This window comes from Flavobacterium sp. B114r (genome assembly GCF_056824125.1).
Map to the genome: position 1 here is coordinate 576,714 of NZ_CP124858.1, position 57,671 is coordinate 634,384.

50 protein-coding genes (2 of these 50 cut by a window edge) are annotated in these 57,671 nt (G+C 33.7%); 17 read left to right on the forward strand and 33 right to left on the reverse strand.

The features are described from left to right. Window positions 1-1,480: the 3' portion of a hypothetical protein gene (locus tag QLQ94_RS02710; protein WP_427402626.1), read on the forward strand. The gene continues 332 nt to the left of window position 1, outside the view; only the last 1,480 of its 1,812 coding nucleotides appear in the window; the start codon falls outside the window, past its left edge; its stop codon occupies window positions 1,478-1,480. 56 nt (window positions 1,481-1,536) lie between these two features. Here QLQ94_RS02710 and QLQ94_RS02715 read toward each other — a convergent pair whose 3' ends face one another. From QLQ94_RS02715 to queA, 3 genes are all read right to left on the reverse strand, one after another. Next, the gene (locus QLQ94_RS02715; RefSeq protein WP_271338267.1) at window positions 1,537-1,968 is read right to left on the reverse strand and encodes a YMGG-like glycine zipper-containing protein; all 432 of its coding nucleotides are present in this window, start codon (window positions 1,966-1,968) and stop codon (window positions 1,537-1,539) included. Between the two features lie 438 nt (window positions 1,969-2,406). Further along, window positions 2,407-3,684, reverse strand: a complete 1,278-nt coding sequence (gene kynU / locus QLQ94_RS02720) for a kynureninase (RefSeq protein ID WP_271338268.1) — start codon at window positions 3,682-3,684, stop codon at window positions 2,407-2,409. A gap of 164 nt (window positions 3,685-3,848) precedes the next feature. Then, window positions 3,849-4,898, reverse strand: a complete 1,050-nt coding sequence (gene queA / locus QLQ94_RS02725) for a tRNA preQ1(34) S-adenosylmethionine ribosyltransferase-isomerase QueA (protein WP_213300092.1) — start codon at window positions 4,896-4,898, stop codon at window positions 3,849-3,851. Window positions 4,899-5,253: 355 nt separating this feature from the next. On the opposite strand from queA, the gene QLQ94_RS02730 reads away from it, so the two are divergent. Next, complete coding sequence (locus QLQ94_RS02730; protein WP_482499141.1) at window positions 5,254-6,792, forward strand: IS1182 family transposase; 1,539 nt, start codon at window positions 5,254-5,256, stop codon at window positions 6,790-6,792. Window positions 6,793-6,959: 167 nt separating this feature from the next. Here the strand turns inward: QLQ94_RS02730 and QLQ94_RS02735 are convergent, their stop codons facing one another. From QLQ94_RS02735 to QLQ94_RS02815, 17 genes are all read right to left on the reverse strand, one after another. Further along, window positions 6,960-8,183, reverse strand: a complete 1,224-nt coding sequence (locus tag QLQ94_RS02735; protein ID WP_271337291.1) for a 3-phosphoshikimate 1-carboxyvinyltransferase — start codon at window positions 8,181-8,183, stop codon at window positions 6,960-6,962. A 133-nt stretch (window positions 8,184-8,316) separates the two neighbouring features. Next, the gene (locus QLQ94_RS02740) at window positions 8,317-8,643 is read right to left on the reverse strand and encodes a nucleotide pyrophosphohydrolase (protein WP_041518431.1); all 327 of its coding nucleotides are present in this window, start codon (window positions 8,641-8,643) and stop codon (window positions 8,317-8,319) included. A gap of 43 nt (window positions 8,644-8,686) precedes the next feature. Continuing rightward, entirely contained in the window at window positions 8,687-10,699 is a 2,013-nt protein-coding gene (locus QLQ94_RS02745) for a DUF3857 domain-containing protein (RefSeq protein ID WP_482499143.1), read from the reverse strand. 5 nt (window positions 10,700-10,704) lie between these two features. After that, complete coding sequence (locus QLQ94_RS02750) at window positions 10,705-12,612, reverse strand: DUF3857 domain-containing protein (RefSeq protein WP_482499144.1); 1,908 nt, start codon at window positions 12,610-12,612, stop codon at window positions 10,705-10,707. Window positions 12,613-12,676: 64 nt separating this feature from the next. Next, complete coding sequence (gene dtd / locus QLQ94_RS02755) at window positions 12,677-13,129, reverse strand: D-aminoacyl-tRNA deacylase (protein ID WP_271337288.1); 453 nt, start codon at window positions 13,127-13,129, stop codon at window positions 12,677-12,679. Window positions 13,130-13,289: 160 nt separating this feature from the next. Beyond that, entirely contained in the window at window positions 13,290-14,267 is a 978-nt protein-coding gene (gene rsgA, locus QLQ94_RS02760) for a ribosome small subunit-dependent GTPase A (RefSeq protein ID WP_482499146.1), read from the reverse strand. Window positions 14,268-14,407: 140 nt separating this feature from the next. After that, a complete protein-coding gene (locus tag QLQ94_RS02765; protein ID WP_482499148.1) occupies window positions 14,408-17,728 on the reverse strand; it encodes a VIT domain-containing protein in 3,321 nt (1,106 codons plus the stop codon). 427 nt (window positions 17,729-18,155) lie between these two features. After that, window positions 18,156-19,238 (reverse strand): bifunctional 3-deoxy-7-phosphoheptulonate synthase/chorismate mutase type II, encoded by a 1,083-nt coding sequence (locus tag QLQ94_RS02770; protein ID WP_271337285.1) that lies wholly within the window; start codon window positions 19,236-19,238, stop codon window positions 18,156-18,158. A 13-nt stretch (window positions 19,239-19,251) separates the two neighbouring features. Continuing rightward, on the reverse strand, window positions 19,252-20,109 hold the full coding sequence (locus tag QLQ94_RS02775; protein ID WP_482499150.1) for a prephenate dehydrogenase: 858 nt from the start codon (window positions 20,107-20,109) through the stop codon (window positions 19,252-19,254). Between the two features lie 243 nt (window positions 20,110-20,352). Further along, complete coding sequence (locus tag QLQ94_RS02780; protein ID WP_271337283.1) at window positions 20,353-21,498, reverse strand: pyridoxal phosphate-dependent aminotransferase; 1,146 nt, start codon at window positions 21,496-21,498, stop codon at window positions 20,353-20,355. A gap of 84 nt (window positions 21,499-21,582) precedes the next feature. Continuing rightward, the gene (locus QLQ94_RS02785) at window positions 21,583-22,422 is read right to left on the reverse strand and encodes a prephenate dehydratase (RefSeq protein ID WP_271337282.1); all 840 of its coding nucleotides are present in this window, start codon (window positions 22,420-22,422) and stop codon (window positions 21,583-21,585) included. A gap of 437 nt (window positions 22,423-22,859) precedes the next feature. Beyond that, window positions 22,860-23,045, reverse strand: coding sequence for an addiction module protein (locus QLQ94_RS02790; RefSeq protein WP_427402632.1), 186 nt, complete (start codon window positions 23,043-23,045; stop codon window positions 22,860-22,862). A gap of 151 nt (window positions 23,046-23,196) precedes the next feature. Further along, a complete protein-coding gene (locus QLQ94_RS02795; protein WP_271337280.1) occupies window positions 23,197-24,363 on the reverse strand; it encodes a DUF1501 domain-containing protein in 1,167 nt (388 codons plus the stop codon). A 12-nt stretch (window positions 24,364-24,375) separates the two neighbouring features. Then, a complete protein-coding gene (locus tag QLQ94_RS02800; RefSeq protein ID WP_482499152.1) occupies window positions 24,376-25,773 on the reverse strand; it encodes a DUF1800 domain-containing protein in 1,398 nt (465 codons plus the stop codon). Between the two features lie 633 nt (window positions 25,774-26,406). Then, entirely contained in the window at window positions 26,407-28,806 is a 2,400-nt protein-coding gene (locus QLQ94_RS02805; RefSeq protein ID WP_271337278.1) for a ribonucleoside-diphosphate reductase subunit alpha, read from the reverse strand. A gap of 264 nt (window positions 28,807-29,070) precedes the next feature. Next, window positions 29,071-30,048: a ribonucleotide-diphosphate reductase subunit beta gene (locus QLQ94_RS02810; protein ID WP_271337277.1), complete on the reverse strand. Its 978-nt coding sequence runs from the start codon at window positions 30,046-30,048 to the stop codon at window positions 29,071-29,073. A gap of 337 nt (window positions 30,049-30,385) precedes the next feature. Further along, window positions 30,386-30,955, reverse strand: a complete 570-nt coding sequence (locus QLQ94_RS02815) for a DUF3109 family protein (RefSeq protein WP_072964361.1) — start codon at window positions 30,953-30,955, stop codon at window positions 30,386-30,388. Window positions 30,956-31,272: 317 nt separating this feature from the next. Here QLQ94_RS02815 and QLQ94_RS02820 point away from each other — a divergent pair, with 317 nt between their 5' ends. The 3 genes from QLQ94_RS02820 (at window position 31,273) to QLQ94_RS02830 (ending at window position 32,767) form a co-directional block, all read left to right on the forward strand. Further along, entirely contained in the window at window positions 31,273-31,851 is a 579-nt protein-coding gene (locus QLQ94_RS02820) for a MarC family protein (protein WP_072964360.1), read from the forward strand. 108 nt (window positions 31,852-31,959) lie between these two features. Continuing rightward, complete coding sequence (locus QLQ94_RS02825) at window positions 31,960-32,160, forward strand: hypothetical protein (protein WP_017496183.1); 201 nt, start codon at window positions 31,960-31,962, stop codon at window positions 32,158-32,160. Between the two features lies 1 nt (window position 32,161). Next, a complete protein-coding gene (locus QLQ94_RS02830; RefSeq protein ID WP_271337276.1) occupies window positions 32,162-32,767 on the forward strand; it encodes an FAD-dependent oxidoreductase in 606 nt (201 codons plus the stop codon). 205 nt (window positions 32,768-32,972) lie between these two features. Here the strand turns inward: QLQ94_RS02830 and QLQ94_RS02835 are convergent, their stop codons facing one another. From QLQ94_RS02835 to QLQ94_RS02855, 5 genes are all read right to left on the reverse strand, one after another. Next, on the reverse strand, window positions 32,973-33,284 hold the full coding sequence (locus QLQ94_RS02835) for a hypothetical protein (RefSeq protein WP_271337275.1): 312 nt from the start codon (window positions 33,282-33,284) through the stop codon (window positions 32,973-32,975). A 70-nt stretch (window positions 33,285-33,354) separates the two neighbouring features. After that, window positions 33,355-33,720: a nuclear transport factor 2 family protein gene (locus QLQ94_RS02840; protein ID WP_271337274.1), complete on the reverse strand. Its 366-nt coding sequence runs from the start codon at window positions 33,718-33,720 to the stop codon at window positions 33,355-33,357. An 18-nt stretch (window positions 33,721-33,738) separates the two neighbouring features. Next, window positions 33,739-35,316 (reverse strand): S41 family peptidase, encoded by a 1,578-nt coding sequence (locus QLQ94_RS02845; protein WP_271337273.1) that lies wholly within the window; start codon window positions 35,314-35,316, stop codon window positions 33,739-33,741. Next, on the reverse strand, window positions 35,316-35,747 hold the full coding sequence (locus tag QLQ94_RS02850) for a deoxycytidylate deaminase (RefSeq protein ID WP_271337272.1): 432 nt from the start codon (window positions 35,745-35,747) through the stop codon (window positions 35,316-35,318). Before QLQ94_RS02850 ends, QLQ94_RS02845 begins: the two co-directional genes overlap by 1 nt. Before the next feature lie 5 nt (window positions 35,748-35,752). After that, the gene (locus tag QLQ94_RS02855) at window positions 35,753-36,346 is read right to left on the reverse strand and encodes a HupE/UreJ family protein (protein ID WP_271337271.1); all 594 of its coding nucleotides are present in this window, start codon (window positions 36,344-36,346) and stop codon (window positions 35,753-35,755) included. Window positions 36,347-36,514: 168 nt separating this feature from the next. Between QLQ94_RS02855 and QLQ94_RS02860 the strand changes: the two genes are divergently transcribed. Then, window positions 36,515-36,946: a tellurite resistance TerB family protein gene (locus tag QLQ94_RS02860; protein ID WP_072964353.1), complete on the forward strand. Its 432-nt coding sequence runs from the start codon at window positions 36,515-36,517 to the stop codon at window positions 36,944-36,946. A 188-nt stretch (window positions 36,947-37,134) separates the two neighbouring features. Here the strand turns inward: QLQ94_RS02860 and fbp are convergent, their stop codons facing one another. Then, window positions 37,135-38,139, reverse strand: a complete 1,005-nt coding sequence (gene fbp, locus QLQ94_RS02865; RefSeq protein ID WP_271337270.1) for a class 1 fructose-bisphosphatase — start codon at window positions 38,137-38,139, stop codon at window positions 37,135-37,137. 263 nt (window positions 38,140-38,402) lie between these two features. Here fbp and QLQ94_RS02870 point away from each other — a divergent pair, with 263 nt between their 5' ends. The 3 genes from QLQ94_RS02870 to QLQ94_RS02880 all read left to right on the forward strand — a co-directional run bounded on the left by QLQ94_RS02870 (window position 38,403) and on the right by QLQ94_RS02880 (window position 40,804). Continuing rightward, window positions 38,403-38,876, forward strand: a complete 474-nt coding sequence (locus QLQ94_RS02870) for a GNAT family N-acetyltransferase (protein WP_271337269.1) — start codon at window positions 38,403-38,405, stop codon at window positions 38,874-38,876. A gap of 243 nt (window positions 38,877-39,119) precedes the next feature. Continuing rightward, entirely contained in the window at window positions 39,120-40,379 is a 1,260-nt protein-coding gene (locus QLQ94_RS02875) for an aspartate kinase (RefSeq protein WP_271337268.1), read from the forward strand. A gap of 188 nt (window positions 40,380-40,567) precedes the next feature. Beyond that, window positions 40,568-40,804, forward strand: coding sequence for a hypothetical protein (locus QLQ94_RS02880; RefSeq protein WP_271337267.1), 237 nt, complete (start codon window positions 40,568-40,570; stop codon window positions 40,802-40,804). 190 nt (window positions 40,805-40,994) lie between these two features. On the opposite strand, the gene QLQ94_RS02885 is transcribed toward QLQ94_RS02880, so the two are convergent. The 4 genes from QLQ94_RS02885 to QLQ94_RS02900 form a co-directional block, all read right to left on the reverse strand. Continuing rightward, window positions 40,995-41,312 (reverse strand): helix-turn-helix domain-containing protein, encoded by a 318-nt coding sequence (locus tag QLQ94_RS02885; protein ID WP_271337294.1) that lies wholly within the window; start codon window positions 41,310-41,312, stop codon window positions 40,995-40,997. A gap of 608 nt (window positions 41,313-41,920) precedes the next feature. Further along, entirely contained in the window at window positions 41,921-44,098 is a 2,178-nt protein-coding gene (locus QLQ94_RS02890) for a TonB-dependent receptor domain-containing protein (protein WP_482499158.1), read from the reverse strand. Window positions 44,099-44,210: 112 nt separating this feature from the next. Continuing rightward, window positions 44,211-45,272 (reverse strand): helix-turn-helix domain-containing protein, encoded by a 1,062-nt coding sequence (locus tag QLQ94_RS02895; RefSeq protein ID WP_271337265.1) that lies wholly within the window; start codon window positions 45,270-45,272, stop codon window positions 44,211-44,213. 38 nt (window positions 45,273-45,310) lie between these two features. Beyond that, window positions 45,311-45,652: a helix-turn-helix domain-containing protein gene (locus QLQ94_RS02900; RefSeq protein WP_271337264.1), complete on the reverse strand. Its 342-nt coding sequence runs from the start codon at window positions 45,650-45,652 to the stop codon at window positions 45,311-45,313. A gap of 179 nt (window positions 45,653-45,831) precedes the next feature. On the opposite strand from QLQ94_RS02900, the gene QLQ94_RS02905 reads away from it, so the two are divergent. The 4 genes from QLQ94_RS02905 to QLQ94_RS02920 all read left to right on the forward strand — a co-directional run bounded on the left by QLQ94_RS02905 (window position 45,832) and on the right by QLQ94_RS02920 (window position 48,461). Next, the gene (locus tag QLQ94_RS02905) at window positions 45,832-46,059 is read left to right on the forward strand and encodes a DUF5808 domain-containing protein (protein WP_271337263.1); all 228 of its coding nucleotides are present in this window, start codon (window positions 45,832-45,834) and stop codon (window positions 46,057-46,059) included. Between the two features lie 49 nt (window positions 46,060-46,108). Next, the gene (locus QLQ94_RS02910) at window positions 46,109-46,279 is read left to right on the forward strand and encodes a hypothetical protein (protein ID WP_271337262.1); all 171 of its coding nucleotides are present in this window, start codon (window positions 46,109-46,111) and stop codon (window positions 46,277-46,279) included. 316 nt (window positions 46,280-46,595) lie between these two features. Next, the gene (locus tag QLQ94_RS02915) at window positions 46,596-47,153 is read left to right on the forward strand and encodes a hypothetical protein (protein ID WP_271337261.1); all 558 of its coding nucleotides are present in this window, start codon (window positions 46,596-46,598) and stop codon (window positions 47,151-47,153) included. A gap of 237 nt (window positions 47,154-47,390) precedes the next feature. Next, complete coding sequence (locus QLQ94_RS02920) at window positions 47,391-48,461, forward strand: glycosyltransferase (protein ID WP_271337260.1); 1,071 nt, start codon at window positions 47,391-47,393, stop codon at window positions 48,459-48,461. Between the two features lie 2 nt (window positions 48,462-48,463). Here QLQ94_RS02920 and QLQ94_RS02925 read toward each other — a convergent pair whose 3' ends face one another. The 3 genes from QLQ94_RS02925 to QLQ94_RS02935 form a co-directional block, all read right to left on the reverse strand. Then, window positions 48,464-49,759 carry a porin gene (locus QLQ94_RS02925; protein ID WP_271337259.1) on the reverse strand — a complete coding sequence of 432 codons (1,296 nt, stop codon included), beginning with the start codon at window positions 49,757-49,759 and terminating at the stop codon, window positions 48,464-48,466. A 169-nt stretch (window positions 49,760-49,928) separates the two neighbouring features. Further along, complete coding sequence (locus QLQ94_RS02930; protein WP_271337258.1) at window positions 49,929-51,008, reverse strand: sensor histidine kinase; 1,080 nt, start codon at window positions 51,006-51,008, stop codon at window positions 49,929-49,931. Between the two features lie 248 nt (window positions 51,009-51,256). Further along, window positions 51,257-51,940, reverse strand: a complete 684-nt coding sequence (locus tag QLQ94_RS02935; protein ID WP_213299981.1) for a response regulator transcription factor — start codon at window positions 51,938-51,940, stop codon at window positions 51,257-51,259. 233 nt (window positions 51,941-52,173) lie between these two features. On the opposite strand from QLQ94_RS02935, the gene QLQ94_RS02940 reads away from it, so the two are divergent. From QLQ94_RS02940 to QLQ94_RS02955, 4 genes are all read left to right on the forward strand, one after another. Then, window positions 52,174-54,924: a TonB-dependent receptor gene (locus QLQ94_RS02940; RefSeq protein ID WP_271337257.1), complete on the forward strand. Its 2,751-nt coding sequence runs from the start codon at window positions 52,174-52,176 to the stop codon at window positions 54,922-54,924. A 136-nt stretch (window positions 54,925-55,060) separates the two neighbouring features. After that, a complete protein-coding gene (locus QLQ94_RS02945; RefSeq protein WP_271337256.1) occupies window positions 55,061-56,254 on the forward strand; it encodes a hypothetical protein in 1,194 nt (397 codons plus the stop codon). Between the two features lie 109 nt (window positions 56,255-56,363). Further along, window positions 56,364-56,702: a T9SS type A sorting domain-containing protein gene (locus tag QLQ94_RS02950; protein WP_271337255.1), complete on the forward strand. Its 339-nt coding sequence runs from the start codon at window positions 56,364-56,366 to the stop codon at window positions 56,700-56,702. A 137-nt stretch (window positions 56,703-56,839) separates the two neighbouring features. After that, a protein-coding gene (locus QLQ94_RS02955) for a LuxE/PaaK family acyltransferase (protein ID WP_427402640.1) crosses the window boundary here: on the forward strand, window positions 56,840-57,671 show its 5' portion. 149 nt of this gene lie beyond the right edge of the window; only the first 832 of its 981 coding nucleotides appear in the window; its start codon is at window positions 56,840-56,842; its stop codon lies beyond the right edge, outside the window.

The window sequence follows — 57,671 nt, forward strand, 5'->3', positions numbered from 1 at the left end:
TACTTCGGATATTAAAAAAGGATTTCAGAGTTTATTAGACGATGGAATTTCTTTTAAAGAAAACATTCAAAATTACATCGAATCACATCTTTCTCCTGGTTTAATTGATGTAAATATCATGACAAAACTGGACAAAGACAATTTCGAAAAAAACGAACAACTACCAATTGAATTCAATGATGCTCATGCTGCCTTAAGAGGTTTTGCAAATAGTAATCTTGAATCATCTGTTGTACTTTCTGCAGGAATGAATCCAAGATTATTCAGTTATTTCGAGAATTTTTCAGATTTTTTTCCAAATCTAAACAATGAGCTTAAAAAGAAAATTATTCTAAAAGTTAGTGACTTTAGATCAGCCATGATTCAGGGAAATTTTTTAGCTAAAAAAGGATTATGGGTTTCTGAATATCGTATTGAATCGGGATTAAATTGCGGCGGACACGCTTTTGCTACGGATGGTCTTTTACTAGGTCCTATATTAGAAGAATTTAAACAAAAAAAGGATCAGCTTATTCAATCTGCACATGAGCTGATGACAAAAGTATTACAGCAAAAACAAATCTACGCACCAGAAAATCCTTTACCTCTCAAAATTACAGTTCAGGGCGGCGTAGGAACTGCTGAAGAACATGAATTTTTATTAGATGAGTACAAAGTCGATTCTGTAGGTTGGGGATCTCCATTTTTATTGGTTCCGGAAGCAACTTCTGTAGATAAAGCCACCCGTGAATTATTAATGGATGCCAAAGAAGAAGATTTGTATTTAAGTCATATTTCGCCATTAGGAGTTCCGTTTAATACTTTGAGAGGAACTACAAATGAAATTTTACGACAAAAAAGGATAGATCAAAATAAGGCAGGAAGTTCTTGCCCAAAGAAATTTTTAGCTCTTAGTAAGGAATACGATCCACACGGAATTTGTACTGCTTCGAAAAAATTTCAGGATCATAAACTCGAAGAATTAGAAAATATAAAGGAAACAATGTCGTCTAAGGCTTTCGAAAAAGCAAAATTCTCTATTACCGAGAAATCTTGTTTATGTGTTGGTCTTGCCAATGCATCATATTTAGAGAATGATATTAAAATAAAAGGTCAGGCACAAGGCGTAATAATCTGTCCTGGGCCAAATATGGCTTATTTTGACCAAGAAGTTTCGTTGTCTGATATGGTTAGTCATATTTACGGAAACAAGTCCGTAATAAGAACTAATGACAGACCTAATTTATTTGTAAAAGAATTAAAGATGTATGTCGATTATTTCAGGAATGAAATCGAAAATATTTCAGGAGAAATCACTAATTCTCAGCTTAAAAAATGGAATACTTTTAAAGCCAATATTCTTGAAGGAATTGAATATTATCAAAACTTATTATCTCCCGCTTTATATTTTAAAAATGATTTAAATAAGATTAAAAACGATTTTGATTTTTATAGATTGGAATTATCGAAAATTAAAATTCCAACTCTTGAATTAGCTTAAAACACAAAACCCCGATTTAAATTAAATCGGGGTTTTTATTTATATAAGAAATTGATCTATTCTTTTTTCTTTTTGCCATCAATAACAGCACCCGTTCCAGTTCCTAAAGCAGCACCTGCCAAACCACCAATAATAGCTCCTTCCCCTTTTTTCTTACTTACAATTGCTCCGGTTGCAGCACCAACTCCAGCACCAATTACGGCACCTTTAGCAGTAGCACTCCATCCTTTCTTTTTAGTAGTGGTTGTAGTTGTAGTTCCTGTCGCGGCTGCTTGTTGATGTACAACAACAACTTTTTGAGACTCAACCCTTTTTTCTTCCTGAATCTTAGCCATTTCTGTCTTCATTGAATCAATAACTTTTTGTCTATTAATTTCAACTTTCATCGAATCAATGCTAGCTTGTTTTGCTTTATTAATATCCTCTTTTCCTTGATTTTGACAAGAAATGACAGATAAAGCAACTAATAAAATACATAAGCTTTTCATGATTGTAGTTTTAAAAATTTATACTCTACAAATTAAAGAAGATATATATTGATGGCGTTACATGATTTAGACTAATGGTTACAGAATTTGAAGATTCTTTCTAAAATTAGACGCGGATGAAACGGATTGCTAAAGCAAGATGCGGATTGAGAACGGATTTCTTTAATTGCTGAGTAATTTTTTCACGTAGATTTTACAGATTTAAGCAGATAATTTTTAAGGCTGTTATCTAAAAAATGATTCGCAAAAATGCATTTTTTCTCTCATTTTGTGTCATTTCGAACAAAAGGAGAAATCACACTCGCTGATCGACAAAGATTGACGATTCTAGATACGGAGTTTCGTGTGTGATTTCTCGTTCCTCGAAATGACAAACAGAACGTACTGTCTTTAATTAGAAACCTGGCTACTTCCCATCTTTGCGAGATTAATTAAATCTTACTTTCCTAAAATTCCTTTTTTCAGGATTTGCCCAAAGTCGTACATATCTTCATAAGAACAATATAACGGAACTGGTGCCAGACGAATAACATTGGGTTCACGCCAATCTGTGATTACTCCGTTTTTCATTAAATAATCAAATAAACTTCTGCCTTCTCCGTGTAAAAAAACAGATAATTGCGAAGCTCGTTCAGAAGGATTTGACGGTGTGATGATTTCGAAATTTCCTTTTACTTCTTTATCAATTTCATGTAAAATGAATTCAAGATAAGATGTAATGTGATCTCTTTTTTTGATTAAAGTATCCATTCCAACCTCAGCAAACATTTCTACAGATGCCAGATAAGGCGCTAAAGAAAGCACCGGCAAATTACTAATCTGCCAGCCATCAGCTCCATGAACCGGATCAAAATTTGGTTCCATCTTAAAACGGCGTTCTTTATTATGTCCCCACCAACCTGCAAATCTTGGTAGATCAGGATTATTGTGATGTTTTTCGTGTACGAAACAACCGGAAGCATTCCCTGGCCCTGAATTCATGTATTTATAACTGCACCAGGCAGCGAAATCTACATTCCAGTTATGAAGCTCCAATTTGATGTTTCCGGCGGCGTGTGCCAAATCCCATCCTACTTTTGCTCCGGCTTTTTGTCCGGCTTCTGTAATGGTTTTAATATCGAAAACTTGTCCGGTATAATAATTAACTCCGCCAATCAATACTAAAGCCAGTTCATCGCCAACTTCTTCAATTTTTGCCAGAACATCTTCCAGACGAATATTGTGTTCGCCTTCACGACGTTTAATTTCTACAATTGCATCTTCTGTTTTGTATCCATGAAAATGTACCTGACTCTGAAACATATATTGATCTGAAGGAAATGCTTTTTCCTCGCAAATAATTTTATAACGTTTGCCTTTTGGCTGATAAAAAGAAACCATCAATAAATGAAGATTCACGGTCAAAGTATTCATAACCGTAACTTCTGATGGTAAAGCGCCCACAATTTTACTTAAAGGTTCTGCAAATCTTTCCTGATAGTCCCACCAGGGTTTTTGAGCATAAAAATGTCCTTCAACAGCAAGATCTGCCCAATCGTTCATAACCTCATCAATATAAGCTTTGGTACGTTTGGGCTGTAATCCTAAAGAGTTTCCTGTAAAATAAATTACGCGTTTGTCATTTACTTTAGGAAATATAAATTGATCCTGATACTGATTTAATGTGTCTTGCGAATCAAGCTCTCGTGCGAATTCGCGTGTATTTTGAAAAGTCATTTTTTTTGTTTTGAATCGTAAAAATAGGAAATGTTTCTTTTGTTTCAAGTTTCAGGTTTCAAGTTTAACGTTCAAGATAACTTGAAACCTGAAACCTGAAACATTTTAAAAACAAAAAACCTGTCATCACTGACAGGTTTTCTTATTTTATTTCGCTTAACGAATTAGATGATTAACATCGCATCTCCGTAAGAATAGAATTTATATTCTTCTTTGATTGCTTCTTCGTATGCTCTTTTCATTAAATCATGTCCACAGAATGCAGAAATCATCATTAATAATGTTGATTTTGGTGTGTGGAAATTTGTAATCATACAGTTTGCAATACTAAAATCGTGAGGAGGGAAAATAAATTTATTTGTCCATCCTTCAAAAGGATTTAAAGTATTTTGAGATGAAACTGAACTTTCAATAGCACGCATCGAAGTTGTTCCAACAGCACAGATACGTTTTTTAGCAATTTTAGCTGCATTTACAATATCACAAGCTTCTTGTTTGATGATCAATTCTTCAGAATCCATTTTGTGTTTAGACAAATCTTCAACCTCAACCGGGTTAAAAGTTCCTAAACCAACGTGAAGTGTTACTTCAGCAAAATTGATTCCTTTGATTTCTAATTTTTTCAAAAGGTGTTTTGAGAAGTGTAAACCTGCAGTTGGTGCAGCTACAGCTCCTTCTTCTTTTGCATAAATAGTTTGGTATCTTTCAGCATCTTCAGCCGTTACTTCTCTACTGATGTATTTAGGAATTGGAGTTTCTCCAAGTTCTGTTAATTTGTTTCTGAATTCTTCGTAAGAACCATCATATAAAAAACGTAATGTTCTACCACGAGAAGTCGTGTTGTCGATTACCTCAGCAACTAATGAATCGTCATCACCAAAATAAAGTTTATTTCCGATACGGATTTTACGAGCCGGATCAACTAAAACGTCCCAAAGACGTTGCTCTGAATTTAATTCTCTTAATAAGAAAACTTCAATTCTTGCTCCTGTTTTTTCTTTGTTTCCGTACAAACGTGCAGGGAAAACTTTTGTATTGTTAAGAATCAAAACATCTCCGTCATCAAAATAGTTGATAACATCTTTGAACATTTTGTGCTCTATAGTTTGTTTTTGACGATCGATTACCATTAAACGAGATTCGTCTCTGTTTTCTGCTGGGAATTCCGCTAAAAGTTCTTTCGGTAAATTAAATTGAAAATGTGATAATTTCATTTGAGAAAGTTATGAGTTATAGATTTAGATCAGGATTATTTGGATACCTGATTTTTAATCGTCTGCAAATATACGACTGTGAGATAGGCGTTGTCAAGTGTTTTGATGTTTATTTTCAAAAGTCGTTGATTTAGTGGCGTTTCGACAACATAAAAAAATGGTTTTTCACCATATAAGTGATATAAGTTCATTTAATTTGGATTCTGCCAAAAATTGTAAGTGTTTTTATTTGGCTAAAGCCGAAAATCAAAACGTAAAAAGTAGCTGTCTCAAAACTGAGTCAGCTACTTTTTTTTAGTTTGTATTTTCATTAACAATTTTGTAAATTTAATCAGTGTTAAGTAACTGATTATATATGAGATTCAAACATTATAACCAACAACAAACGGTACTTTTGCCTTATTCGTTTGATGATTTAATTCCACAGAAACATCCGGTTCGAGTAGTTGATCAGATTGTCGAGTCAATAAATATCCAGCCTCTTTTACAAGCCTACAGTAAAGAGGGCAATCCTGGTTATCATCCAAAGATGTTACTCAAAGTGATGTTGTATGCTTATATGACTAATATTTACTCTTCGCGAAAGATAGAACTTGCACTTCGCGAGAATATTAATTTTATGTGGCTTACTTCTATGACTATTGTTGATCACAATACAATTAATAGATTTAGAAGTGACAAACTCAAAGAGAGTTTTAAAGAAATCTTCAAGCAGGTAGTTTTAATGCTTGCATCAGAAGGGCTGGTAAACCTAAAACAAATTTATACAGATGGCACAAAAATAGAAGCTCAGGCTGGTAGGTACACTTTTGTGTGGGGCAACAGCATTAAAACCAACAAAGCTAAAATGCTGACTCAGTTGGAAGAATTATGGAAATATGCCCAAAGCATCAATAATGAAGAGGATCCAAACCCGGAACCAACAGAATTCAAAGAAATCAGTAAAGAGATAATTCAGAAAACTGTAGCTAAAATAGATGCAAAACTCTCCGGTAATGAAAAGGCAAGTTCTAAAGCAAAAGCAAAATTACGCTATATAAAAAATAATTTTACTGCTAATCTTGAAAAGTATGAAAAGCAAGAAGCTATTCTAGGGGAAAGAAACAGTTACAGCAAAACCGACACCCAGGCTACTTTTATGCGCATGAAAGAAGATCATATGCTAAACGGGCAGCTCAAGCCAGCTTATAATACCCAGATATCTACACAAAATCAGATCATCGTTCATTATACCATCCACCAAAATCCGACCGATACCAAAACCCTCAAACCTCATTTAGAAAATTTGGAACAAACCTTCGGCAAGAAAATATTTAAAAAGATAAAAGAGATAACTACTGACGCAGGTTATGGAAGTGAAGAAAACTATGATTATCTGGAGCAAAAGAAGCTCAAAGCTTTTGTGAAATATAATACTTTTGAAAAAGAACAAGATCAAAACTACCAAAAGAAACACAAGGCTTTTAGCAAAGAAAATCTCCATTACAACGAGCAAGAAGATTATTATGTATGCCCAATGGGACAAAAAATGCATAAAACACATCAAAACCAGAAAACAACAGCTGCAGGATACACCCAAACCTTATCTCATTATCAGGCCAAAAACTGTGAAGGCTGTTCACTTCGAGGTCAATGTTTTAAAGCTCAGGGAAACAGAAGTATAGAGCGAAACCATAACCTTGAAAGGCATAAACAAAGGACAAGGGAATTACTGCTAAGTGAAATAGGAATACAAAGAAGAAAGCAACGCTCTGCCGATGTAGAGCCTGTGTTTGCCCAACTCAAGCATAATAACGGATTTAGACGATTTTCTTTAAAAGGAATTCAAAAAGTTGAATTAGAGTTCGGATTAATGGCTTTAGGTCACAACTTAAGGAAGAAAATTGCAGCATAAGGGCAATTTTTGCCTCCACTCAAAATTAACCCAATAAAAATCAAAACATCATCAAATAAAAAACCGTCTCAAATTATATGTTTTGAGACGGCTTCTATGTATTTTTCCGCCAAGAATTCACGAATTAATTAAAAAATAATTCGTGAATTCTTGGCGATTATTTTTATTTACAATTGTGAAATTTGAAAATCTAAAGCTTTCAGATCATTCCAGAAATCGGGATATGATTTTGAAACTACTTCAGCATTTTCGATAATGATTGGCACTTTTAATGCTAAAGGTGCAAATGCCATTGCCATACGGTGATCGTTGTAAGTTGCAATTTTTACATTATGATTGATATTGTCGGAAGCTGTCAAAGTCAAACTATCATTTGTAACCGAGATATTAGCTCCAAGTTTAGTTAATTCAATTCTAAGCGCTTCAAGTCTGTCAGTTTCTTTAATTTTCAACGTATGAAGACCTGTTAAGTGACAACCAATTCCTAAACCTAAACAAGTTACTACAATTGTTTGTGCAATGTCCGGCGTATTATTTAGTTCAAAATTTATTGGTTCAAATTTAAAATTCTCTTGTTTTACCAACGTCATTTTATTATCCTGAAAAGTAGTCTGAACTCCTAATTTTTCATAAAGCGATACCAATTCTGAATCTCCTTGTAAACTATTTTCTTTGTAACTGCTCAATGTTATTGAAGCTGTATCGGCCAAAGCTACCAAACTAAAAAAGTATGATGCTGAACTCCAGTCAGATTCTACTACCATTTCTTTTGATACCACTTCAGCTTTTGGATATACTTTGATTACATTTCCATCAAAACTAGTCTGAATATCTAAATCTTTTAGCAAGGCCAATGTCATTTTGATATACGGAATCGAAGTAATTTCTCCTTCTAAAGTAAGCTCTAAACCATTTTCTAATTTTGAAGCTACAAGTAAAAGTGCCGAAATATACTGGCTGCTTACATTTGCTGCCAAAGTAACTTTTGAAGACGTTACTTTTTTTCCTTTAATTCTGATTGGCGGATAACCTTCTTCTTTTTCATAAGAGATTTCAACTCCCAATTGTCCCAAAGCTTCCACTAAAATTTTAATCGGACGTTCCTGCATTCTGCTTGAACCTGTCATAACTACTTCACGACCTTCATTTACAGCAAAATAAGCAGTTAAAAAACGCATTGCTGTTCCTGCATGATGAATATCGACAATTTCGTCATTACCAATCAGGGCTTTTTGCATTACTTCGCTGTCATCAGAGTTTGAAGTATTAGAAAGTGTAATATTTGGAAACAATGCTTTTAGCAACAATAAACGATTCGTTTCGCTTTTTGATCCTGTTACTGCAATCTGGCCTTGTAAATTATGTTGAGTTGTTTGAAGTAGTAAATTCATTTTTTAAATTATAAATTGTAAATTATGAATTATGAATGATTAGAAACGTAATTCGCCACGCAATTTACCACTCCCCACTCATAATTCAAAATTCAAAACTCATAATTCAAAACTTATGAGTGATATTTCACAATTATTTTAATTTATCGTTGTTTTTATGACGGTCCTTATCTCTAATTGATTTCAAATCCATTTTTTTATCAAAGGCGGCTTGTAAATCAATTCCGGTTTGGTTGGCAAGACATAAAACTACAAAAACTACATCAGCCAGTTCCTCGCCTAAATCTTTGTTCTTATCACTTTCTTTTTCTGACTGTTCGCCATATCTGCGAGCAATAATTCTGGCAACCTCACCTACTTCTTCTGTAAGTTGTGCCATATTAGTAAGCTCATTAAAATAGCGAACCCCGTGTTCTTTTATCCAGGTATCTACATCAAGTTGTGCATTTTTCAAGTCCATAGTTATATTTTTTTTACAAAATTAGCCCTAATCTTTAATACTGCTATATTCTTTTTAAAACAATTTTTTCAGTTTCTTTTGCAATCATTCCTTTATAATACTCTTTAAGCATTTCGTATTGTTCTGTAGATACAATAGCTTCATTAATTTGATGTTGGATATTAATCTGCAACATGTTTTCGGTTGCGGCAATAATAAACTTAAAACTTCCTAAATTATCCTCCATATTAATAATTGATGGAGCAGGCAATACCTCAGCAGTAAAACCCTCAGGAATTTGAAGTGTTATACTATATTTATCCATAAAAGGAAATCCAAAATCAACTGGATATTCTCTGACATCCTGCTTGAAAGGATTTTGTTCATTTGTAAAAAATAACATAGGACTTACATATATTTTCCCTCCTATTACTTCGCATAAATTATTTCCGGTAAATGAATATGTTTCCATAGTAGGCAACAATAATTCTTTTTCGTTTGTTCTTGAATATTCGCTTATTTCGATTTTGTTATTTCTATTCTCCAGCTTTTCTAAATATTCTTCTTCTTTAAGCCCATTAATATTCTCTCTTGTAATCATGGCATTATAATCTGTACATTGCCTTCTGGTTTTTCCTGTCACCTTACCTTCTGCATCAATACTATAACTCATGAAAACAATATCATTTGAAGTTTTTTGAGGCATCAAATCTACTTCTTCAGAACTTCCGTCTTTTCTAATCAATCGACCAGACCAATTTAAAGTTCTCAAAGGCAAAACATTTGGAGTCGAAAATTTATCAGATGCATCTAACAAAATCTTACCATTTGGAGTTTCAACTGCAGCAATAACATAATTAAAAGCAGTTCTATTTGGAAAAATTGAAATTCCGTTGGAACGGGTACTTACCAAAACCGGATTTGCAGTTAAACCTGCATAACGCAGCATAGCAGTTAACATCAAATTGATATCCGCAATATTTCCTGTCTTCTCTTTGTATGCTTTTTTAACACCATTATCACAGTTGTATCCAAAATAATCATTCCACTTTACATTCGTTTTTACATGATCCAGTACGACCAGTATTTTTTCATCAATTGTATTTTTTCCTTCTAATTTCTTTCTTAAATCCTCTTCAAAATATCCGGACTTGTTCAATTCAGGACCAAAATCCTGGTATTCGTAAATTGTTTTCACAACTGCATTCCAATCAACCGAATACATTTTCATCTCTGCCTGCGGGAATTTCGTCATCGACAATTCATGTTGAATACTTGAAGAATAATTATCAATATTATTAACATAGGCTTCGTCTTTCATTGCCGGAAAATCTACAGCTACATACGTTGTCTGTGTTTCGGTATAATTTAATTTATCCGAAGTAAATGATGTTAGGGGATTATTTATCCCACCTCGTTCTTTACTTGTAAAAACTATTGTTCTGGTATTTTTTACCCTGGTGATCTTAGGGAAAACATATCCTTTCTGCCTCGCATTAAATACATAATATTCCGGTATATAAGTCACAAACTCTGAGTAATTTACCGGAATACTGGTCTGAAAACCCCACTCTTTTATTACTCGGGCACTTGGACTTCTTATTATATAACTAAATTCAATAACAGAGCCTTCTTTGACATTAGGCATTGTGATCTTTTTTTGCCCTCTGAACTTATCGACTGCCTCATCAAAAACTCCATCGCTTTTTAACTTTATCTTCTCAATCTTACCATCTACTAAATTATAAGTAACCGCATCACTAAAAGCTACTTTTTCTTTAAAATCAGACTCATTATGATACCAAACACTTTGGTTCGCCCATTTATAACCTTCTTTTTTATAGATCTTAATCCTTGTCTCTACTTCTGTAACACTTACAAAGCCAGAATTCACATCAAATTCTATTCTGGTTTTTCCTTTTTTATACAAAATGGCGGCAGCTGCCGATGAATCTTTAGGATGCTTTTTCTGCTCTAATTCAGCAATTGAGACTTTTCCCAGTTTAAATTCCTGTCCTATTACTTTTGGAGTAAATAGTAACACAATTAACAGACTAAAAAATTTAATAATTTTCATTTTGGTTAGTTCTTGGTTAGTATAATTTTGGCGTTATCGTTTTTTGATACTTGCTCCATAAAAAGACGATATTCATCAAATTCTTTATTTGAATAATTGCCTTTATTTATAAATATAGAGCGTTTATAAGTCAGTTTATTATTTTCTTTTTTGATTATTTCAGTTTTGTATTCACCAAATTTTCCTTTCAATTCGAAGTTTGAAGGAAGAAATTCGATTGCAAAACTTGTTGGTAAATTAATCTCGATTTCATCTGTATCTAAATAGCCACGTTGGATCTGGAATGGATTTTTTCTATTTCTAATTCTTTTAACATTCCCCGAACTTTGATTAAAAGCATCAACAGTAAAAATTATTTTATTTCCTGTGAGTTTTCCATAATCAATAGCGCTTATTTGTACATCTTCAGTAAATTGAATATTTTCTTTGTTATTGGTAAAAGTAATTTTACCGAGTTTCAAATTATTGATATTATTCCAGTACTCTTTATAATGCGATTCTTTTTCTGTTGGCTGTAATTTCTGCACACGCTCTCTTGTACCATACTGAGAACCTTCAGACATAATATTTACCTGACCAGAAAAATGTCCTTTATCATCTATTATATAACTTCCTTTACTTGATTGCGAATTTTCTAATGGATTATAGATTTTTGTTCTTATAATTTCTCCTCCATCAGGCTTAATAACAATAACTTTTCTGTTATCCGTGAAGTTTGCCTGATATCCAAAAGGATCATCCTGGCTTGTACATTCTAAAAAAACATATTTATCTTTATCCGGCACACATAAGATAGCGTGATTTCCTTGTATGGAAAAGAAATCCTCATCGATATCCATCAAATTCGAATCACCGTATAATTCAGTATAATAAGACGGAACTCCTACTGCATCTAATAATGCTCTTGTATAATTAGACAATGCTTTGCAATCGCCATAACCTAATCTGTCTACATCGCTTGCCAACATTGGTTTCCAACCACCAATTCCTACCTGAATGCTTACATATCTGGATTTTTCCTGTACAAATTGATAAACAATTTTTGCTTTTTTCACAGGATCTGTTTCGTTGCCTACCAAAGCTTTTATCTTTGTTTTTGTTTCTTCTGGTAAATTTGTGGTACCTGTTAAAATTTTATCCGAAAACCACTTGCCATATTCTTTCCAATCTTTTGCATTACCATCAATACCTTCTAAATTAAAATATTCTAAGCTCATGGCAACTTTTGGATATAAATCTTTAAAAACAGGACTATAATCTTCCGGTTTTTGAGCTAAAATATTAGTTGCGAGATAAGAAAGCTTAGTATCTGTATCTGAAGCTTTCTTTATATTAAAATTAGAAAACTGAGATTCTTTTTTCTTAAAACCAAGTGCATTAGGATATGTGACATTCAAGACACTTTTTTCAACACTTAAAAAATAACCGGACAACGGATACCAAACGGGAATAAAGGCTGTAGTTGAAGTTTGAATTTCGCAGTTAAAAATTACGGTAAACGGATATGAAATTGGTGTATAATTTAAATACAAATAGCGATTATCCGAAAAAAGTGTACTACCGCCGGCAGAACTTTGATCTGTAAAATCTTTTCGCCTAATTTTCTTAATCTCCTTACCTGAAGAATCATAAACTGTTGCTTCAATGTTTTTAATAGTGGTTCTTTTGTCATAGTGCTGATATGCATCGATCTCAGCTAAACCTTTTTCATTTAAGACAGTTATTACTCGCTGAGTCTTGATATTCATATCTCTCTGCGAAACAATATTAATATCTAATTGGTTCAGACGAACCACTGCATTGGCATTTTCTTTAAGACTATCAGAAACTGGTGTAAAAACAAAATCTGTCTTTTGGGCAGAACAAAGATTAACAAGTAAGAAAAAGAATAACCCGGAAAAAGTTAATTTCATTAGTAAGTAATTTCGCCAAATATATATTATTTTTAGAAACCTTTAACACTTCTCTAATAATATATTAATCTCTGTTTTTACTGTCTATTAAAATCGTTACAGGACCGTCATTGAGCAGATTAACTTTCATATCTGCACCAAAAATTCCTGTTTGGATTTTCTTTTTGAATTCTTTTTCTAAAGCCTTTACAAAATTCTCATACATTGGGATAGCAAACTCTGGTTTTGAAGCTTTTATGTACGAAGGACGATTTCCTTTTTTTGTAGAAGCATGAAGTGTAAACTGACTTACTACAATGATATCACCATCGATATCCTGAACCGAGCAATTCATGACGTCATTTTCGTCACCAAAAATTCTCATTTTTATGATTTTGCCAACCAGCCATTCGATATCTTCCTGAGTATCCAGATCTTCAATTCCAACTAAGACCAACAAACCTTTTTGAATATCAGCTACTTTTTGATCATCTACAGTTACAGATGCCTGGGAAACTCTTTGAAGAACTACTCTCATATTAATGGTGAATTATAAATTGTGAATTTATTTAGCCACAGATTACACGAATTAAACAGATTTTTGAAATTATGATACAAAAAGATGCACTGCTGTGCATCTCTACAATTGACATCTTATTCTTTTCTAATTGGAATTTAAAAAATTGGAATTTATTTTTTTATTTTCTCATCTCATCACTGGCTTTACGATCTTCATCATAAGAATCTGTACGATAATTTTCATCGTCGCCTTCCAGTATTTTTAAGTAACTATTGTAACGTGACCAAGCGATCTCGTCTCTTTCTAGTGCGGCTTTAATAGCACAATGCGGTTCTTCTTTATGCAGACAATTGTTGAACTTGCATTGATCTTTCAGTTTAAAAAATTCAGGAAAATATCCACTGATTTCTTCTTTTTCCATATCAACAATCCCAAAACCTTTGATCCCTGGTGTATCGATGATTTTTGCATTAAAAGACAAATCATACATTTCGGCAAATGTAGTAGTATGCTGACCTTGTTTGCTCGCTTCAGAAATAGTTTTGGTTTTAAGATGCAAAGATGGTTCCATGGCATTTACTAAGGTAGATTTCCCCACACCTGAATGTCCTGAAAACATGCTTACTTTACCAATCATCATTTCTTTTAACTCTTCAATTCCTTTCATTTCTGTAGAAGAAACACGAAGACATTTGTAACCAATTTGCTGATAGACATATTGCATGTACAATTGATCATCAAGAGTGGCTTCATCAAAAGTATCTATTTTATTAAAAACTAAAATCGTTTCGATATTATAGGCTTCGGCAGTTACCAAAAAACGGTCAATAAAATTGAAGGTTGTGGGTGGATTATTAATCGTGATCAATAAAAATACGCGATCGATATTCGACGCAATAATATGCATTTGATGCGATAAATTAACCGATTTACGAACGATGTAATTCTTTCTTTCGTGAATATTAAAAATCGTTCCCGTTACAGTATCAGAGGTTTCTTCGAGTTCATAATCGACAATATCACCTACAGCAATAGGATTGGTACTTTTGATACCTTTCATCCTAAACTTCCCTTTCATACGGCATTCTATAAAATCGCCTTTTTCAGATTTTACAGTGTACCAACTTCCTGTAGATTTATATACGAGTCCTGTCATTCAAATTTTAGATTGTTTATTTTAGATTTTCAATTATCTTGAAAATCTAAAATATATTAAAAGGCAAAATTACGTTTTTAGAATTGAACAACGCAACTTCGCCTTTTAAAATTAAGAACAGACATTAAAAAATAACCTGTTTACCAAACTATTTCGGCTAATATTTCATTTTCCTTGATTTTACCTAACTGAATTGTTTTTAAAGTTTTGGTTGTTTTTCCTGCTCTTGTCGTATAAATTTCTACCATGACTGTTGCCGGACCGTTTTCTGTTAATTCGCTTTCACCAAAATAATTGGTTTTAATTTGATATTTTCCTTTCACGGCATTTCTAATTAAGTATTGTTCCGGACCATAACCTTGTGTAAAATCTTTTGAGAATCTGGCTCCGGCTTTTGTGTCTTTATGCCCGTAATAACATTCTTCTCCGTTTGGTTCAATAATATGCAAATCAAGATCGACATCCATCAAGTTCCAGTTCATTATAATTCGAATATCAACCGGCATTTTTGCTAAATACTTTTTGTCAAGTTTTCCTGTTTTTAAATTTTTATGCTCGATCATTAAACGGTTAATATCCATCAAAATAATATCTTCTACACCTTCATATTGTCCGCTCATTTCTCCGTAATAATTTACTTCTAAAGCTTTGATCAATTCATCAAAAGCTTCCTGATATTTTCCTGAATCTTCCAGAGCCAATGCGTAATCTCTTAGGCTTTGCGGTTCATGTGCTCTCCAATTTGCAACTTGTTTTGCAGTAAATAATGCATCATCAAACTCTTTCCATTGACGCAACGTATAGGTTAACGTTTTATAAAGCTGATGATTCTCTAAACCTAAATCAGCAATATTACTAATGATTTGCAATGCTTTTTTAACATCGCCATGATTGTAGAAAAAGTGCGCTACATCAAAATAAAAACTTGGATTTCTTTCTTGTCCGTTTCTTAATTCAAAATACAATTCATATTGTCTTTCTTTTGGTGCAGCTGCTAAAGCTTTAAGATATAATCTATCGGGATTCCAGGTTTTAGGTTCGTTTTTAATTACATCTGAATCTTCATATTCCACATTTTCAGTATCTGAATTTTCTTTTTCATCTTTAAGCGTTTCATTTCCCTGAACAAGTGACGTATTATTCTGTGGCGTTGGTACTACCTGAACTCCTGCTACTTTACCGGCAAGCGCTTGCGATATATCAGCATTTTTAGAAACCGCTTCAGCTGATATTGATTGTACCGCATATGAAACATCTTTTTTTCTAACAGGAGCAGCATATGAAGTCACAACCACTTCTTGTAAACGTGCTGAAGATTCTCGTAATCTAACTGTAAATTGATTATTTGCACCCACATTTACCTGATAACGCTCAAAACCAAGATAACTAAAGTTAAGTGTACTATTCTCGGCAGCTCTTATTACAAACTTACCATCAAAATCAGTATAAACTCCTTGTCTTTCTCCTTGTACGGTGATGGTCACTCCCGGCAAGGCTATTCCTTCCTCATCTAAAACCGTTCCTGAAACCTGACCAACCGCAACATTTGCCCTTCTGCTTGAAATAACACTTGCATTTCTTCCTGAACTTCTGTTTATGGTATTATTAACTGATCTTCGGGGATTTTTAACTTTGGGTTCTGGCAAAGGTTTTGGAGCAGCATATTTCAAATCCTTTTTCCACCATGAATTTAATCCTTCAAAATAACTCTCGATACTCTCCCAATTATTCTTTTGCTGTGCCAAACGACTATCATTTTCCTGCTTTTTAATTCTGTCAAATTCTTCACGTAATTCTGCTGGAGGAACAATATCATAAGCAACATAATCGCGAATATCTTCCAGAACAATCAGAGAAGTATTCTTAGTTATGATCCCGTATTTCTTTCCCAGAAGTTCAATCTCATCAGCATTTTTGGCATATTCAAAATCAAGATTTGCAATTTTTTTCTGCGCCCAAAGCTTTTCAACATTTACATCATTTGTATTTTGAAGACTTGCATCTAAAGTAATTTTTCGCTCTAAAACAGCTTCATTATTATAACCAAATAATAAGGTAACTTCATTTTTTGGATTCAAAGAAATTCCCGAAAAACTAAAACTTCCTGAAGCCGAAGTTCCCGGTATTGAAAACAAATCTGTTACTGTATAATTTTCTTTAATACCTAAAAACTTCAGATTCGTATTCACCAATTTATCCAGAGCATTTTCTTGATTTAACTGATTTAAATTAATAGCATTACCACCAGTTTGCATTGCCGAGTAATTCAAAAAGGCAAAATCAGCAGAAACTGATGACGTGATCGCATAGAGTGGCTTTTTTGTTTTTGGTAAAACGTTATCACTCAAAGAAGATAATCCGTCAGAAAAAAATAAATATTCGTCATTGTTTATGAAATTTATTTGCGAAAAGCGAGTTCCTCCATCGTATTTTGTATGTTCCAAAACAGCTTTTAGTTCAGACCAATTTCCATTAGAGATGGTGTATTCTTTTTGTTTTTCGAAAGTATAATTCAAAAAGTACAAAGTCACTTTCGTGTTTTTTATTTTCTGAAAGTAAGCATCCAGCAAAGCCAGTTCTTTTTTGAGATCTCTTGTTTTACAGCTCAGGGAATTATCCCAGATCAAACCAATAGAAACTGGTGTTTTCTTAGCGATCTTATTTCCTTCGATAAAAGTATTGCCATAAAAATAATGCTGTCCACCCACATTCTGCATCACAACACTTGGAGCATTTTCCTGAATCGGAATCTTAAAAAGTAACTTTTCAGAAGGCTGATAATTTTCTTTTTTTATAGAAGCCTGAAAAGATTGATTCCATTTTGAAAAAACAATTGCATCACCGGAGTTTTCAGCGACAGTTGGCGAAGTTGAAGTTCCTAAAACCGAAATATTCATTTCGAAATTATCGAGTTTTTTAGGATAACGGCTCACCAACTGATAAGACAAATTATCTCTATCAAATGCCGAAAGTTCTTCTTGGTAACCAATAACTACAGTACGTTCTCCGTTTGGCATTATAGGATAGATTCTGGTTCTAAAATTATTTCCATCGACTTTCTCTAACAATCCCGGATCAACGCGACGATGTTCTATGGCCTCAAAAACCTGTTTCCCTTTATTTTTATTTACCGGAACTGCCTCACGCATTTTTCCATTTATATCAATGGCATATCTTGAAACCGAAACATTTTCAGGTAACGGAAAAATAAGCTCTCCTTCCATCTGGCGAGTTCCCGAATTAAAAAAATGCATTTCGGCAGTAGTGTAAGCGATATTTCCTACCACTTTTACATTGACGATTAGTTTATTCATTCTCACTTTTTCCGCACCCTCACCTTTTACAGTAAGTTCAGGGCTTTGTGCGAAAGTTTTTGTTCCAAAGAACACTAAGAAAAAAAGTAGTATTTTCAAATTTACCTGAAAAAAATCTGGCTTGGATAAACGTCTTTTTGATTTCATAACGCGATAGTTAAGTTTGTATATAACTATAGAGCATATAAAATCTAAAAAGGTTGGAATGGATTTAAAAAAAATATTTAACCATATAAGTTATATAAGAAAATATTAGCCTAAGATTGAGATTAAAAGCTGTGAAAAATATAGCCCAAGGTTTCAACCTTGAAGACGCAATCAAGGGTCGCAATATTTGGGGTTGCAATGCATATTCACAATCTTTGTCCCCAAGGTTGAAACCTTGGGCTATGTTTGTATAGAAAATCATATTTAACCTTTTATTTTTTTGTGTTAAACAAAAAAAAATCTCCAGCACTTCTTTTACAAAGTGCCGGAGATTCTTAAAAAAACAATCTATTTTTAAATAATGTTATAAGAGAACTTTAAAATAATTTCAAAATTAACTTACATCACTTATATGGTTTAAAAGAAATTAAGCGTTGATTACTTTTTCCTGGTGACCAATACTTTCCTGGTGAATTGCTTTGAACATCTTCAAAACAAACTCTTCAGTAAGACCTTTTTTCTCTCCTTCAAGAATCATTTTCCCTAAGATTTCGTTCCAACGGTTGTTTTGAAGAATCGCTACGTTTGCATCTTTTTTCACCTGACCAATTTCGTCAGCTACTTTCATACGTTTTCCTAACAATTCTAATAAGTTAGCATCAAGAACGTCGATGTTAGCTCTTAGTTTTGTCATTTTTTGAGTGTACTGATCTGTAGTATCATCCGTTTTTCTGATCGTCAAATCTTTAATGATTTGTTTCAAAGCGTCTGGAGTAACTTGTTGAGCAGCATCAGACCAGGCATTGTCCGGATCGTAGTGCGTTTCAATGATCATACCATCGTAGTTCAAATCTAAAGCCTCTTGCGTTACTTCAAAAATCATTTTACGATCTCCTGTAATGTGAGACGGATCGATGATTAATGGTAAATCAGGGAATTTATTTTGCAATTCGATAGCAATTTGCCATTCCGGGATATTTCTGTATTTTGTTTTTTCGTAAGTAGAAAAACCTCTGTGGATAACTCCTAATTTCTCGATTCCAGCCATGTGTAAACGCTCAACACCACCTAACCATAAAGCTAAATCCGGGTTTACAGGGTTTTTAACCAAAACGATTTTATCAGTTCCTTTTAAGGTATCAGCAATTTCCTGAACTGCGAATGGGTTTGCAGTTGTACGGGCACCAACCCATAAAACGTCTATATCATGTTCTAAAGCTAGTTTACAGTGTGCTGCAGTCGCAACCTCAGTTCCCATTAACAAACCAGTTTCAGCTTTTGCTTTTTGCAACCATTTTAAACCAATTTCTCCAACACCTTCAAATCCTCCCGGACGCGTTCTTGGTTTCCAGATTCCAGCTCTGAATACACTAACTTTTGAATCTTTTAATTCATGCGCAATCTTCAATACTTGATCTTCCGTTTCTGCACTACATGGTCCAGCTATCACAAGTGGGTGATTTAAATTGAAATCATCTAACCACTTTCTCATTTCTTTCTTATTTTCCATCTTAATTCTATTTTTACTTTTTAATTGTTAATCCGTTTAATATTTCTTTGATTTTATTCGTGCTTTCCATTTCTTCAAAAATGGCATTGTAATTATCTTCTTTTAACAAATCCCTAAACCGACTCAGATTTGAAATGTATTCTTCTAATGTTTCAATAACGTGTTCCTTGTTTTGCTTGAAAATCGGTGTCCACATTGCGGGAGAACTTTTTGCCAGACGTACCGTGCTTTCAAATCCACTTCCCGCCATATCAAAAATATCCTGTTCGTCCTTTTCTTTGTTCATTACTGTTTTTCCCAACATAAATGAACTAATGTGCGACAAATGCGAAACGTAAGCAATGTGTTTGTCGTGCGAAGTTGGATCCATATATCGAATCCTCATTCCTATTTCGCTAAAAAGTTTCAATGCTCTTTCCTGCAATTTAAAAGTGGTTTTTTCCACCTCACAAATGATATTCGTTTTCCCCTGAAACAAACCTTTTATCGCTGCCGAAGGTCCTGAGAACTCCGTCCCCGCTATAGGATGCGTTGCGATAAAATTTCTTCTTTTTGGGTGACTGGCAACAGCTTCACAAATTGGCTTTTTAGTCGATCCTACTTCAAAAACAATTGTTTTATCTCCAACTGCATCCAAAACTTTAGGCAGAACCACCAAAGCCACATCTACGGGAACCGAAACAATTACAAAATCAGCATCTGCCAATTCCTCAAAGCTTCCCGCCTTGTCGATAACACCTAAATCAATTGCTTCCTGCAAGTGTTTTTCGTTATTATCTATTCCAAAAATAGTAGCATCGGGGTGTTTTTCTTTGATGTCAAGCACCATCGAACCGCCTATTAGCCCTATTCCTATTACGTATACTTTCATAATTCTTTTTATTAGAAGCTATTTCCTGCTATCCGCTGTATCTTTTATGATGAACCCAACCATTAAAGGATGCCGCTTCTATCAGGGCTAGGGCTTCTCGTTTTTTCAAGACCTTTATTTTTTTCTGTCACCCTGAGCGAAGTCGAAGGGGGCTCCAATTGGAATGTGGACTTCGACTTCGTTCAGCCTGATAAACTATGTCAAAATCCGGATTCTTTATTCTTTATTCTAAAATCTTAATACTTAAAACCTATCTATCGCTTCTTGTACTTTTTCTTCTTTTACACACAACGAGAATCTTATATATCCTTCACCATTACTTCCGAAGATTGTTCCCGGGGTGATAAAAATATGTTTCTCGTATAATATCTCGTCTATGAACTTTTCTGATGATTCGATTCCTTCCGGAAGTTTCGCCCAGACAAAAAGCCCAACTCCTTCTTTGTAAACTTCGCAGCCTAATTTTTCTGCTAATTTTTCTGTCAATTCTCTTCGGCGTCTGTAAATTTTGTTTTGATCTTCGAACCATGATTTATCACAATTCAAAGCTGCAACTGCCCCTTTCTGAATTCCATAGAACATTCCGCTGTCCATATTGCTTTTTACTTTTAGGACCGCATCGATAATTTCAGGATTTCCTAAAACCATCCCAACTCTCCAGCCTGCCATATTGAATGTTTTACTTAAAGAGTTTAGTTCTAAAGCCACTTCTTTGGCACCTTCAACCTGCAATAAACTCATTGGGTTATCATTCAAAACAAAACTATACGGATTATCGTTGACCAATAATATGTTGTGTTTTTTAGCAAAAGCAACCAATTTTTCAAATAATGCTAAACTTCCTCTTGCTCCTGTTGGCATGTGCGGATAACCCAGCCACATAATTTTTACTTTCTTCAGGTCTAATTTTTCTAGAGCTTCAAAATCCGGTTCCCATGCATTTGCTTCTTTCAGATCATAATAAATTGGAACTGCTCCAACCAGATTGGTTACCGAAGTATAGGTTGGATAACCCGGATTCGGAATCAAAACGTGATCGCCTTCATTTAAAAATGCTAACGAAATGTGCATAATCCCTTCTTTTGAACCCATCAAAGGCAAAATCTCATTATTAGGGTTCAATTCAACACCAAACTGATTCTGATAAAAATCTGCCATCCCTTTTCTCAATTCCGGTAATCCCTGATAGCTCTGATAACCATGCCCGTTTTCATCCAGAATTGCTGCAGCAACTGCTTCAATTACTGCTTTCGACGGACTCAAATCAGGGCTTCCAATTCCCATATTGATGATAGATTTTCCTTCAGATTGCAATTGACGAACTTCTCTCAGTTTTGATGAGAAGTAGTATTCTTCAACTGTATCTAATCTTTTTGCTGTTGTAATCATTTTTATTTTTTATTAAAAAATGCTTTAGGCTTTATGCCGTAAGCTGTATGCTTTTTTGACTTTAAGACTTTCGACTTTCCAACTTTAAGACTGACTTAAAGGTTTCGTGTTTTTATATTCTCCCAATACCTTTAAATATTCTGCCATTATATTTAATAGCGATTTGGCTTTTGCAAAATCTTCGTATTTCTCAAATGTTACATCTACGAAAAATGAATATTTCCAGGGTGTTTCTATTTTTGGAAGCGACTGAATCTTAGTTAAATTCAATTTGCAATCGCTCATTACATTTAAAACCGCCGCCAAACTTCCTCTTTTGTGATCTAATTCAAATTTGATTGACGCTCTGTTGATTTCGTTTTCAGGCAAAAATGAATTTTGCTTTTTGATGATTACAAAACGTGTCATGTTGTTTTTGATCGTCTGAATTTCCGGCGCAATAATTTCCAGATCATACATTTCCGAAGCTACCTTACTTCCTATTGCTGCAATTCCGGTTAATTGTTTTTCCTGAATTCTTCTGGCAGTTTCAGCTGTATCTTTATCTTCAACCAATTTGATGTTTGGATATTGTTTTAAGAAATCCATACATTGCAGAATGGCCATTGGGTGCGAATGAACTTCTTTTATATCCTCGATTTTCTGACCTTTCAAAACCATTAAATTTTGGTGAATACTCAAATAATGCTCTCCAATAATGTGCAAATTATTCTTGTCAATCAAGGCATAATTCGGGATAATTGGTCCTGCAATCGAATTTTCTATCGCCATAACTGCCTGATCAGATTTTCCCGAAAGAAGACTGTCAACCAATTCTTCAAAAGACAAACACTCATCAATATCCACATTTTCAGAGAAATACTCTTTCACAACCTGATGATGAAAAGAACCTTTTATACCTTGTATTGCAATTTTAGTTGTCATATATTCAAAAAAAAATCCTGATTTTCATCAGGATTGTATATTAGTTTTATTTGTCTTTTTTAATTTTCTCAAATAACCATAGCACAATCCTCACTTCTACTAAAGAAGAAATAAAAAGAGTTGCTAAAATAAAAACGGTTACTTGCCATTTTGTTTGTGTTTTTCAATAAATTCTCTGCGAATGTATAAATTATTTTCACTGCACCAAAAAAAATATTGCATTTTATGAAACAAAAAAGGATTTCTTAACAAATTTATGATGTTTTGTATGATAATATAAAAATATCGACTTAATATGAGATATTTACAATTGGTTTTTCTAAGATTCTAAGGTTTTGAGTCGCTAAAATTCTAAGTTTTATTCTTAATATTGTCATTTAAACGAAGGAGCAATCTTCATAAGTAGCTCGACAACTAACTAATTATAGGAATTAGAATTATCTAAGAGATCTTAAATGAGCCTTAACCTCATCCCAAGTATACAATTCAGTTTTTCCATTTTCTAAATTTTGGATACGAATATCTAATTCTCTCTTAACATCACCAGATACACTATTCCATAGTTGTTTAGCCAAAACCTTTTTTTCAGTGTCTCTATCTTTAGATAATTTTATGATTTCCATATTTCATCAAGTTTTTCTGCCACGAATTTCACAAATTTACACAAATTAATTGCCGATTAAAATTCAATTTCACTAATTCAGTTTCAAAAAAAATACTAATTACAACAAATAAAAATTTGCGGGAATTCGTGAAATTTGTGGCTATAAAATTTTAAAACAATCCCGAAACCGGTTTATTCCTAATCCCAATTTTTGCATAATCGAAATTCATTTTCTGCTGTAACAGTGAAGCATACACACTTCTAAAATCAATTTCATATTTTAAATCGCCATTATCCAAGTTTGCCAGATCTGGATTATTTCCTAAAATTGTTCCTTTGTTATTTCCTCCAATAATAAACATTGGCGCTGCAGTTCCGTGATCTGTTCCGTTTCCGTTGTCTTTTACTCGTCGTCCAAATTCCGAAAAAACTACCACTGTAACATTCTGAAGCAATTGCGCTTGTTTTAAATCCTGATAAAAACTGTATATCGCATCATTTAAATCGGCTAATTTTTTCTCGTGAATCGCAAGCTGATTATCATGCGTATCAAATCCGCCAAGAGAAGTATAATATACTTTCGAATTTAGATTCCCTTTTATCAATCGGCCAATCCATTCTAAGTTTTTAGATAAATCGGTTTTAGGATAAGTGATTTCTGATTTTGATTTCGCTAATGCTTTCTGGATTTCATCAGATCCTTCGGTAACTGAATTGGCTATTTTTCGAACAAAATCTAATTGTGGATTATCCGATAAGGTTATATCTTCTTCTTTATTTCCTTTTATCTTAAATCGGTTTGGATCTTTTACGGTTATCGAATTGGGTTCCATTCCTTTTAATGCCAGATTATCGATAGAATCCAGATTTATTCCTGCCGTTGCCTGATGTCCGTTACATTGTAAATCTAAATACCTTCCTAACCAGCCTTCATTAATATATTTATTCGAATCTGTTGCGGTCTGCCAAATTTCCTGACTTCGAAAATGAGAACGAATTGGCTCCGGATATCCCACATTCTGAATTACAGTTAAATCTCCGTTTTGCTGCATTTGAGCAAAATCTTTTAACGAAGGATGAAATGCCATTCCTTTATTTTTTCCGACAACGACATCCTTATTCAAAGCAATTTTTGTTCTTAAATCATAATACAACGGATTATCGTACGGAATAAAAGTATTCAATCCGTCGTTTCCTCCATTCAATTGAACAAATACAACACACTGTTCGCCGATTACTAAATTATTTTGCGAACCAAAAGCGTGTAAAAAATCAGGAAGCACAAGCATTCCGCCTGTAAGAGTTCCTGTAAGCGTTAGAAAATTCCTTCTGTTCATGGCTGTAGCTTTCTAAATTAATTGATATTCGGGTAGTTTTGTGATATAATTAAAGAGCCTTATTACGGCAAAACTGGCATGTTCTTCTTTTGGGTCAAAATCATATTTCACCAAATTCTCCATGTCTTTTTGCATCGAATCATTGACTTTAAATAATAATCTGTTCGATAACTCGGTGATAATGGTTTTGTTATTTCCATTGGAATCAAAATCGATTTTCACGTCAATTTTCTCCAATTCTGATTTTGGTTTTTCAGTTTCAGAAGCCATTGTATTCAATACTTTTCTGGTAACACTTCTTCCGCTGCAAAGCAAATCTGATGTATTATTCCGCTGCAAATAGACCTGCGAAGTCAGCCAGGAATTTCCACCGTCCCAACCTTTTACATTAACCTGATTGTATAGATCCATTCCTTGTTGTTTCAAAAAATACAAAACTATCGTATCATCAAGATCGTCAATATGCAATTCGTCTAAAAGCTGCAGAATATAAACCAAGGGATCTTTTATTTTAGTGCCTGAAATATCTTTTTTATATTCTTCGGTAAATATTTTAGTGAGTAATGGTTCAATTTCAAACTTTACTTTTCTTAAATAATCGCCATAATAAGTTACCAATTCATCTGATGGATTATCATAAATAAACCATTTCAGAATTTTTCGGGTAATTAAATATGGTATCTCCTTTTGCTCAAAAATAATATCGACGAGATCATCTGCTTTCCAATTTCCGGTTTTACCGAAATATGTTTTATCAGAATCGTCTTCAGCAAAACGCCTGTAAACTGCTCCGTCATCGCCATAATTTAATCCCGCCAAAGCTCTTGCTCCGTTTTTGATATCACTTTCAGAATAATTCCCAATCCCGATGGTGAATAATTCGAGTAATTCACGGCTTAGATTCTCATTGTATTTGCCTTTTTTATTATCGACATTGTCTAAGTATTTCACCATAGCATTCGATTTTACGATTTGCTTCGTGAGTTCCTTGAAGTTCCCAAAGGCATTTTCGCGTAAAATCATATTATGCTGATACATCCAGTAGGTAACTTTTACTTTTTGAGAAGTGGAAACAAAATGATTGTGCCAAAAACAAACCATGTTTTCACGTAACGGAAATTCGTCGTTTCGCATTTTGGCAATCCACCATTTTTTTAATTCAATAGTCGAGTAGATTTCTTTTTTGAGGATCTTCTTTTTTTCTTCTGAATCGGCGGCTTTTATAGATTCGCGTAATTCCTTAAGTTCGATAAGTGTCTTGGGGTCGTCGTCTAAAAAAGCAGGAAGTTGTTTGTCAAACTTTGAATCATAGGAATGCTTTAGAAATTTTTCTAATCCTAGTTCCTCAATTTTATAGGATTCTTTTCCGGAAAATCCCAACCGTAACGACCAAAGATTGCTTTTTTTCATAACACAGGAATTTGTTTAGCAATAAGACTTTAGTTTTCTTTAAAGGTTTAATTTAAGGAAGGTGCTAAGGAGCTAAGTTACTTAGATGCTAAGGTGCTGATTTTTAAAAATCTTTGGTATTAATTTAAACGTAGATTTTTGAGGGATATTGTTTAATTCGAATTGATATGAAATGGACGAAATTAATTAAATCACGAAACTACAATCTATTTGTATGAAATATTTTTTATTCAAACAGCTATACAACATAGCCCGAGATTTCAATCTTAGGACACATATAGAATCGGACAATATAATAACATAGCCCGAGGTTTCAACCTTGGGACGCATATTGAATCGGATAATACAATACATAGCCCGAGATTTCAACCTTAGGATACATATAGAATCAGACAATATAATAACATAGCCCGAGGTTTTAAACCTTGGGACGCATATTGAATCGGATAATGTATTGTGTCCCCAAGCTTGAAACCTCTGGCTATGTTATAAAAAATTAAAATTTCCTTTTTTCTCGGAATTGATAAAAAAAAAGCAGCTATCATTACGACAACTGCTTTCTATAAATTAAGAATAAAATCTTTCCTCTTTATTCTATTCTCTTTATTCTATTCTCTTTCTTCTAATCAAGAATTAAGATCCACACATTTCACAATCTTCAGGATCTCCTGCTTGTGCTTTTAGCAACATCGCTTTGTAATCCTCAACGCTGATTGCTTCAGTTTCAGGAACTAAAACTGCTTCTGGCACATCTTCTTCTTTTTTATCGTTGTTTAGGGTGAATTTAATCGCATCAACCGCAGATTTTGTTCTCAGGTAATACATTCCTGTTTTTAAACCAGATTGCCAAGCATAGAAGTGCATTGACGTCAGTTTAGAATAGTTTGCATCCTGCATGAACAAGTTCAATGATTGTGATTGATCAATAAAATAACCTCTCTGACGTGACATATCGATAATGTCTTTCATCGACATTTCCCAAACTGTTTTGTATAATTCTTTCAGGTCTTGTGGAATCACATCAATATTTTGAACAGATCCGTTGTGACGCATGATTTCTTGTTTCAATGTTTCGTTCCACAAACCTCTGTCTACTAAATCATGAAGTAAATGTTTGTTTACAACAATGAATTCTCCAGACAATACACGACGTGTGTAAATGTTTGATGTATAGGGTTCGAAAGCTTCGTTGTTTCCAAGAATTTGTGAAGTCGAAGCTGTTGGCATTGGCGCAACTAATAATGAGTTACGAACTCCATGCTCCATTACTTCTTTTCTTAATGAAGCCCAGTCCCAACGGCCTGATAATTCTTCATCTTTCATTCCCCACATATTGTATTGGAATTCTCCTTGTGACATTGGAGAACCTGCAAATGTAGAATATGGCCCTTCCTCTTTTGCCATTTCCATAGAAGCGGTTACAGCTGCGAAGTATAATGTTTCGAAAATTTCCTGATTCAATACTTTTGCTTCATCACTTGTAAACGGCATACGCAACATAATAAAAGCATCTGCTAAACCTTGAACTCCCAATCCTACCGGACGGTGACGCAAGTTAGAGTTTTCAGCTTCTTTTACCGGATAGTAATTTCTGTCGATTACTTTGTTCAGGTTACGGGTTACACGTTTTGTAACATTGTAAAGTGCTTCGTGATCGAATTTTCCGTTATCAATAAACATTGGTAATGAAATTGAAGCTAAGTTACAAACTGCGATTTCATCTTTAGAAGTGTACTCCATAATCTCTGTACACAAGTTTGATGAACGAATTGTTCCTAAATTCTTGTGATTCGATTTACGGTTTGCTGCATCTTTGTACAACATATATGGAGTTCCTGTTTCGATTTGCGATTCAAGGATTTTCTCCCATAATTCACGTGCACGAATAGTTTTTCTTCCTTTATTTCTAAATTCATAATCAAGATACATTGTCTCGAATTCTTCTCCGTAAACATCGTATAATCCAGGACATTCGTTAGGACACATTAAAGTCCATGATGCATCTTCCTGAACACGTCTCATGAATAAATCAGATGTCCACATAGCAAAGAATAAATCTCTTGCACGCATTTCTTCTTTTCCCGTATTTTTCTTTAAATCCAAAAATTCGAAGATATCAGCATGCCATGTTTCGATATAAATCGCAAAACTTCCTTTACGTTTTCCACCACCCTGATCTACGTAACGCGCCGTATCGTTGAACACTCTCAACATTGGCACGATTCCGTTTGAAGTTCCGTTTGTACCGCGAATATAAGATCCTGTTGCACGAACGTTATGAATAGAAAGACCAATTCCTCCCGCTGATTGCGAGATCTTAGCCGTTTGTTTTAATGTATCATAAATACCATCAATACTATCATCCTGCATTGCCAAAAGGAAACAAGAAGACATTTGTGGTTTTGGAGTTCCTGCATTAAACAACGTTGGTGTTGCGTGCGTGAAGAACTTTTTAGACATTAAGTCGTAAGTCTCGATAACTGATTTTAAATCGTCAAGGTGAATACCAACTGAAACACGCATCAACATATGTTGTGGTCTTTCGACAATTTTACCATTTATTTTTAGCAAATACGAACGCTCTAAGGTTTTGAAACCAAAGTAATCGTAATTAAAATCTCTTGTATATATGATATGTGAATCTAAGAACTCTGAGTTTTCCTGAATTACTTTGAATACTTCATCCGAAAGTAATGGCGATTCTTGTCCATTTCTTGGATTTACGTATAAGTACATATCTTTCATCGTTTCTGAGAACGATTTTTTTGTATTTGAATGTAGGTTCGAAATTGCCACACGCGCCGCTAATTGTGCATAATCAGGATGCGCAATTGTCATAGAAGCTGCTGTTTCTGCCGCAAGATTATCAAGTTCAGAAGTTGAAACCCCATCATACAATCCCTCAATAACACGCATAGCTACCTTAACAGGATCTACAAGTTCATTTAAACCGTAACACAATTTTTTGATTCTTTCTGTAATCTTATCAAACATTACCGGCTCTCTGTGACCATCTCTTTTTACTACATACATAAGCTTACTATTTTAGTTATTGAAAAAATGAAAGACACTGGAATAACGAATTCCAGGACTTAAACATTGCGTGTTTTTAAATTATTTTTTTGAGAATTGTAGGATTCTCAATAGTTACCTGTTCCAGTCTGGAAAACAGATTGAAAAAGCATTAAAAATTGTCATTGAATCTGCGATTTGGGAAAGAGATTCAAGCGAAAATATTTATTATAAAAATTTTATTCTTTCCAGCGTTTCGAGGTAACGCTAAACTATTCTTGTTGTCTAAAAATCTGCATCAAATGAAATTTTCTGAGCATCGCTATCTGTGTTCATCACACCCGATTTTTGATACTCGGCAACACGTTTTTCAAAGAAATTGGTTTTTCCCTGAAGTGAGATCATATCCATGAAGTCAAACGGATTCGCTGATCCATATACACGCTCGCAACCTAATTCTACTAATAATCTGTCAGCAACAAATTCCAGGTATTGCGTCATTAAAACGGCATTCATACCTATTAAACTTACCGGAAGTGATTCTGTAACAAATTCTCTTTCGATGTCTAAAGCATCAACGATGATTTCTTTGATTCTTTCTTTTGGCACTTTATTGATCAGGTGATGATTGTGTAAGTGTACTGCAAAGTCACAGTGTACACCTTCGTCACGGGAAATCAATTCGTTAGAAAAAGTTAAACCTGGCATTAAACCACGTTTTTTCAACCAATAAATAGAACAGAAAGCACCTGAAAAGAAAATTCCTTCAACAGCAGCAAAAGCAATTAGTCTTTCAGCAAACGAATCTGAGTCGATCCATTTTAAAGCCCAGTCTGCTTTTTTCTTAATTGCAGGAAAAACTTCTAAAGCGTTAAACAATTCAGCTTTCTCTGCTTCATCTTTCACGTAAGTGTCAATTAATAGAGAATACGTTTCGCTGTGAATGTTTTCCATCATGATCTGGAAACCATAGAAAAATTTCGCCTCGGCATATTGCACTTCGTTTACAAAGTTCTCAGCAAGGTTTTCATTTACAATTCCATCAGAAGCAGCAAAGAACGCCAGGATATGTTTAATGAAATATCTTTCGTCTTCACTCAATTTATTATTCCAGTCAGTCAAGTCCTGGTGCAAATCGATTTCTTCGGCAGTCCAGAAACTAGCCTCCATTTTCTTGTACCATTCCCAAATATCATGGTGTTTGATAGGAAAAATAACGAAACGATTTTTATTTTCTTGTAATATTGGCTCGACTTGTGACATGGTAATTTTTGTTTAATTTTTGTATTGAATTTTTACTATTTCAATAGACTACAAAGATTGTCATTTATCGCTAAAAATGAAAGCCAAACTTATTCACAATTCGACGTAGTTTTTAACAACGCATGAAAAATGAGATATTTTTCAGACAATAATTAAATATTTGTAAATGAGGTATTTAATACCACCTTTTAAACCTAAAGCCCCTGTAAAATATAGACTTTTTGTTATAAAAAGCAAGAAATATGCAATTGTTTTTAAAAGTTTTTTTTTGAGTTAAAACTTTATTTTTTGGGTTAAAAAACAAGCTTATAAAGCAGTAACTAAAGCGTGAAGATTTTTAAGACTTTTTGAGCTCTTCGGCTACTTTTTCAAGCTCTAAATACCAGTCTTGCCCAAAGCGGCGAATCAATGCTTCTTTGACAAATTTATAGACCGGAACTTCTAATTCTTTTCCTAAAGAACAGGCATCGTCACAGATATCCCACTTGTCGTAATTAACCGCAGCAAACTCCGTAAAGTCTTTTACACGAATTGGATATAAATGACAGGAAACTGGTTTTTTCCAATCGATGATTCCCTGATTGTAAGCTTGCTCGATTCCGCAAAGAGCGGTTTTACCGTCAAAAATAACGTAGGCACAATCTTTCTCGTCGATTAACGGCGTTTCAAGATCCCCATCAGTTCCTTTTACCCAGGTTCCCTGCGCTTCGATTGCAGCAATTCCTTCTTTACGTAAAAAAGGTTTTACTTTAGGGTAAATTTCTTCCATGATTTTAGTTTCCGCTTCGCTTAAAGGCGCACCTGCATCTCCATCAACACAGCAAGCTCCTTTACAAGCTGACAAGTTGCACACAAATTCTTTTTCAAGAATATCTTCTGAAATAATGGTTTTCCCTAATTGAAACATGATAATAAAGTACTGAAATTTATAAAGTGCAAAGATAGACAAAGAAAACGGATAAAAAATCTACCACAAAGATTCACAGAGTTTTTCACAAAGATTAACAAAGAATCATTCTGTTTTTAATCTTTTTACAATTCAAGCTTTGTGAATCTTTGCGAGAATACTTTGCGAAACTCTGTGCAACAAACAATAATTGTTACATATATCACTTTTTCAACACATGTAACGTGTTTTTATAACAAAAATACATCGTGTCAAAAAAACACCTACCTTTATTATCTACCTTTGCAAAAATTTTAAACCCTTAAAATCAAAGTGATATGCTAGAAATCGACTTTAAAGAAATAATTACTGTTGGAATGGTACTTTTTGCCGTAATTGATATTGTAGGGTCGATTCCGATTATTGTGAATTTAAGAGCAAAAGTGGGACATATCGAATCTGAGAAGGCTTCGATAGTTGCAGGACTTATTATGATTGTTTTTCTTTTTGTGGGCGAAGGCTTCTTAAGCCTTATAGGCATTGATGTTCACTCATTTGCCGTAGCGGGTTCGTTTGTATTATTCTTCCTTGCTCTTGAAATGATTTTAGGAATCAGAATCTATCGCGACGAAGAGCCGGGATCAGCTTCTATTGTTCCTTTAGCATTTCCGTTAATTGCCGGAGCAGGAACTATGACTACTTTACTTTCGTTGCGTTCTCAATTTCACACCATTAATATCATAATTGCCATTATATTAAATATCATATTGGTTTATATTGTTTTAAAATCTTCTAAAAAAATCGAAACTTTATTAGGAGAAAACGGACTTGGCGTTGTTCGTAAGACATTTGGAGTGATACTTTTAGCGATTGCTGTTAAATTATTTGCTGCTAATGTTAAAGGTTTGTTTGTCTAACATTTATTTTTATAAATTTACCCCATAAAATTTCTAAAATACAACTTGAGGATATTTTTTAACATCTAAAGGTTTTACTTTATTATTTTAGGCAAATAAACAACCATTATGAAAATCTTTACTTCCATCTTAGTGCTTTTAGCATTAGCTTTAATTGTTTTTAATATTACGTTGCTAGACTTCAAAAATCCTTTTCAGGGAGATAGTGTAGTTGCTTTTATTGGAATTGCAGCTTCATTTTGTGCCGTATTGATTCTTTTGATTTTTAGAATTTCTAAAAGAATTGAAGAGAAAACAAACGGACGATAATATGTTTGAAGTTTTAATTATTGGCGGAGGTGTATCAGGCATTTCTTGTGCACTCGTTTTAGGATCTGCCAAAAACAAAGCTTTTGCAACCGATAAGAAAATCGGAATTTTTACCCACCAAAAAAGCTCTTCTTTACAAGAAGCGATCTTCTATAACGCTTATGGCATAAGACCCGGCAAATTGGGTTCGGAATTATTATTCGAAAGCACACAGCATTTAGCAATGACTTACCCTCATATTACTCAAATACAGAATGAGAAGGTAATTAAACTTGAAGGTACTTATCCTGAATTTACTGTTACTACAAATAAAGACTCATATAAAACAAAAAATATCGTTGTAGGAATTGGTTCTGCCAATACTTTTGACATTGAAGGTTTAACTCAATATATTGAACCTCATAAAAAAGCACTTCCTGAAAAACAACGTATTCAGCTTAAAAACAACGATCATAAAGTAGCCGATGGCATTTATGTTATAGGGACTTTAGCAGGCTGGAGAAGCCAACTGGCAATTGCTGCCGGAAGTGGCGCCGCTGTTGCCACAGATATTCTTACTTTATGGAATAACGGCGTACAGACCCACGCTCATGATAGTATTCGATAGAATTTAAAACATTAGTTTTTTTCATCTACCATTAAGAGATTAAGTTTATCAAGCTTGCTACATATAATACTACAAATACTTAAATATCTTATAAAATAAAACCATTAAGAGATTACGAAAATCTAGCCGTAAAGCTTAATTTTTCTTAATCTCTTAATGGTAAAATAACTGTTAAGCTAATCTCTTAATGTAAAAAAAACAAGCCTTATTTTACTGAAACAATTTCTTTTACTTTAATATGTTTCTCTGTATCGGTTTTCCAGATTTCTCCTTTTAACGAAACCTCATCACCTACTTTTAATTTCTTGTAGTTTTGTGGGCCACCAACATTTACAATGCTGATTACAGCATAATAAACCTCATTTTTAGTTGTATTGATTTTAGCCGTATAACCGTCTTTTCCAAATTCAATGGATTCAACTTTTCCTGAAATCGTATTTTTATCTTTCATACCAGCACAAGAAATCACAAATGCCATTAGTACTGCCAGAAAACTTATTCTTTTTAGATTTTTCATATTTTCTATTTGAGTTGTAAAGCTCGCTCATTTCCTAAAATGATCTGTTATATTATTTAAAATTATTGTTTTATTTTAAGACAGCACAACTTCCCGCTATTACTTTTATATTTTCTTCAAACTGTTTCCAGACTCTGATGTATCTAAAGGCTCCATTTAAAAGATTACCATCATACGTTCCTTTCAACATAACAGTTACTGTAACTACAGCCAGATCATCTATTATATTAATAATTTGATCTGACGCTTCTATTACTTCAATTTTCATTTTGCCTGAACGATATGAATTCAGATCGAATTCTTTCGTAATCGTTTGTCCGTCGGGTAAATTAAAAAGCAAATCATCGTGCAGCATTTTATCCAAAGTAGGAACATCTGCATTTTTAATGGCTGTCAGAAGCTCAATTTCAGCATTTACAATAGTTTCTATTTTCATCTGATCAAAAATTAAGGATTACTTTTTTGGATTCAAAACTGCTTTAATCATCGCATCTTCTTTCAGGATAACATCATAGTAATATAATTCTCCATAAAGCTGTCTCGCAAATTCTGCTGTAATGTAACGATTTACCAAAGCTTTGGTTTTATCTAATTTCAGATCTAAACCCGTCATTAAAATATAGGTTCTAAACTTTTTAAAATTGACGTCTGAACTTTTCATCTTAGCCAAAAACTCATTAAAATTAAGTCCTGAAAAAGCGTTTCTGTTTTTATCTAATTCTTCAAAAACAAAATGACCAACAATTCCGGTTTGCATCAAATAAGCGACGTTCTCGTTTCCGTGTTCTGCTTCTATTGGTACAAAAATGTCCGGAACAATTCCGCCACCACCGTAAACGATCTTCCCTTTTGGAGTTTTAAATTTTAAGGAATCAGCCACTTTTATACTGTCTTTTGCATAAAGTTCTCCTGATTTTATACGAGATTCTGATTCTTTAAAATATTCTTCATTTCCTTTTTTATAAGGTTTCTGGATCGATCTTCCGGTTGGCGTATAATATCTCGCCACGGTCAATCGCACCGCAGATCCGTCATTAAAATCCATTTCGCGCTGTACCAATCCTTTACCAAAAGAACGACGGCCCACAATAGTCCCGCGATCACTATCCTGAATTGCTCCAGCCAAAATTTCGCTTGCTGAGGCACTATTTTCATTGATTAAAACATAGACTTTTCCGGTTTCGAAACTTCCTGCTTTTGTGGCATATGTTTTTTCGGTAGTTCCGTTTTTATTTTTAGTAAAAACGATCAATTGTTTGTCTTTCAAAAACTCATCAGCAATTGCAATGGCTTCTTCCATATAGCCGCCGCCATTATCACGAAGATCAATAACCAAAGACTCAATTCCGCTTTGTTTCAGTCTGGTTAAACCGGTTTTGAACTCATTAAAAGTCGTTTCGGCAAAACGGTTAATTTTCATGTAACCTGTTTTATTATCGAGCAATAAAGAAGCATCCACACTTTTTATTGGGATAATATCTCGTTTTACTTTAAACTTTAGTTTCTTTTGTTCTGATTTTCTAAAAACGGTCAATTCAATTTCAGAACCTTTTATTCCTTTTAGCTTAGAGAATAAACTGTCTGAAGGCAATTTTCGCCCAAATAATTTCGTTTTTCCTGCAAATAAAATTCGGTCACCTGATTTTATTCCCGCTTTCGCCGAAGGTCCGTTTTCAATTGGTTTTATAATCGCAACAGAATCTTTATACATATAAAAATTAATTCCGATTCCAACGAAATCTCCTTTCATACTTTCAGCAACCTCAGCTTGTTCTGTTGGCGGAATATAAACAGAATGCGGATCTAGTTTTGAGAGAATATTATCTACCGTAAGATTTACAATAGAATCTGTATTGATGCTGTCAACATATTCGTTATTGATAAAATCAATCAGTTTGTTCAGCTTGGTTTTCGAGTAATTTTTAGCCAAAAGCTGATCATCAACGGGAGCGTTCATTAGGCTTCCGCTGACTATTCCCAGAGCAAAGGTAGCTCCGATAATGATTGGCAAATATTTTGAGTTTAATTTCATTACTCTTCTAAAACAGGAATATGTTCGACTTCGACACCTGCTTTTATTAAAAACTGAATTCCGGAATCATCGCGATATCCGTTTTGATACACCACTCTTTTTATTCCGGACTGGTGAATTAATTTGCTGCATTCTTTGCAAGGCGAAAGTGTAATATACAAAGTTGCTCCCTCACACGATTGTGTTGATCTGGCAACTTTCAGGATCGCATTTGCTTCGGCATGCAAAACATCCCAACGGGTTAATCCGTCTTCGTCTTCACAGCAATTCTCAAAACCGGACGGTGTCCCGTTATATCCATCAGATATAATCATTCGGTCTTTTACGATAATAGCGCCTACTTGTTTTCGCTTACAATACGAAAGTGAACCCCATTCCCTGGCAATTCTCAAATAAGCTTTATCGTATTTATTCAATTTTTTATCTTCCATTTATTTTATCTGTTCCAAATTGGGCTTTCGATAATCATAGGAATAACAACTCCTATAATAAAACCTGACATTACAAGCGCCCAATCACGTTTTGAAAAACGAAATACGGTTTGTACAATATATGATATTATCAAAACTACAAAGACCACAACTAACTGAGCTGCTTCGATTCCCAAAGCAAATTCGCCTAAAGGTAGTAATTTTGAACTAGGTGATCCTCCTAAAATAGTTTTGAAATAATTTGAGAATCCAAGTCCGTGTATAATTCCAAAAAATAAGGTTACAAAAAATACTAAATTCAATCCATCGTTTTTTGATGCTTTCCCGGCTGTAAAGAGATTAAAAATAGCCGTTATTAAAATCGTTATCGGAATTAAAAATTCAACCGTATTCACTTTTATTGCTATAATTCCAAAGACCGAAAGTAATAAAGCTAAAGTGTGGCCAATTGTAAAAACGGTAACTAAAAGCAAAATACGTTTCCAGTCTTTAAACAAATAAGGCGTTGTTAATGCAATTAAAAAAAGAACATGATCATAAGCATGAATATCTAAAACGTGCTTTAATCCTATTTGAAAATAAATCCAAAATTCTGACATACGGGTACTACTATTAATGATTAGGGGTTGTAAACTTACGATTTATTTTGAAAAATTAAAGGTGACGCAGATTAAATCAAGGAATAAAAATAAGTTAAATTTTATGAGAAAATTAAAATTAATAATTTAAAATAAAAATTATCTTTGCGATATAAAAATCAACAAATTATGCCATTTTCAGAATTATTTGATAACGAATTCAAAGAAAGAAACAGAGGTCATTTCTCTGCAATTGTTCGTGTAGCTTTTGCTGACGGCAAAGTAAGTTTAGAAGAAAAAGACTTCTTAAATAAATTAGCTTCAAGATTAGAAATTTCAGAAGACGAATATAATGAAATCCTTACGGATCCTTGGAAACATGCAATAAATCCTCCTTATTTATACACACAACGTTTAGAGCGTTTGTTTGATTTAGCGAGAATGGTGCACGTTGACCATCATTTAGGAGACCAACAAGAAGTGATGTTAACCCGTATGGGATTAGCGTTAGGTTTTACTCCAGGAAACGTAAATTATATTGTTTCGAAAGCATTGTCTTTAGTAGATAAAAAAGTAGACTTGGATACTTTTCTTTTCGAAATGGAAAATATGAACAAGTAAAAAGTTTTTCAGTTTACAGTCTCAGTCACAGTCACAGTAAACAGTTTGCTACCTTAAATAAAGAAACCCGACAGATTTTTGAAATTTGTCGGGTTTTCTGTTAGAATCCTGAACAACTTAAGACTTGAACAAAAAAACCTAACAGGTTTTAAAAACCTGTTAAGTTGTCTGAGACTAAAAACTGAGACTTATTCAGCTGCCATAAACTGTTCTGCTTTTTCGACCATATTATAGCTTCCGCAGAAAAAAGGAACTCTTTCATGCAATTCAGTTGGCTGGATTTCCATAATTCTTCCAAAACCGTCTGTTGCTTTTCCTCCAGCTTGTTCTGCAATAAATGCCATTGGGTTACATTCATATAATAAACGTAATTTCCCTTTTGGTGCTTTTGAACTTGTTGGGTATAAATAAATTCCGCCTTTGATCATATTCCTATGAAAATCTGACACCAGACTTCCAATATACCTGGAAGTATATGGTCTGTCTTCTTCTTCTCTCTGGCAATATTTAATGTAGTTTTTTACGCCTTGCGGAAAATGAACATAATTTCCTTCGTTTACAGAATATATATTTCCATTTTGAGGAAATTTCATATTCGGATGTGACAAATAAAATGTTCCGATGGCCGGATTTAATGTAAATCCGTTTACGCCATGACCGGTCGTATAAACCAACATGGTCGAAGTTCCATAAATTACATAACCTGCTGCAACTTGATTGATTCCCGGTTGTAAAAAATCCTCGCTTGTTACCGGGGTTCCTATTGGTGTAATTCTTCTAAAAACAGAAAAAATAGTCCCCACAGAAACATTTACATCAATGTTCGATGATCCATCAAGCGGATCCATCAAGATCACGTACTTATTATTATTACTGTTGTCGCTCCCCTTGACAGTAATAAATTCGTCGTTTTCTTCTGAAGCAATACCACAGACAATCTCACGGTTTATTAACGTCTGGATAAATACTTCGTTTGCATACACATCTAATTTTTGCTGGTCTTCTCCCTGAATATTTTGTTCGCCTGCGGCGCCAATAATATCCACCAATCCGGCTTTGTTGACTTTATAGTTCACGACTTTTGCCGCCAAACGTATAGAGTTGATAATTCGGGAAAGCTCTCCCGACGAATACTGAAATGCTTTTTGGTTCTCAATAATAAACTCTCCTAGTGTTTTATTGCGTTCTTCCATTACTATATCGTTGTAGTTTTTGATTATAAGTCACAAATATCGCTTTTTTTGTGAGAATGATTCAAAAATTATTTTGTTAGTTTGCCACTATTGTATATTTGCTAATTAAAGACGGGAAGTACCGAATAAAAAAATAGATTTTTAGCGAATAAACGCTTAATAATAAGAATATATGAATTGCCCTTACAAGAAATTCGTACAAGCAAATTTTTGAAATAAAAGTGGTTATCGTATATTTAGGAATAAAATTAAATTAACAGAATATGAATATTAGAAAAGGAAATCCTGAAGACATGCAATCGGTTTTGGGATTAATAAAGGAGTTGGCAATATTCGAAAAAGAACCGGAAGCTGTTGTTATAACTGTTGATGATTTAGTGCGTGATGGCTTTGGTGAAAACCCATTATTTCACATATTTGTAGCAGAAGTTGAAGAGGAAATTGTTGGAATCGCGCTTTACTATTATCGTTATTCTACCTGGAAAGGAAAAACAATTCATCTGGAGGATTTGATTGTAAAAGACAAAATGCGTGGTACCGGTTTGGGATCTGCATTGTATACTGCAATTATGAAACAAGGAAAAAAAGAGAATGTTCGAAGAGTAGAATGGAATGTTCTGGACTGGAATACTCCTGCCGTGAAATTCTATGAAAACTCAGGTGCTAAAATTCTTGAAGAATGGAGAGTAGTTCAAATGGATGAAAAGGGAATTAATTCGTATTTAGCAAAATTGTAAAAAGAAGTTTGCCACAAATTAAAATGATTTACAAGATTTTTTTTGCCACGAATTTCACGAATTAGCACGAATTAATTAGTGTAAATTCGTGAAATTCGTGGCGAACTGACACAGATTGGAAATTTTTTTTAATCTTTTTAATCTGTGACAAAATAAAGACGCACAGCTGTGCGCCTCTACAATTCAATTGGAATTTGGAGTTTAAAAAAATTGGAATTTTATAAAAAACAGCATATATAAAAAATGAGAGTATTTAAATTTGGTGGCGCATCTGTAAAAGACGCTGATGGAATTAAAAACGTTTATGACGTTTTACAAAAAGTAGGTTATGAAGATGTAATTTTAGTCGTTTCAGCGATGGGAAAAACTACAAATGCTCTTGAGGTTGTAATCAAGAATTATTTTGATAAATCGGCAGAATTGAATTCTTCTGTGCAAGAAATAAAAAAATACCACAATCAAATCTTATTGGATTTATTCGAAAATGAGAAACATGAAGTATTTACTGCAGTAAAAGCTTTATTCTCTGAATTAGAATATTTCCTGGCACATAATAAATCGCCAAATTACAATTTTGTTTACGATCAGATTGTAAGTTTTGGAGAATTGATTTCCACTACTATTCTTAGTCATTTCATGAATTTTATGGGTATTCAAACGCAATGGCTGGATGTTCGTAATTTCATTAAAACGAATGCCAATTACAGAGATGCCGAGGTTGATTGGGAAACTACCCAACAACTGATCAGTAAAAATGTGAAACGAAAAATCTTGAACATCACGCAAGGCTTTTTAGGTGCTGACGAGAATAACTTTACGACTACTCTTGGTCGTGAAGGTTCTGATTATACTGCAGGAATTTTTGCTTATTGTTTAAATGCCGAAAGTGTAACGATCTGGAAAGATGTTCCCGGTGTTATGAATGCGGATCCGCGTTATTTTGAGAATGCGAGTTTATTAAATCAGATTTCGTATCGTGAGGCGATCGAATTGGCTTTTTATGGCGCAACGGTTATTCACCCAAAAACATTACAGCCTTTACAGAAAAAAGAGATTCCGTTGTACGTAAAATCTTTTATCAACCCGTTATTAAAAGGAACCTGCGTTTCTAAAGGTGTTGATCTTGAGCCACAATATCCTTGTTTTATTGTAAAGAGAAACCAGCTTTTGATTTCGCTTTCATCAATAGATTTCTCTTTTATAATGGAAGAAAACATCAGCGAGATTTTTGGATTATTTCATGAATTCAAACTAAAAGTAAATTTGATCCAGAATTCGGCGATTAGTTTTTCTGTTTGTGTAGAAGATAAATTCGAAAATTTCACGGAATTAAATGCGATACTTTCTAAAAAATTCAAAGTAGATTTTAATGAAAATGTAACTTTATATACGATTCGTCACTTTACAGAACAAGCAGCACAAACTGTCGAAGACAATAAAGTGGTTTTACTAAAACAAGTAAGCCGTGAGACGATGCAAATCGTTACGAAAGAGATTAATTAAATCATCTTTACTCCGTTAATTAGTTAATTCACATACCTGAAAAGGCTTCACTAATAAGTGGAGCCTTTTTTATTTCTTAAGAAACTACAGTACTCTATAAATCATTATTAAAAAAAACGAAAAACAATCAGGCTATAAATAATTTACTAAATTTACTCGTATTTGTCTAAAGTTAAAAATACTTAATCATGGAAGACAACAATGATCCAGGCGAAGAAGTCAAAAGGGAATGGGAAAATGATCCTAAAAATTGGATCTGGGGAATGTTTTATTACAATCCGAAAGACAAACGACAATACTTCCTTAAGAAAATGAAAGAACTTGGGTGGCATGCTAATTATGCACATCCAAACAATATAATTATCATTTCATTATTATTTGCTATAATTCTAATCTTCATAAAATATGCTAAGCATAAACAATAGCATCATTATTATACTTTTCTAAGCTAATTTCCATGACAACATTTTACGATGTAAATCTATTACACCATATTTCCTGATATATTAAAATAATATTAATATCAGTTTTGATTTAGCTTTAAGACTTAAAAAACAGAAACATTTTCCAAATCGAATGTTTACGGAAAGCCTTCATCAATAAGTGAAGCCTCCCTTATTTCCTTCTCCCATTTTGAGTAATTATAATTTTAAGGTCTTCGATTTGCACTTCGTATTTTTTTATGATTTTTCTGTAACCATTTATTACTTCATTTTCCGTCAAAGGTTCTTCATTCATCAAATCTCCGCTTAGCCAGGATTTCGATTCTTTCCTCACCAAATCTTCCTGAATTATTTCAAAAACTTCGCAGATTTTATTAAAATGACTGGCCCACGAATTGCTTTCTCCTCTTTCCATTCGTGAATAGGCAGATAACGATATACGTAAAAAATCTGCCACTTCTTCTTGTGACAGATTTTTAGACCGCCGCAGCTATTTAAGCTTATTTCCTATAATTTTATTCATAATTAACAGTTTTAGCGAATTAAATATAATAAATATTTTACAATATACTGAATATAGGTTTAAAATAACCGATTTTCGGTTGAGACTTTTTTAAAATTATAGATAGATTTGCGATATTAAATTAATGTATCAGGAAAAAAAATGTATTAGAAAAAGTGAAAATCACGAAAAGATTTAACATCAAAATAAAAAGATGAATTATCCAGCCCTTTTCCCGTCAATCATTGTTATAATAATTGCTTTGGGATACCGATATTTAAATAACAAAAAATAAGCTAAACAAAATCGAAATAATTCGTCGCACAAATGGAGCACAACAACAAACCCTCTGAAGAAGAAAAAGACAAATGGCGAAATGATCCAAACAATTGGGTTTGGAGGCTTTTTTTTACAACCACAAAGACAAAAGATTATTTCTCCAAAAGAATAAAATATATAGGATGTACCATTAATTTCGGTAATCCCAACTCTGTTTTCTTTGCTGTAATACTTGTATTTACTTTGTATCTTTTATCCCGATTTACAAATTAGATCCTACTATTAAAAGCAGCTGAATTCATAAAGCTATTTTGCCTTTACCTCGCTCTATTATTCTCACTTTGCTCAATCTCTGACTTTTTATAATTTGCTTTTTTTGAGTTGCCAAAATTGTAAGTCGCAATCAGTTTAAAATACTGTGTTGTTAAGGTTCGATGATAATAAATTTCAGTCTGTCCAACGTTATAATCGCCTGAAAGCCTAAAACCATGAAAGAGATCATTTGCGATAAAATTGAGCTTTAAGGCATCTTTAAAAAAGTTTCTTTCTATTCCTATTGCTACTGTCGATCTACTATCGTCATGACGTAATCCGTAACTTTTATCTCCTAAATACCACGCTAATACTTGTATTTTGAACCAATCAGGAATGGTAAATGTATTATTCGAATACAAATATATTTGTGGCTTTACGGCTCCCGATGTATATTCATAAAAATTATCCACAGCTTTACTCACATTCAGACTTATGGTATTGGTAGAACTCCACCATTTATTGGCAAAAGACCTTGAAAACGAGGTAAATAAAGTATGTTCTTTCTCTAAATTCAGAGATCTTAAAACATAACTATCGGGATTATCGCCTCGCAATGCAGCTCCGGAAATTGGATCAATTTTGTAGGTATATCCTAATTTAAAATCAAATTTCTCATACAGAGCACCAATTTCGAAAGCATGTGTCTTTTCAGGCAATAAATTAGGATTTCCTTCTATGGTCGTAAAAGGATCCTGATAAATTACAAATGGGTTTAATGCTTGATATCTTGGTCTGGTGATCCTTGAAACATACGAAAAATGCATTTTCAAATCTTCTGAAAAATCCATATTCAAAAGTAGATTTGGGAAAATATTCGTGTAGTTTTTATTAAATTTCTGAATCCCATTTGCATTTGTATACAAATCATAATTTGTTTTTTCGGCTCGTGCGCCAACTGAAAAATTGATTTTTTGGCTGAATGTGCTTCCATAATTCAAATACACCGCACTAATTTTTTCGCTGTATTTAAAATCACTCGAAAGCAGATCATCAAATTCAAAATTCAAATCGTCTGTATCTGCAGTTAGAAAATCAGTCCCTGACTGTATTTTTGCCTGACTCCATTTCAATCCCATTTCGAGCTTTGTATTTTCACTTATCTTTTTCGAATAATCAGCTTGTACAGCGATAATATTTATAGTGCTTCCCACATTATTCTTCAAATATCTTCTCTCATTTATTGCATCGAGAAAACTATTTTCTTCAATAAAATCCTTTACAGTTCCGTTATAATTAGAATATTGAGATCCTATAAATAATGACGAACCTTTGCTGTCTGTGATTGTATTGTAATTTAGATTTACGAATTGGTTGAGCAAAACATCATTTTTGGCAATATCCGTGGCATAAAAACTTGTTCCTGAATTAGTATCTATTGCATTCCTGCTTTCTACAACGCCTCCCAGATCTTCAACATTACCGTTGTAAGCCATTGAAATATAACTTTTTTCAGAAAAGGTATATTGCAGTCCAAGCACAAAATTAGAGTAATTATTAAATTGTCTTTTCCATTCTGTTGTTAGTTCAGATCGCATATAGTCATCAGGATTTGGCCTTGTTCTTGTTGTATACAACAATTCCCTGCCTTTGCCCAATTGCAATCCGTAATTGGTTATAAAAGAAAACTTTCCTTTGGTATAATTAAAATCGAGAAGTGTATTGGTACTTGCTCCTGCAAATTTAGAAACCGTCACATGTTGGCTCGCCGTTCCTTTTGTACCATTTTCGATATTTCGTTTTGTAATTATATTGATTACCGCTTTTCCTTCGGCATCATATTTTGAGGATGGATTTGAGATGATTTCAATTTTTGAAATTTGCGAAACCGGAATTGCCGCAAAACGTTCATAATTAATCAATATTCCGTTAAGGTAAATAATCGCTTCGCCTTTTCCGAGAACACTTATTTGTCCTTCGGCTACCATAACATTAGGAACTCTGCCTAATAATTCGTTTACGGAGCTGCTTGTCGAAAGCAACGTATTGGCCACATTAACATCGATTGTTCCGTTTGCTGAATATTTAACTAATGAAGTCTGCCTTTTAATAACAACTTCGTCTAACTCATTATTTTGATTTGTAATTTTCTCAGGAATTGTTGGCTTGGATTGTGCATTTATTTCTAAGGCACAAAAAAGGAAGCAATAAGTGTAAATGAAAACAGAAACTAGGAATCTCATAGATTTGGCAATTTAAAATTTGACTTTGTTGAGACAAAAGTCAGTTCTAAATCGCAATAGGAGGTAACCAGAATAGAAATCAGGAGTACGAATTTATAAACCTATACTCCCTCTAAGCCTGTAAAGCTTGATTTTGATAGTTGGATGGAGTGGTTCCGGTATGTTTTTTAAAAGCTGCAAAAAAAGTAGATTTAGAATTAAAACCGACATCATACCCAATAGATTCTAAAGTTAGTTTGTCGTTTGAAATCATAATTTCGCAAGCTTCTTTGATCCTGTATTCGTTTACAAAACTGGTAAAGTTCTTCCCCAGATTATTATTCAAAAATTGTGATAATTGATGACTTGAAATATTTATTTCTTTAGACAAGTCCTGTAATGTAAGATTGGGATTTTTATACAAAGTCTTTTCGTTCATTACACTTTCGAGTTTTTGTGTAAAAATCTCGGCTTCTGTTGAATCTATTTTTTTACCGGAATTCTTTGATCCGTTTAATAAAAACAAATCATCCGTTTTTTTACGATATAAAAGGACAGAAATAATTAAATAGAACATAATCGAAAAAACAATTGCTCCACTAATATAAGTAGCTGCCGGAGCACGCATTATGGCAAGAAAATAAAAAAAGAATAAAAGGAAATTGCCAAAAAAAAGCATCCCGAACCACATTTCTGCCGGAGTTGTTTTGTGTTTTCTATTTACGATTTTTGCTAATATTTCTCTGATCGTAAAACCAGAGAAAATAATATGAGCAATCCATTGAAAATAAATAATCCATATAAAAATTTGGTTCCAAAGCAAAGGATAATATTCATACGGATAAATAATTCCGACCGAAACAATCAATATTGCCCAGAATAAAAGTATGAGTTTCCAGGATTTGGGCATTATATTAATTTCAGCAACGGCTGATTTCAGGAAAAAATATAAAAAGGGACCAATAAAAAAGCAAGCGGTTAACCCAAATTGCAAATACATTTTTGGCAACGTGGGATTAAAATACACAAACACCGATTTCCCAATTCTGATACTCAAGGCAAATAAGAGCGCACCCAGAAAATAATTGGTCAGGTATTTTTTTCTGGTAAAAAAGAAGAAATACACGCCCAAAATAATTCCGTTGAAAACTCCTAAGGCACTAAAAAAAAATAAGAGTTCCTTACTGGTATCCATAAATTACGTTTGTTATATTCTGACAAAGCTAAAAAAATTTATGAATTCAGCAGTTTTTTATTGTTCTTCAAATCCTTAATTACTTTTTTCAATTCTTTGATTCGTTCTTCATAATGTTCTATTACAGTATGAGATAATTCAGGAATCGCATTATCAGAAGGTCCTGTTTTATGGCTACTTTCTACCTTCAATAACTCTTCAGGAGCTATTCCGAAAATTTTACAGATTTTTAAAATATGAATTGCCCAAGTATGACTTTCGCCATTTTCCATTCTTGCATATGCTGATTGTGACATATTAAGATAATCTGCCATTTCTTCCTGCGACATCTTTTTATCTTTTCGAAGTGTCTTGATTTTATTCGCTACAACAATATTCATAATAAACAGAGTTTTCCTTACAAAACAATAGAGGACAGTTTTATAAATATATACTCACAAAGGATTTATTATTTTTAAATAAAAAACACCTATAAATTACGTATTAAAAATACCCGATAATCACATAAAACAAACGCTCACAAAGTAGTAATTTAGACATGCTGAAAAACAAGTAAATAATGAACTATAACAATAATCCCAGTGAGGAAACTCAGAACGAATGGAATAATGATCCTAATAATTGGATTTGGGGAATTTTCTATTACAATCCAAAGGATAAAAGATTGTTTCCGCCAAAACGAATGAAACAAATGGGATGGACCATTAATTTTGCAAATCCAAACTCTGTATTTTTAGTCATCGTTATTATTGCCATTCTTCTTGTTATATCGGAACATATTAAATAATTCAGGCAAAAAAACAAATGATCATACCGGATCAATATTCATTGACAACATGAAATTCTTTATATTCAAATACAGCATGGCTATTATTAGCTGTCTTTATTTAGCATACTTCTTTTATAAACCGGATCATACCGGAAATCTGATAAAAACGGCAACCTCTCTTGTTCTGGCACTTTCGATATCTGTATGTATGTACAATCAGATAAAAAGCCGAAAATAGTTTTTAAACAAACTCTCAAGACTTGAACTTGAGAATTATCTGCAATAGATAAGTCTGTCAAAAATGAGTTCTCCACTGTCGGATTTCAAATACCTAAAGGTTTTAAGGAGGGACAGAATATAGTCTTGGAATTATTTTTCACAAAAATATATTACGCAATTTTCGAATGTAATTTTAAATTATCAAGTCCTGCAAAGTAAAACAGAATCTGTCGTTCACAGTGGCAACGTTTAGCTTCGTGCTTATTTTTAACAGTTTACGAAAAACGTATTAATAAATTGACTAATTTTAATTAAAATTTAAAAATTGTAACCTTATGAAAAAATTATTATTACTTTGCTTTATGGTTGTGTTATCCTCTAATTTCTATGCACAGGAAACAGCTGTAAAAGATGCAAAAAGCAAAACTACTGCTACCGCTAAAAAAACAAAAGCAACTGCAGATAAGGCAGCAACTGATGCTAAAAAAGAAGCCACAAAATCTAAAAAAGCAGCGAAGGATGCTACTGACGCTTCAGCATCTGCAAAAAAAGAAAGTGCCGCAGCAACTAAAAAAGCTGCCGACAAAGACGCAGCAAAAGCAAAAAGTGACGCTACTAAGGCGTCAAAAAAAGCTACTACAGCAGCAGAAAGTGCAAAAGCTGACGTAAAGAAATCAGCAACTAAAGCTGATGCTACAGCAAAAACGGCTAAAAAAGATGCTACAGCAACGGCTAAAACAGCAACTAAGACTGTAAAGGAAACTAACGAAAAAGCGCCAAAAGTAGCAGACAAGGTTACTGGCGAATACAACGGAAAAAAAGTATACACCGGACCAAAAGGTGGTAAATACTACATTAACAAAAACGGAAACAAAACGTATATTCAGGATTAATAATAATTTTACAGATATAGATAAGGAGCTAATAATAGCTCCTTTTTTTTTGAAAAATAATTAAGAAAACATTAGTTAACATATAAGTAACCTTGCTCAATTAGCATTATTTTTTTTTAACGGTTTTAAAGGATTATTGAGTCATGATGAGATTCCAGAGTTAATAATTTAGTAATATGTGCGAAATAACATAAAAAACATATTTCTCTATCTTCGTTTTTAAAAAGCGTTAAAACTATGAGCATTGACTATTCTGCGAACAAAACAATTTTAGTTGCTCCATTAAACTGGGGATTGGGCCACGCCACAAGATGTATCCCGATTATAAAAGCGCTTCAGGAAAACAATTATATTCCAATAATAGCCTCTGACGGTGTCGCACTGGCACTATTACGAAAAGAGTTTCCATACATTCAAACACTCGAATTACCCTCTTATCATATTGAGTATGCGAAGAATGGTAAAAATTTTAAATGGAAACTGATCAAAAATTTACCCAAAATGATCGTTGCAATTCTCGACGAGAAAAAAATAGTAAAGCGCTGGATCAAAAAGCACGGAATCGACGGAATTATTTCTGATAACCGACTTGGGGTTTTCAGCAAAAAAGTCCCTTCGGTTTTTATGACTCATCAGCTAAATGTCATGACGGGAAATACAACTTGGTTTACCAGTAAATGCCATCAGCATATTATAAAGAAATATACTGAATGCTGGGTTCCCGATACAAATGAGCAGACAAATTTAACGGGAGATCTTGGCCATCTTAAAACAACTGATCTTAATCTAAAATATATTGGTCCTTTAAGCAGAATGCGCAAAAAGGAAACACCTAAATTGTATGATCTGATGATTATTTTATCAGGTCCGGAACCCCAACGCACTTTCTTAGATGAAAAACTGCAAAAAGAGGTTTTGAACTACAAAGGCAAGGTTGTTTTTATACAGGGCATTGTCGAGAAAACACAAACCAAATGGCAAGCCGGAAATGTCACGTATTATAATTTCATGAACTCGAAACAATTAGAACAAACTTTTAATGAGAGTGATTTTGTTTTATGCCGTTCTGGTTACACTACTGTAATGGATTTAGCAAAACTAGGAAAAAAAGCTTTTTTCATCCCTACTCCCGGACAATACGAACAAGAATATTTAGCAATCAAACTTCAGGAAGAAAACCTGGTACCGTATGCAATGCAAGACGCCTTTACAATTGAAGATCTTTCAAAAGTAAAGTCGTTTAAAGGTTTAACTCAGTTTAACGATACCATTGACTGGGATTCGTTATTTACGGTTTTTGAGGACTAATTTTAGAAATTAAACTGTGCCTGCAATCGTAACAAATTACCTTGCTGACGGTTTATTGGAAGCACGCTGTCTTCAAAAGTCCTGTCTGCGATAACATATTCTGCCGTAAGTTCAAAAGCTTTAAAAGGCTGCCATTCTATACCAATTTCATAATCTCTGACAACATAACTTCTGGCATCTTTTTCATACTTTTTTCCTCCGTCATAATATTGAAATTTAGCAAAAGGATATAAGTGCTGCTTTTTTATATCTAATTTATAATTCAGTAATATATAACCTCCGTTCAAATCTGTTTCATCAACCGTATTGGTTACGGTATTGTAACGAGGTCCGGTACCTATATTATATTCTGTCTGGATCCCAAAAGGTCTTGGGTACAAAACAAATGTTGCCCCTACTCTTTGATCTTTTACATATTGTGGATCGTTAACTTTTACTCCTGGTGAAATTTCGCCGGTAAAAGCCCATTTTCCGGTATATGCCTGAATTCCCGGCTCGATAATCTGACTGCCAATAACAAAAGGATAAGTCAGTCTCGTGACAACATTCAGATCCCGGTTACCATCCAGTTTATTGGCTATTTGACCATTATAAACCCCAAAGGCAAAAACTCCAAAATCGCCTGAACCTTTATAACCATCTTTTACCAACATAGCAAAACGCTCTCTGATTTTGGCTGGCGCCCAGTAAAAGAAAAGCCCTAAATCGCGTTCGTTTAATATTGCGCTGTTCATGGCATCATTTCTATCTAATGCCAACCTAACGGAGCTTGACTGCATGTTTTCGAAACCATAAGGAATTTTACTTTGTCCTACACGAACACGGTATTCCTTTTTCTTATCAAAAGAAAGATCGAAATACAAGTCCCGAATCTGAACAAAATTCTGGATTCCGGTACTTGGCGAACTCGCAAAATCAGGTTGAAAATAGAAAAATACATTTGGATGTACCTGACCGGAAAATACTAGACGTGCACGACGGATAAAAAGTCCGTTGTTTGATTTTGCATCCGGTTCCGTAGAAGTCGTTCCCCAGGATTTGTCACATTGCTCGCAGGAAACTTTATCATTTGTAGAAAACAAACCATTGTATCTTATTTGTGCATAACCTCGCAACGAGATTCTGTCGTACCAATGTTCTTCACTACTAACTCCAGATTTGGTATCCGGAAGTTTTGCTTTATTGATAGAATCTAAAATACGCATTACTTCGTTTTTTACATCCTGTTTATTCAGATCCTGAGCAATTGCTGCGAAATTCATCAGCAATAAAACGGCCACTAATTTTCTTTTTATCATCCTTTCTGTAATTCCCTTAATTTTACGATGCAAAGATGCCGCATCAATGTTAAGAAATCATTAACAGGATGTTACTATAATAAAAATTTAATGTTATGAGGTTTTACTGTAAATTGATTAATTGTTAAAACGTCATATTTTACAGCACTTTAGCTAAATCTGATTACAATTATTTAACCTCGGTTTTTATTGTCTTATGTGCTTTTTCGAGTGTAAAAGAAAACTCAGAACCAATTCCGAATTCACTTTCTACATATACTTTCTCTTTATGCGCTTCGATAATGTGCTTAACAATCGCCAATCCTAAACCGGAACCACCCTCAGATCGGGTTCCACTTTTGTCAACTCTGTAAAAACGTTCAAAAAGTCTTGGGATATTTTGTTTTTCAACTCCTTCTCCGTTATCGCTAATTCGGATTAAGACTTTTTTCTTGGTTAGATTTACAACGCCAACTTCAGTTAAACCAACATCCTTACCATATTTAATAGAATTAACAATCAGGTTTTCCAAAACCTGCTGTATCCTGTCCTTATCTCCACGTATCACTACAGATTGTACATTTTTGCTTTCAAAAGCCAATTTTATTTTCTTTTTGTCAGCTTTCATTTCTAACAAATCAAAAACATTCTGAATCAATTCTACAATATTAAAATCGGTAATATTCAAATCTAAATCACCTGATTCTAATTTGGTAATCATGTCTAAATCTTCGACGATATAAATAAGTCGCTCAACTCCTTTTTCGGCACGTTTAAGGTATTTCTTACGGATTGTTTTATCATCCATAGCACCATCCAGCAAAGTCGAAACATAACCCTGAACGGTAAACAAAGGTGTTTTTAATTCGTGTGAAACATTGCCTAAAAACTCTCTTCGATATTGTTCACGAATTTCGAGCATTTCGATTTCCAGTTTTTTATCTGTAGCAAACTTTTTCACTTCGCGCGAAAGAGTTTCCATATCTGTAGTTATGGGCTGATTAATAAGTGTGGTAGATTCCAGCAACGAAACCTCATCGTAGATTTTCTTTACTCTTCGATAAATAAAACGCTCTACACGATATTGTAAAACCAGAAAGGAGAATATATAAATTGAAATAAGAAAGATTATTCCAAAGGCTACCTGATGTTTTAATTGATTTTTATAAAATAAGTTCATCAGGATCAACACAAATCCTGTCCCAAAGAGACTGATATATAATGCTGATTTTACTGCAAATTTGTATGTTTTTTTAAAATTAATTTTCATTGATTTATTTAACCATTAAGAGATTAAGAAAAATTAAGTTTCTCTTTTGAGTTAATGAATTTCTTTTAAATTAACATTTGAACTCAAAACAAAGTTAACTCAAAAACCATATAAGAAATTAAAGCTCATATGCTCTTTAACTCCTTATATGGTTTATTTTTTTATGTAAGTAAATCCTAACTAAACCCCTCATTATACTCGGAGCCTTAGCAACTTAGTATCTTAGAACCTCAGTGTCTTAAAAAAAATTAAACTTCAAATTTATAACCAACACCTTTGATGGTTTTAAAAAGCTCTTCTCCTATTTTTTCACGTAGTTTTCTAATATGAACATCGATTGTTCTTCCTCCTACTACCACTTCATTACCCCAAACTTTATCCAGGATTTCGTCTCTTTTGAAAACTTTTCCAGGTTTAGAGGCTAATAAGTAAAATAATTCGAATTCTTTTCTTGGTAAAGCAATTTCGACATTGCCTTTTATGATCTTGTATTCTTCACGATTAATCTCGATTCCGCCTACATTCAAGGTATCACTAACAACTTCTTGTTCTTTTAACCTTCTTAACAAAGCCTTTACTTTACTTACCAATAATTTTGGTTTTATTGGTTTGGTAATATAGTCATCTGCACCTGCATCAAAACCAGCAACTTGTGAGTAATCTTCGCTTCTGGCTGTCAGAAATGTTATGATAACATTATTTAATTCCGGAATTTTTCTGATGTGTTCACAGGCTTCCATTCCGTCCATTTCGGCCATCATAACATCCATAATAATTAAGTCCGGCAATTCTTTCTGAGCCTTTGCTATAGCTTCTTTTCCGTTAGAAGCTGTAACAATCTGATAGCCTTCCTGAGCAAGGTTATAGCCTACGATTTCCAAGATATCTGGTTCATCGTCAACTAATAAAATCTTGGTTTGTGTTTTTTTCATAAATAGCAAAAATTGAGATTTTTACATCAAATTTTCTTCATTATACATTCGATGTTTTTTTTTTCACAGCGTAAATATACTAACAAAATAACCGTTAAAAACTGCGGTTAACGGTAATTTAATGTGGTAACAATTTGATAATCTACAAGACACAAAAACATAACAAGTGCCTAACATGAACTTTACACGGCGTTTCTTTCTTTGCACAAAAATAAATTAAACACAACACAAAAATGAAATTCAATTTAAAATTTCTATTTATTACATTATTTATTTGTACGATTTCGGTCGCGCAAACCAAAGGTACGATTTCTGGTGTACTAACCGACAAGGAAACCAATAATCAACCTTTACCTTTCGCAAATGTTTTAGTAAAAGGGACTAACACAAGCGCGAACACTGACATTGACGGAAAATATTCGTTGAGCGTAAATCCGGGAAATTATATTATTATTTTTAGTTTCGTTGGATATGAATCTGTAGAGAAACCAGTAATTGTAAAAGCAAACGAAACTATTACGGTTAGTCAGGTACTTTCTTCAGGAAGTTTTACTCTACAAGATGTTGTTGTAAAATCAGCAGCAGTAAACAAACAAAAAGAATCTGCATTACTTTTAGAACAAAAGAATGCGGTTGACATTAAACAAACTATTGGTGCGCAGGAATTGTCAAGAAAAGGGGTTGGCGATGTAGCTGCGGCTGTAGCAAAAACTTCAGGAGTTTCTAAACAAGAAGGAAGCAACAATGTTTTTGTAAGAGGACTTGGTGACCGTTATAATTCTACTTCGATGAACGGATTGCCAATACCATCTAATGATCCTGAGAGAAAAAACATTGCTCTGGATCTTTTTTCAACAGATATTGTGGAATATATTTCTATTGACAAATCTTACGGATCAAGAATGTATGGTGATTTTGCAGGAGGAAACGTAGATATAGTTTCAAAAGATTACCGCGGAAAAGGAATGTTTGAAATCTCACTGGGATCTAAAGTGAACACAAATGCTCTACAAAATTCTGATAAATTTTTATTACAGCAAGGCCCTAATAAATCAGGTTTTGTTTCATACGGAGTTCCTCAAAATGCTTTGACGGGATATAATTTTGAAAACAGCCTGAATCCTAAAAAAGAAAGCCCTTTTGGCGGAAACTTTAATCTGAAAGCAGGAAAAACTTTCAATATTGGTGAAGAAGGAAAACTTAGCGTTTTTGCAACTGCGAGCTTTAACAATGGTTACGAATATAGAGAAGGTTTAAGCCAAAGTGTAAATGCGCAGGGAGCATCATTAAAATCTTTTCACCAGGAAAAATACACTTACAACACAAACTCTACCGGGATGTTTAATGCCAATTATCGCTTAAACAAAAATCACAAAATTGGCTACAACTTTTTGTTCATCAATTCATCTGAGCAAACGAGAGATACTTATTTTGGAACTGATAGAGATTTTGATAATGCTGATGCGAGTCTTCTTGTTCAAAGAGGAACGTTCTCACAGAATACTGTTTTCATCAATCAGCTTTTAGGAAACCACAAAATAACAGATAAAATAGATTTTGATTGGGGAGTTTCATACAATACTGTCAAAGGCGATATGCCAGACAGGACTCAAAATAAAATGTTCTATAACCCAACTACTGATATCTACACAATTGCTCAAAGAACAACTACTGACAATCAGAGATACTATCAAAACCTAAAAGAAGACGAAGCTGCTGCTAATCTTGCTTTTACTTATAAATTAGGAGATAAAGAAAGTGGCACTTCAAAAGGAAAAATCGTTGCGGGTTATAACGGTAAATTTAAAAAACGCGATTTCGAAGCTATACAATTCAACTTCAATGTAAGTCAGGCAGGTTTAGGAACGAGTGTAACCCCAAATAATTTAGATGCTTTCTTTAATCAGGCAAACTACAACAACGGTACATTTTCAATTGGTGCTTTTGCCGGAATGACGCCGCAAACTTATAGCGGTGATCAGGACATTCATGCAGGATTTGCTAATATCGAATATAAATTATCTGAAAAACTAAGTGGTGTTTTAGGTTTTAGATACGAAAAAATATCTCAAAGTGTTACCTGGAGAACACAACTTGATGCATCTGGTGGTAAAAATGAATTTGACAGAAACGAATTCTTACCAAGTTTAGCTTTAAAATATGCATTAAGCGAAAAGCAAAATCTTCGTTTGGCAGCAAGCAAAACCTATACATTACCACAATTTAAAGAGCGTGCTTTGTTTATTTATGAAGATGTAATGGAAACTAAAATTGGTAACCCTGATTTATATCCTTCACAAAATTACAATTTTGACTTAAAATGGGAAATGTTCCCAAAAAGCGATGAATTATTCTCTGTTACTGCTTTTGGAAAATACATTTTAGATCCAATTAACGAAGTTGTAATTGCTTCTGCATCAAATGATATTTCATGGGTAAACATTGGAGATTCAGGTTATGCTTACGGACTTGAATTGGAAGCAAGAAAAAACATTTTTGAAATTGAAGGAGAATATACTAACAAACTTTCTTTTGGGTTTAATGCTTCATTAATGAAAACACATCAGGAAATTGATTCTGAAAAAGTTCAAAAAGAAACCAACAGCAGAATGAACATCAACCTTACGGATACTAGTTCAGGTTTTACAGGCGCTTCTGATTTGATTTTAAATGCGGATCTATCTTATACTAAAAACTGGAACAATGATGCCGGAATTATGGCGACCATCGCATACAATCATTATTCTGATAAACTTTACGCAATTGGATCTGAACAAAAGGGAAATTTAGTAGACAAAGCAATGGGGACTTTAGATCTAGTTTTCAAAACTAAATTAAACAAGAGCCTTGGAATTGATTTTGGAGCAAGAAACTTATTGAACCCACAATTTAAGAGAGTTCAGGAAAACACTGGCGGAGACGTTTTAGTTTTTAACTATAAAAAAGGAGTAACATTTGGATTGGGAATGAATTACCAATTCTAATAAACAAACAAGAAACCCGCTTGTTAATTTCTTAACATTTCGTTAAAAAACATATAACAAATCCATTACGACAGCTTAACATTCATTCAGACTTAAGTTTACATATTTGCACAAACACAAACTAATAAAAAAAGTAATGAAAAACACACTTTCAACAATCTTCGGCTTAGCAGCTTTATCACTTGTAACACTTACAACGTCTTGCTCAAGCGACAACAACAATGATGCACCTACTTTACCTGGCTCTAGTTTCGTAGTAAACAGAGACAATCTTCAAGGGGAGATTAATGACGGAGAAGTTATTTTAGAATCCGGAACTTATAAACTTACAGGAAAATTAATCGTTAAGAGTACTGCAAAACTTACTATCAAACCCGGAGTTATTATTGAAGCATCTAAATTAGATGTAAACAAAATTGAGTCTATAAGATACATTGCTATTTCTCAAGGTGGAAAAATCGACGTTCAGGGAACAGCTGCAAATCCTGTAGTTATGACAGCTACAGAACACAAACCTGGAGCTTGGGGTGGATTAGTAATTTGCGGAAAAGCGCCTATCAACAAAGGAGCAACTGCATCTGCTGAAGTTTCTGACTTACCATACGGTGGAACTGACGTTAATGACAACTCTGGATCAATCAAATACTTAAGAATTGAATATCCTGGATACGCTTACAACTCAGATAAAGAATTCAACGGAATCTCTTTCTTTGGTGTTGGTAAAGGAACAAGCGTTGATTACGTTCAAATTTTCGAAAGCTCTGATGATGGATTCGAGTGGTTTGGTGGAACCGTAAATGCTTCTCACTTAGTAGTTTCTAATAAAGATGCTGCAAACGTTGGGGATGATTTATTTGACTGGACTGAAGGATGGAACGGAACTGGTGAGTTTTTCTACGGAATCAGAACAAACGCTGGTAACAGAGGTGTAGAAGCAGATAATAACGCTAACAACCACCTGGCTAGTCCAATTTCTTTCCCAACAATCAAAAACCTTACTTTAGTTGGTTTTGGATCAACTGACACAAGTGCAGAATCTCAAGCATTTAAATTGAGAGTTGGAACAAAAGGTAAATTTGACAATGTTGTATTAAAAGGTTGGAAAACTGGTTTTGATGTTGAACACGATGAAACGATTTCATACGTAGGAGTTGACTTATTAGCAACTAACGTTAAATTCGAAGATGTTCCTGTAAAATCAAAAGGTACAACTACTGGAAAATTAGTTGCTGATGTTTCTAAAGTATTCACAGAATCGACTACTGCACTTGGAGCAGGAAACGGATCAGGAGTTCCTACTTGGGCTGCTGGATGGACAAAAGGTCTATAACATACTCAAAACATAAAATTGTTAAAAACATCCTAAATTTTTAGGATGTTTTTTTTTGGCGTAATTTTTGTAATTTTTTTTGTATATTTACATTAATCAAAAATATGCGATGGCAAAAAACTACTTTTATATTACATTCTTATTGGCTTTTTTCTTTACTATGAGTGTCTCAGCACAAGATAGTAAGCAATTACCAAAACCTCAAGATGCGACTGTCATTGAGGGTTTAAGCTTGTACCCTAATCCGGTCACTGGCGGAAAAGTATACATCTCCTCTAAAAATGACTTAGAAAAAGAAATTATAATTTTTGATGTACTGGGCAAAAAAGTACTTCAGACACATTTAAGTTCACGAGAATTAAACGTGTCTGATCTTGTTCCTGGTGTTTATATCATAAAAATAAGTGAAGAGAACGCTTCTGCAACCAGAAAGCTCATCATTCGATAAAATCATAAAAAAGCTCCTTTTCAGGAGCTTTTTTAGTTTTCAGCCTCAGGTTCAGTTTTCAGTTGCATTACATACCAAAAACTGCCACTGAAAACGATGACTAAAAACTAAAAACAATATCTTTGCACAAAAAAGTTTTGATTACAGCCAACGATATATTTACGATTTCGAGTCATAAACAATTTGAAAAAACAGCCTTAAAAGTGTTTCGTTTTCAACACGAGAATAATATCGTATATCGTAATTTCTGTGATTTTTTAAAAGTCAATCCACAACAGGTAAAATCGCTGGAACAAATTCCATTTTTACCTATTCAGTTTTTCAAAAGCCATAACGTAGTTTCTAATAATGATCCCGCTCAGGTTACTTTTACAAGCAGCGGAACTACAGGAATGATTACCAGCAGACATATTGTGACTGATGTTTCTCTTTATGAAGAAAGCTATAGAAAAGGATTTTCCCAATTTTATGGCAATATCGAAGATTACGTTGTTTTAGCGCTTTTACCATCCTATCTTGAGCGCGACGGCTCTTCGTTAATTTACATGGTCGAAGACTTAATAAAGTTATCCAATCAGCATGAAAGCGGGTTTTATTTACACAATCACGACGACTTAATTAAGAAATTAACCGCACTCGATGAGTCTGGTCAAAATGTCATTTTAATTGGTGTTACGTATGCTTTATTAGATTTGATCGAAAAACATCAGTTCAACCTTCAAAACACCATTATTATGGAAACCGGAGGAATGAAAGGCAAACGCAAAGAAATGATCCGCGAAGAATTACACGAGATACTGTGCAAAGGTTTTGGCGTTTCAGCCATTCACTCAGAATACGGAATGACGGAACTTCTTGGACAGGCCTATTCTTTGGGCGAAGGCGTTTTTGAATGCCCGTCATGGATGCATATACTTGTACGCGATCCTGAAGATGCACTTACTTATGTGAAAGATGAAAAAACAGGCG

Excerpts from the sequence above, each read along its gene's own strand:
- QLQ94_RS02715 (WP_271338267.1), bottom strand. The coding sequence starts at position 1,968 with ATGAAAAGCTTATGTATTTTATTAGTTGCTTTATCTGTCATTTCTTGT.
- kynU (WP_271338268.1), bottom strand. The coding sequence starts at position 3,684 with ATGACTTTTCAAAATACACGCGAATTCGCACGAGAGCTTGATTCGCAA.
- queA (WP_213300092.1), bottom strand. The coding sequence starts at position 4,898 with ATGAAATTATCACATTTTCAATTTAATTTACCGAAAGAACTTTTAGCG.
- QLQ94_RS02730 (WP_482499141.1), top strand. The coding sequence starts at position 5,254 with ATGAGATTCAAACATTATAACCAACAACAAACGGTACTTTTGCCTTAT.
- QLQ94_RS02735 (WP_271337291.1), bottom strand. The coding sequence starts at position 8,183 with ATGAATTTACTACTTCAAACAACTCAACATAATTTACAAGGCCAGATT.
- QLQ94_RS02740 (WP_041518431.1), bottom strand. The coding sequence starts at position 8,643 with ATGGACTTGAAAAATGCACAACTTGATGTAGATACCTGGATAAAAGAA.
- QLQ94_RS02745 (WP_482499143.1), bottom strand. The coding sequence starts at position 10,699 with ATGAAAATTATTAAATTTTTTAGTCTGTTAATTGTGTTACTATTTACT.
- QLQ94_RS02750 (WP_482499144.1), bottom strand. The coding sequence starts at position 12,612 with ATGAAATTAACTTTTTCCGGGTTATTCTTTTTCTTACTTGTTAATCTT.
- dtd (WP_271337288.1), bottom strand. The coding sequence starts at position 13,129 with ATGAGAGTAGTTCTTCAAAGAGTTTCCCAGGCATCTGTAACTGTAGAT.
- rsgA (WP_482499146.1), bottom strand. The coding sequence starts at position 14,267 with ATGACAGGACTCGTATATAAATCTACAGGAAGTTGGTACACTGTAAAA.
- QLQ94_RS02765 (WP_482499148.1), bottom strand. The coding sequence starts at position 17,728 with ATGAAATCAAAAAGACGTTTATCCAAGCCAGATTTTTTTCAGGTAAAT.
- QLQ94_RS02770 (WP_271337285.1), bottom strand. The coding sequence starts at position 19,238 with ATGGAAAATAAGAAAGAAATGAGAAAGTGGTTAGATGATTTCAATTTA.
- QLQ94_RS02775 (WP_482499150.1), bottom strand. The coding sequence starts at position 20,109 with ATGAAAGTATACGTAATAGGAATAGGGCTAATAGGCGGTTCGATGGTG.
- QLQ94_RS02780 (WP_271337283.1), bottom strand. The coding sequence starts at position 21,498 with ATGATTACAACAGCAAAAAGATTAGATACAGTTGAAGAATACTACTTC.
- QLQ94_RS02785 (WP_271337282.1), bottom strand. The coding sequence starts at position 22,422 with ATGACAACTAAAATTGCAATACAAGGTATAAAAGGTTCTTTTCATCAT.
- QLQ94_RS02790 (WP_427402632.1), bottom strand. The coding sequence starts at position 23,045 with ATGGAAATCATAAAATTATCTAAAGATAGAGACACTGAAAAAAAGGTT.
- QLQ94_RS02795 (WP_271337280.1), bottom strand. The coding sequence starts at position 24,363 with ATGAACAGAAGGAATTTTCTAACGCTTACAGGAACTCTTACAGGCGGA.
- QLQ94_RS02800 (WP_482499152.1), bottom strand. The coding sequence starts at position 25,773 with ATGAAAAAAAGCAATCTTTGGTCGTTACGGTTGGGATTTTCCGGAAAA.
- QLQ94_RS02805 (WP_271337278.1), bottom strand. The coding sequence starts at position 28,806 with ATGTATGTAGTAAAAAGAGATGGTCACAGAGAGCCGGTAATGTTTGAT.
- QLQ94_RS02810 (WP_271337277.1), bottom strand. The coding sequence starts at position 30,048 with ATGTCACAAGTCGAGCCAATATTACAAGAAAATAAAAATCGTTTCGTT.
- QLQ94_RS02815 (WP_072964361.1), bottom strand. The coding sequence starts at position 30,955 with ATGTTTCAATTAGGGAAAACCATTATTTCAGAAGATATTCTTGAAAAA.
- QLQ94_RS02820 (WP_072964360.1), top strand. The coding sequence starts at position 31,273 with ATGCTAGAAATCGACTTTAAAGAAATAATTACTGTTGGAATGGTACTT.
- QLQ94_RS02825 (WP_017496183.1), top strand. The coding sequence starts at position 31,960 with ATGAAAATCTTTACTTCCATCTTAGTGCTTTTAGCATTAGCTTTAATT.
- QLQ94_RS02830 (WP_271337276.1), top strand. The coding sequence starts at position 32,162 with ATGTTTGAAGTTTTAATTATTGGCGGAGGTGTATCAGGCATTTCTTGT.
- QLQ94_RS02835 (WP_271337275.1), bottom strand. The coding sequence starts at position 33,284 with ATGAAAAATCTAAAAAGAATAAGTTTTCTGGCAGTACTAATGGCATTT.
- QLQ94_RS02840 (WP_271337274.1), bottom strand. The coding sequence starts at position 33,720 with ATGAAAATAGAAACTATTGTAAATGCTGAAATTGAGCTTCTGACAGCC.
- QLQ94_RS02845 (WP_271337273.1), bottom strand. The coding sequence starts at position 35,316 with ATGAAATTAAACTCAAAATATTTGCCAATCATTATCGGAGCTACCTTT.
- QLQ94_RS02850 (WP_271337272.1), bottom strand. The coding sequence starts at position 35,747 with ATGGAAGATAAAAAATTGAATAAATACGATAAAGCTTATTTGAGAATT.
- QLQ94_RS02855 (WP_271337271.1), bottom strand. The coding sequence starts at position 36,346 with ATGTCAGAATTTTGGATTTATTTTCAAATAGGATTAAAGCACGTTTTA.
- QLQ94_RS02860 (WP_072964353.1), top strand. The coding sequence starts at position 36,515 with ATGCCATTTTCAGAATTATTTGATAACGAATTCAAAGAAAGAAACAGA.
- fbp (WP_271337270.1), bottom strand. The coding sequence starts at position 38,139 with ATGGAAGAACGCAATAAAACACTAGGAGAGTTTATTATTGAGAACCAA.
- QLQ94_RS02870 (WP_271337269.1), top strand. The coding sequence starts at position 38,403 with ATGAATATTAGAAAAGGAAATCCTGAAGACATGCAATCGGTTTTGGGA.
- QLQ94_RS02875 (WP_271337268.1), top strand. The coding sequence starts at position 39,120 with ATGAGAGTATTTAAATTTGGTGGCGCATCTGTAAAAGACGCTGATGGA.
- QLQ94_RS02880 (WP_271337267.1), top strand. The coding sequence starts at position 40,568 with ATGGAAGACAACAATGATCCAGGCGAAGAAGTCAAAAGGGAATGGGAA.
- QLQ94_RS02890 (WP_482499158.1), bottom strand. The coding sequence starts at position 44,098 with ATGAGATTCCTAGTTTCTGTTTTCATTTACACTTATTGCTTCCTTTTT.
- QLQ94_RS02895 (WP_271337265.1), bottom strand. The coding sequence starts at position 45,272 with ATGGATACCAGTAAGGAACTCTTATTTTTTTTTAGTGCCTTAGGAGTT.
- QLQ94_RS02900 (WP_271337264.1), bottom strand. The coding sequence starts at position 45,652 with ATGAATATTGTTGTAGCGAATAAAATCAAGACACTTCGAAAAGATAAA.
- QLQ94_RS02905 (WP_271337263.1), top strand. The coding sequence starts at position 45,832 with ATGAACTATAACAATAATCCCAGTGAGGAAACTCAGAACGAATGGAAT.
- QLQ94_RS02910 (WP_271337262.1), top strand. The coding sequence starts at position 46,109 with ATGAAATTCTTTATATTCAAATACAGCATGGCTATTATTAGCTGTCTT.
- QLQ94_RS02915 (WP_271337261.1), top strand. The coding sequence starts at position 46,596 with ATGAAAAAATTATTATTACTTTGCTTTATGGTTGTGTTATCCTCTAAT.
- QLQ94_RS02920 (WP_271337260.1), top strand. The coding sequence starts at position 47,391 with ATGAGCATTGACTATTCTGCGAACAAAACAATTTTAGTTGCTCCATTA.
- QLQ94_RS02925 (WP_271337259.1), bottom strand. The coding sequence starts at position 49,759 with ATGATAAAAAGAAAATTAGTGGCCGTTTTATTGCTGATGAATTTCGCA.
- QLQ94_RS02930 (WP_271337258.1), bottom strand. The coding sequence starts at position 51,008 with ATGAAAATTAATTTTAAAAAAACATACAAATTTGCAGTAAAATCAGCA.
- QLQ94_RS02935 (WP_213299981.1), bottom strand. The coding sequence starts at position 51,940 with ATGAAAAAAACACAAACCAAGATTTTATTAGTTGACGATGAACCAGAT.
- QLQ94_RS02940 (WP_271337257.1), top strand. The coding sequence starts at position 52,174 with ATGAAATTCAATTTAAAATTTCTATTTATTACATTATTTATTTGTACG.
- QLQ94_RS02945 (WP_271337256.1), top strand. The coding sequence starts at position 55,061 with ATGAAAAACACACTTTCAACAATCTTCGGCTTAGCAGCTTTATCACTT.
- QLQ94_RS02950 (WP_271337255.1), top strand. The coding sequence starts at position 56,364 with ATGGCAAAAAACTACTTTTATATTACATTCTTATTGGCTTTTTTCTTT.